The organism is Canibacter zhoujuaniae, assembly GCF_011752015.1.
Taxonomy (GTDB): Bacteria; Actinomycetota; Actinomycetes; order Actinomycetales; family Microbacteriaceae; genus Canibacter; species Canibacter zhoujuaniae.
This window is the reverse complement of the sequence record NZ_JAAIKA010000004.1, coordinates 1-57,671: the sequence shown is the minus strand read 5'-3', so window position 1 is coordinate 57,671 and position 57,671 is coordinate 1. Positions and strand designations below refer to the sequence as shown.

General features: G+C 53.8%; 53 protein-coding genes and 2 tRNA genes (1 of these 55 running past the window's edge). 39 read left to right on the top strand and 16 right to left on the bottom strand.

What is annotated here, in order from left to right; genetic code table 11:
- From HCQ99_RS06970 to HCQ99_RS06960, 3 genes are all read right to left on the bottom strand, one after another.
- Positions 1 to 2,897: part of an SdrD B-like domain-containing protein coding region (locus tag HCQ99_RS06970; RefSeq protein ID WP_166988020.1), annotated on the bottom strand (this coding region is incomplete at its 3' end). 1,932 nt of the annotated region lie to the left of the window's left edge; the window shows 2,897 of its 4,829 annotated nt.
- Positions 2,898 to 3,065: 168 nt separating this feature from the next.
- Entirely contained in the window at positions 3,066 to 4,571 is a 1,506-nt protein-coding gene (locus tag HCQ99_RS06965; protein WP_166988017.1) for a CoA-acylating methylmalonate-semialdehyde dehydrogenase, read from the bottom strand.
- A gap of 55 nt (positions 4,572 to 4,626) precedes the next feature.
- Positions 4,627 to 5,403 carry a FadR/GntR family transcriptional regulator gene (locus HCQ99_RS06960; protein ID WP_243854588.1) on the bottom strand — a complete coding sequence of 259 codons (777 nt, stop codon included), beginning with the start codon at positions 5,401 to 5,403 and terminating at the stop codon, positions 4,627 to 4,629.
- Positions 5,404 to 5,541: 138 nt separating this feature from the next.
- Between HCQ99_RS06960 and HCQ99_RS06955 the strand changes: the two genes are divergently transcribed.
- The 7 genes from HCQ99_RS06955 to efeB all read left to right on the top strand — a co-directional run bounded on the left by HCQ99_RS06955 (position 5,542) and on the right by efeB (position 15,700).
- On the top strand, positions 5,542 to 6,537 hold the full coding sequence (locus tag HCQ99_RS06955; RefSeq protein WP_208317189.1) for an ABC transporter substrate-binding protein: 996 nt from the start codon (positions 5,542 to 5,544) through the stop codon (positions 6,535 to 6,537).
- 76 nt (positions 6,538 to 6,613) lie between these two features.
- Entirely contained in the window at positions 6,614 to 7,543 is a 930-nt protein-coding gene (locus HCQ99_RS06950) for an ABC transporter permease (RefSeq protein ID WP_166988014.1), read from the top strand.
- Positions 7,543 to 8,334, top strand: a complete 792-nt coding sequence (locus HCQ99_RS06945; RefSeq protein ID WP_166988011.1) for an ABC transporter ATP-binding protein — start codon at positions 7,543 to 7,545, stop codon at positions 8,332 to 8,334. Before HCQ99_RS06950 ends, HCQ99_RS06945 begins: the two co-directional genes overlap by 1 nt.
- A 50-nt stretch (positions 8,335 to 8,384) precedes the next feature.
- Positions 8,385 to 12,041 carry a proline dehydrogenase family protein gene (locus tag HCQ99_RS06940; RefSeq protein WP_166988008.1) on the top strand — a complete coding sequence of 1,219 codons (3,657 nt, stop codon included), beginning with the start codon at positions 8,385 to 8,387 and terminating at the stop codon, positions 12,039 to 12,041.
- A 97-nt stretch (positions 12,042 to 12,138) separates the two neighbouring features.
- Positions 12,139 to 13,140 (top strand): iron uptake transporter permease EfeU, encoded by a 1,002-nt coding sequence (efeU, locus tag HCQ99_RS06935; RefSeq protein ID WP_166988005.1) that lies wholly within the window; start codon positions 12,139 to 12,141, stop codon positions 13,138 to 13,140.
- Positions 13,127 to 14,344, top strand: coding sequence for an iron uptake system protein EfeO (efeO, locus tag HCQ99_RS06930; RefSeq protein WP_166988002.1), 1,218 nt, complete (start codon positions 13,127 to 13,129; stop codon positions 14,342 to 14,344). Before efeU ends, efeO begins: the two co-directional genes overlap by 14 nt.
- 15 nt (positions 14,345 to 14,359) lie before the next feature.
- Positions 14,360 to 15,700: an iron uptake transporter deferrochelatase/peroxidase subunit gene (efeB, locus tag HCQ99_RS06925; RefSeq protein ID WP_166987999.1), complete on the top strand. Its 1,341-nt coding sequence runs from the start codon at positions 14,360 to 14,362 to the stop codon at positions 15,698 to 15,700.
- Between the two features lie 47 nt (positions 15,701 to 15,747).
- On the opposite strand, the gene trhO is transcribed toward efeB, so the two are convergent.
- Positions 15,748 to 16,683 (bottom strand): oxygen-dependent tRNA uridine(34) hydroxylase TrhO, encoded by a 936-nt coding sequence (gene trhO / locus HCQ99_RS06920; RefSeq protein ID WP_166988029.1) that lies wholly within the window; start codon positions 16,681 to 16,683, stop codon positions 15,748 to 15,750.
- Positions 16,684 to 16,770: 87 nt separating this feature from the next.
- Between trhO and HCQ99_RS06915 the strand changes: the two genes are divergently transcribed.
- The 12 genes from HCQ99_RS06915 (at position 16,771) to HCQ99_RS06860 (ending at position 27,049) form a co-directional block, all read left to right on the top strand.
- Positions 16,771 to 17,250 carry a type III secretion system chaperone family protein gene (locus tag HCQ99_RS06915; protein WP_166987996.1) on the top strand — a complete coding sequence of 160 codons (480 nt, stop codon included), beginning with the start codon at positions 16,771 to 16,773 and terminating at the stop codon, positions 17,248 to 17,250.
- 2 nt (positions 17,251 to 17,252) lie between these two features.
- Complete coding sequence (locus tag HCQ99_RS06910; protein ID WP_166987993.1) at positions 17,253 to 17,747, top strand: type III secretion system chaperone family protein; 495 nt, start codon at positions 17,253 to 17,255, stop codon at positions 17,745 to 17,747.
- 118 nt (positions 17,748 to 17,865) lie between these two features.
- Positions 17,866 to 17,946: transfer RNA gene (locus HCQ99_RS06905), tRNA-Tyr, on the top strand.
- 987 nt (positions 17,947 to 18,933) lie between these two features.
- Positions 18,934 to 19,884 (top strand): ABC transporter ATP-binding protein, encoded by a 951-nt coding sequence (locus HCQ99_RS06900; protein ID WP_166987990.1) that lies wholly within the window; start codon positions 18,934 to 18,936, stop codon positions 19,882 to 19,884.
- Entirely contained in the window at positions 19,881 to 20,663 is a 783-nt protein-coding gene (locus HCQ99_RS06895) for an ABC transporter permease (RefSeq protein ID WP_208317188.1), read from the top strand. Before HCQ99_RS06900 ends, HCQ99_RS06895 begins: the two co-directional genes overlap by 4 nt.
- Positions 20,664 to 20,669: 6 nt before the next feature.
- Positions 20,670 to 22,169 carry a YcaO-like family protein gene (locus tag HCQ99_RS06890; RefSeq protein WP_166987987.1) on the top strand — a complete coding sequence of 500 codons (1,500 nt, stop codon included), beginning with the start codon at positions 20,670 to 20,672 and terminating at the stop codon, positions 22,167 to 22,169.
- 11 nt (positions 22,170 to 22,180) lie between these two features.
- The gene (locus HCQ99_RS06885) at positions 22,181 to 22,555 is read left to right on the top strand and encodes a hypothetical protein (RefSeq protein ID WP_166987984.1); all 375 of its coding nucleotides are present in this window, start codon (positions 22,181 to 22,183) and stop codon (positions 22,553 to 22,555) included.
- 1 nt (position 22,556) lies between these two features.
- On the top strand, positions 22,557 to 23,462 hold the full coding sequence (locus HCQ99_RS06880; protein ID WP_166987981.1) for a TOMM precursor leader peptide-binding protein: 906 nt from the start codon (positions 22,557 to 22,559) through the stop codon (positions 23,460 to 23,462).
- 9 nt (positions 23,463 to 23,471) lie between these two features.
- A complete protein-coding gene (locus tag HCQ99_RS06875) occupies positions 23,472 to 24,236 on the top strand; it encodes a hypothetical protein (RefSeq protein ID WP_166987978.1) in 765 nt (254 codons plus the stop codon).
- A 33-nt stretch (positions 24,237 to 24,269) separates the two neighbouring features.
- Entirely contained in the window at positions 24,270 to 25,196 is a 927-nt protein-coding gene (locus HCQ99_RS06870; protein ID WP_166987974.1) for a SagB/ThcOx family dehydrogenase, read from the top strand.
- A gap of 12 nt (positions 25,197 to 25,208) precedes the next feature.
- Positions 25,209 to 25,928: a CPBP family glutamic-type intramembrane protease gene (locus HCQ99_RS06865; protein ID WP_166987971.1), complete on the top strand. Its 720-nt coding sequence runs from the start codon at positions 25,209 to 25,211 to the stop codon at positions 25,926 to 25,928.
- On the top strand, positions 25,925 to 27,049 hold the full coding sequence (locus HCQ99_RS06860; RefSeq protein WP_166987968.1) for a hypothetical protein: 1,125 nt from the start codon (positions 25,925 to 25,927) through the stop codon (positions 27,047 to 27,049). Before HCQ99_RS06865 ends, HCQ99_RS06860 begins: the two co-directional genes overlap by 4 nt.
- Before the next feature lie 102 nt (positions 27,050 to 27,151).
- On the opposite strand, the gene HCQ99_RS06855 is transcribed toward HCQ99_RS06860, so the two are convergent.
- Complete coding sequence (locus HCQ99_RS06855) at positions 27,152 to 29,134, bottom strand: M13 family metallopeptidase (RefSeq protein WP_166987965.1); 1,983 nt, start codon at positions 29,132 to 29,134, stop codon at positions 27,152 to 27,154.
- Between the two features lie 17 nt (positions 29,135 to 29,151).
- Here HCQ99_RS06855 and HCQ99_RS06850 point away from each other — a divergent pair, with 17 nt between their 5' ends.
- Genes HCQ99_RS06850 through tagD form a run of 5 tightly spaced genes read left to right on the top strand, consistent with a single transcriptional unit; the run spans position 29,152 to position 32,271 of the window.
- Complete coding sequence (locus HCQ99_RS06850) at positions 29,152 to 30,462, top strand: MATE family efflux transporter (RefSeq protein ID WP_166987962.1); 1,311 nt, start codon at positions 29,152 to 29,154, stop codon at positions 30,460 to 30,462.
- 29 nt (positions 30,463 to 30,491) lie between these two features.
- The gene (gene nucS / locus HCQ99_RS06845) at positions 30,492 to 31,184 is read left to right on the top strand and encodes an endonuclease NucS (RefSeq protein ID WP_166987959.1); all 693 of its coding nucleotides are present in this window, start codon (positions 30,492 to 30,494) and stop codon (positions 31,182 to 31,184) included.
- Positions 31,185 to 31,209: 25 nt separating this feature from the next.
- Complete coding sequence (locus HCQ99_RS06840; RefSeq protein ID WP_166987957.1) at positions 31,210 to 31,653, top strand: SseB family protein; 444 nt, start codon at positions 31,210 to 31,212, stop codon at positions 31,651 to 31,653.
- Position 31,654: 1 nt separating this feature from the next.
- On the top strand, positions 31,655 to 31,879 hold the full coding sequence (locus tag HCQ99_RS06835) for an SCO4848 family membrane protein (RefSeq protein WP_166987954.1): 225 nt from the start codon (positions 31,655 to 31,657) through the stop codon (positions 31,877 to 31,879).
- A complete protein-coding gene (tagD, locus tag HCQ99_RS06830) occupies positions 31,879 to 32,271 on the top strand; it encodes a glycerol-3-phosphate cytidylyltransferase (protein ID WP_166987951.1) in 393 nt (130 codons plus the stop codon). The genes HCQ99_RS06835 and tagD overlap by 1 nt, the downstream gene beginning before the upstream one ends.
- A gap of 15 nt (positions 32,272 to 32,286) precedes the next feature.
- Here tagD and HCQ99_RS06825 read toward each other — a convergent pair whose 3' ends face one another.
- Positions 32,287 to 33,060, bottom strand: a complete 774-nt coding sequence (locus tag HCQ99_RS06825; protein ID WP_166987948.1) for a YggS family pyridoxal phosphate-dependent enzyme — start codon at positions 33,058 to 33,060, stop codon at positions 32,287 to 32,289.
- 53 nt (positions 33,061 to 33,113) lie between these two features.
- The gene (locus HCQ99_RS06820) at positions 33,114 to 34,490 is read right to left on the bottom strand and encodes an NAD-dependent succinate-semialdehyde dehydrogenase (RefSeq protein ID WP_166987945.1); all 1,377 of its coding nucleotides are present in this window, start codon (positions 34,488 to 34,490) and stop codon (positions 33,114 to 33,116) included.
- Positions 34,491 to 34,700: 210 nt separating this feature from the next.
- Between HCQ99_RS06820 and HCQ99_RS06815 the strand changes: the two genes are divergently transcribed.
- Together HCQ99_RS06815 and HCQ99_RS06810 are read left to right on the top strand one after the other, a co-directional pair.
- Positions 34,701 to 34,784, top strand: a tRNA-Leu gene (locus HCQ99_RS06815).
- A gap of 57 nt (positions 34,785 to 34,841) precedes the next feature.
- Positions 34,842 to 36,065, top strand: a complete 1,224-nt coding sequence (locus tag HCQ99_RS06810; protein ID WP_166987942.1) for a hypothetical protein — start codon at positions 34,842 to 34,844, stop codon at positions 36,063 to 36,065.
- Here HCQ99_RS06810 and HCQ99_RS06805 read toward each other — a convergent pair.
- Both HCQ99_RS06805 and HCQ99_RS06800 read right to left on the bottom strand, forming a co-directional pair.
- The gene (locus HCQ99_RS06805) at positions 36,062 to 37,396 is read right to left on the bottom strand and encodes an APC family permease (RefSeq protein ID WP_166987939.1); all 1,335 of its coding nucleotides are present in this window, start codon (positions 37,394 to 37,396) and stop codon (positions 36,062 to 36,064) included. The genes HCQ99_RS06810 and HCQ99_RS06805 overlap by 4 nt on opposite strands.
- Positions 37,397 to 37,425: 29 nt before the next feature.
- Positions 37,426 to 38,304: a carbon-nitrogen hydrolase family protein gene (locus tag HCQ99_RS06800; RefSeq protein ID WP_166987936.1), complete on the bottom strand. Its 879-nt coding sequence runs from the start codon at positions 38,302 to 38,304 to the stop codon at positions 37,426 to 37,428.
- 96 nt (positions 38,305 to 38,400) lie between these two features.
- Between HCQ99_RS06800 and HCQ99_RS06795 the strand changes: the two genes are divergently transcribed.
- From HCQ99_RS06795 to pknB, 8 genes are all read left to right on the top strand, one after another.
- Positions 38,401 to 39,147 (top strand): FadR/GntR family transcriptional regulator, encoded by a 747-nt coding sequence (locus HCQ99_RS06795; RefSeq protein WP_166987933.1) that lies wholly within the window; start codon positions 38,401 to 38,403, stop codon positions 39,145 to 39,147.
- Between the two features lie 151 nt (positions 39,148 to 39,298).
- The gene (locus HCQ99_RS06790; protein ID WP_166987930.1) at positions 39,299 to 40,033 is read left to right on the top strand and encodes an FhaA domain-containing protein; all 735 of its coding nucleotides are present in this window, start codon (positions 39,299 to 39,301) and stop codon (positions 40,031 to 40,033) included.
- Positions 40,030 to 40,605, top strand: coding sequence for an FHA domain-containing protein FhaB/FipA (locus HCQ99_RS06785; protein WP_166987927.1), 576 nt, complete (start codon positions 40,030 to 40,032; stop codon positions 40,603 to 40,605). The genes HCQ99_RS06790 and HCQ99_RS06785 overlap by 4 nt, the downstream gene beginning before the upstream one ends.
- A 5-nt stretch (positions 40,606 to 40,610) precedes the next feature.
- On the top strand, positions 40,611 to 41,885 hold the full coding sequence (locus tag HCQ99_RS06780) for a PP2C family protein-serine/threonine phosphatase (protein ID WP_166987924.1): 1,275 nt from the start codon (positions 40,611 to 40,613) through the stop codon (positions 41,883 to 41,885).
- Complete coding sequence (locus tag HCQ99_RS06775; protein WP_166987921.1) at positions 41,885 to 43,282, top strand: FtsW/RodA/SpoVE family cell cycle protein; 1,398 nt, start codon at positions 41,885 to 41,887, stop codon at positions 43,280 to 43,282. Before HCQ99_RS06780 ends, HCQ99_RS06775 begins: the two co-directional genes overlap by 1 nt.
- A complete protein-coding gene (locus HCQ99_RS06770; protein WP_166987918.1) occupies positions 43,279 to 44,760 on the top strand; it encodes a peptidoglycan D,D-transpeptidase FtsI family protein in 1,482 nt (493 codons plus the stop codon). The genes HCQ99_RS06775 and HCQ99_RS06770 overlap by 4 nt, the downstream gene beginning before the upstream one ends.
- On the top strand, positions 44,757 to 46,628 hold the full coding sequence (locus HCQ99_RS06765) for a protein kinase domain-containing protein (RefSeq protein ID WP_166987915.1): 1,872 nt from the start codon (positions 44,757 to 44,759) through the stop codon (positions 46,626 to 46,628). Before HCQ99_RS06770 ends, HCQ99_RS06765 begins: the two co-directional genes overlap by 4 nt.
- Positions 46,629 to 46,670: 42 nt before the next feature.
- Positions 46,671 to 48,407, top strand: a complete 1,737-nt coding sequence (gene pknB, locus HCQ99_RS06760) for a Stk1 family PASTA domain-containing Ser/Thr kinase (protein WP_166987912.1) — start codon at positions 46,671 to 46,673, stop codon at positions 48,405 to 48,407.
- A gap of 118 nt (positions 48,408 to 48,525) precedes the next feature.
- Here the strand turns inward: pknB and HCQ99_RS06755 are convergent, their stop codons facing one another.
- The gene (locus HCQ99_RS06755; protein WP_166987909.1) at positions 48,526 to 48,801 is read right to left on the bottom strand and encodes a cell division protein CrgA; all 276 of its coding nucleotides are present in this window, start codon (positions 48,799 to 48,801) and stop codon (positions 48,526 to 48,528) included.
- Between the two features lie 62 nt (positions 48,802 to 48,863).
- Here HCQ99_RS06755 and HCQ99_RS06750 point away from each other — a divergent pair, with 62 nt between their 5' ends.
- Genes HCQ99_RS06750 through HCQ99_RS06740 form a run of 3 tightly spaced genes read left to right on the top strand, consistent with a single transcriptional unit; the run spans position 48,864 to position 50,463 of the window.
- Positions 48,864 to 49,643, top strand: a complete 780-nt coding sequence (locus tag HCQ99_RS06750) for a class E sortase (protein WP_166987906.1) — start codon at positions 48,864 to 48,866, stop codon at positions 49,641 to 49,643.
- Complete coding sequence (locus HCQ99_RS06745; protein ID WP_166987903.1) at positions 49,644 to 49,817, top strand: hypothetical protein; 174 nt, start codon at positions 49,644 to 49,646, stop codon at positions 49,815 to 49,817.
- Between the two features lie 10 nt (positions 49,818 to 49,827).
- A complete protein-coding gene (locus HCQ99_RS06740; protein WP_166987900.1) occupies positions 49,828 to 50,463 on the top strand; it encodes an anthranilate synthase component II in 636 nt (211 codons plus the stop codon).
- Here HCQ99_RS06740 and HCQ99_RS06735 read toward each other — a convergent pair.
- Entirely contained in the window at positions 50,460 to 51,386 is a 927-nt protein-coding gene (locus tag HCQ99_RS06735) for a rhomboid family intramembrane serine protease (RefSeq protein ID WP_166987897.1), read from the bottom strand. The genes HCQ99_RS06740 and HCQ99_RS06735 overlap by 4 nt on opposite strands.
- A gap of 106 nt (positions 51,387 to 51,492) precedes the next feature.
- Complete coding sequence (locus HCQ99_RS06730; protein ID WP_166987894.1) at positions 51,493 to 52,002, bottom strand: peptidylprolyl isomerase; 510 nt, start codon at positions 52,000 to 52,002, stop codon at positions 51,493 to 51,495.
- Between the two features lie 220 nt (positions 52,003 to 52,222).
- Here HCQ99_RS06730 and HCQ99_RS06725 point away from each other — a divergent pair, with 220 nt between their 5' ends.
- Positions 52,223 to 52,732, top strand: coding sequence for a DNA/RNA helicase (locus HCQ99_RS06725; RefSeq protein WP_166987891.1), 510 nt, complete (start codon positions 52,223 to 52,225; stop codon positions 52,730 to 52,732).
- A gap of 69 nt (positions 52,733 to 52,801) precedes the next feature.
- Here HCQ99_RS06725 and HCQ99_RS06720 read toward each other — a convergent pair whose 3' ends face one another.
- Positions 52,802 to 53,320, bottom strand: a complete 519-nt coding sequence (locus HCQ99_RS06720; RefSeq protein WP_208317187.1) for an NUDIX hydrolase — start codon at positions 53,318 to 53,320, stop codon at positions 52,802 to 52,804.
- A 215-nt stretch (positions 53,321 to 53,535) separates the two neighbouring features.
- Here HCQ99_RS06720 and HCQ99_RS06715 point away from each other — a divergent pair, with 215 nt between their 5' ends.
- Positions 53,536 to 54,918, top strand: coding sequence for an aldehyde dehydrogenase family protein (locus tag HCQ99_RS06715; protein WP_166987888.1), 1,383 nt, complete (start codon positions 53,536 to 53,538; stop codon positions 54,916 to 54,918).
- A gap of 73 nt (positions 54,919 to 54,991) precedes the next feature.
- Here the strand turns inward: HCQ99_RS06715 and HCQ99_RS06710 are convergent, their stop codons facing one another.
- From HCQ99_RS06710 to HCQ99_RS06700, 3 genes are all read right to left on the bottom strand, one after another.
- A complete protein-coding gene (locus tag HCQ99_RS06710; protein ID WP_166987885.1) occupies positions 54,992 to 55,591 on the bottom strand; it encodes a CE1759 family FMN reductase in 600 nt (199 codons plus the stop codon).
- 89 nt (positions 55,592 to 55,680) lie between these two features.
- Positions 55,681 to 57,201, bottom strand: coding sequence for a DHA2 family efflux MFS transporter permease subunit (locus tag HCQ99_RS06705; protein WP_166987881.1), 1,521 nt, complete (start codon positions 57,199 to 57,201; stop codon positions 55,681 to 55,683).
- A gap of 114 nt (positions 57,202 to 57,315) precedes the next feature.
- Positions 57,316 to 57,671, bottom strand: a 356-nt coding sequence (locus HCQ99_RS06700) for a prealbumin-like fold domain-containing protein (protein WP_166987878.1), incomplete at its 5' end; no start/stop codon positions are given.

The window sequence follows — 57,671 nt, the reverse complement described above, 5'->3', positions numbered from 1 at the left end:
GAGTATCGCACTTTAGCGCCCTTTGACGCCGTAGTAGCATTTGTGCCCTGCCCGTCGATCACCCAACCCGGGTTGAGGCTCTTAGAGAACTTCAGATCTACCGGGAGCTGCAAACCCACCTTTGGAGGCTCTACAGGGAGCAACCACCGATCATTCGCAGCCTGCTGCGCGGTTACAGCGAATGAGTTCCACGCAACGCCCTCCGCTTCGATTGGGGCCTTTATAGAAACTTCTGCAACCCACGTCTCTTGTGGTTTTAGCACAAGATCTTTATCAAACTGGATACGAATTGCATTAACACTGGACCAGTCTGTGATCTGATCTGCAGTCAACCACTGTTGGTTAAAGTCTGCAGGGAGAGCGGCCGCTCCACCTGTGCCGGTAACTTCCTCACGCCACGGGTTATTTGATGTAGAGTAGCGCACCTCTGCGGTGACTCCGTTGCTTGCAATCTTGACTGGACCGGTCAAATCAGGCGTCCACTCAGATTCACGCGGCAGCATATGAGCAGGGCCAACACCGGTGTCACCAACGAATGGCAGCAGGTCATAAGCGATCACGTTTTTGAGTGGTGTATTACCCTCGTTAGTCACATTCAATCGGAAGGTGGCAGGGGCACCAAGATCTACGTAACCGAAGTCAGGTGAGTTTTTAAACTCTTTATCACGAGAACCCTTAACCTGCTTCACACCACCGATGGCTGGTGACGGCGCAACGGTATAGTTTACAGATGCTTCACAGCCAACACGGTTAGGGTCACCAAGGTTTGCTTTATTATCAGCATCAGGCTCAGAGATTCCCCTACCTCTGGCGCAGATAGTTGGATCTGATTCAGTACCAGTTCCCGTTGCAAAGCGATCGAATACCTGGAAGGTGTTCGTGTTTACACCCTCAGGAGCCGCTTTCCCTACTAAAGCATCAAAGCTCAGATAAAAGGCGCCGCCGCCGATGAATCCCATATCTTCAGGGAATGAGAAGCGCACCAACTGGCGGCCGGTGCCGTTCCAGTCATCAACTGTTTCAACATTGACATTGGCTGTAGTAAATTCCCTGTTGTTGAAATTTTGCGGGAGCTGCGCCCGTGCACTTCGAAGTGACGTAAATGTCAAACCCTTAGGTAGCAGATCTGTGTAGACAGGATAAGCCTTTTCAAGGCCGCTGTTACGAATATTTAACTGGAATCTAACATTCTGGCCCGGCTGCAGGTTGGTTGTGCCGGTAATTTCCTTCTCGACACTGAGGCTTGGCCGAGGGTTGTTCTCAACACGCATATAAGCGTTAGCAGTTGTTTCCCCTACAACAGCGCCCGTAGCTGGGTCTGTAAAGGTTGCGGTGGCAGTGTTTTCAACGATAACAGGCGCACCCTTACCCTTTGGCACATCTGCCCGCGCATACTGTGTTGAGTCTGGCGCAAACTCAGGAACAGTCGTTGCAGTGGTCGCCACCGCTTCAACTTGAGCCTGTTCAGAAACACCCAAGTCTGCTTGAACTTCCCACTTTGTAACAGCTTCGCCAGACGCCAACCCCTCAACCTTTAACGGCTCATCAGAGGTGATAACACCCTGCCCGGTGTTGCCGAGATTGGTTACCCAACTCACTTGTATCGAAGCCGCTAAGTTACCAGCGCCGGTTCGCTTGAATGCAGTAATAATCGAGTCTGGATTCTTACAGTTAGTTGAACCGTCTTTCGGTGACACAAAACCGCACGGCACGTAGTCAACGGTGTGCACGTGAATCGGCACGTTTCCGGTATTACCAGCCGAAACCGACCAAGACGACCGCAACTCAAGGTCACGCGCACTCACTGCCAAATTGTTACCGCTAACAGGGTCACCTGGAGAGCTAACCCCGTTCCACTTGGCAAAAATTCCACGCGGAGTTGGCGTTGTGAACGAGTGTGTTATAGTCCGTGTGTTGCTCGTTAAAAGCTCACCACTTCCGAACTCTTTTGCGGTTGTTTTAGCAGTTAGAGTTACCTGCTGATTTATAAAGGACTCCGGGTAGACAACCTTCAAGGTGTAATCAGGTCGCACAAGGTATTCGCCACCCTCGTCATTATCATTCCATTTTGGCCATGTGACTGTGTTAGTCTCCGGATCATACACACCGCCGTGTGAGGCTTCTACGCTGGTGACTCCGGCAGGAACAGTTACAACAGTTTCTACCTCGGTAAGCCCGATTGTGCCGGGTGTAATAATTCGGTTCTTATCTGGACTCACTGGGTTCTCAAGCTGCGTTGCCCCACTGCTGGGGGTGCGAGAAGCAACAACCCTATACTCAACCGGAGAGCCAACGGCTGGCGTAGCATAAGTTGACCGTGTAAAACTGGTTCCAACGTAGGCTTCGCCCGTCACCGTTGTAGATGCAGTAGCAGTTGCAGGAGTGGCAACGTTGTCAGCGTCGACTGTAACCACAGGTGAGATTGTAGCGCCGTCCATAGTGTAAGGACGTGAAGTCTGCAGAGTAAAGTTCATCGTGCCAGATCTACCCGCCGGCACAGTGTCACTCATCTTCCATGTAATGGTTCTGGTCTGAGCGTTGTAAACAGGGTTGCCGGAGAAGCCGCCTGACGAAGGCGAAGCTGACACAAAGGTCGGGTGGCTCTTCTCAATATGTCGATCTGCAGGGCTCGGCATATCGATGGGCACACTAACCGTCATTCCTGCACAGTCCACAGTGACTGAGCTACAGGCCCATGCAACCTGAAATGTCGCTTGCTCGCCCGAGCGAATGTTTGGATTCAACGCAGTCAAAGTAGCGTTAAGAGCAGCAGTGCCTGTTTGTGCCATCGCGGGGGCGACGGTGCCAAAGGCCAAACTGCTGCCGATAAATACAGCCGCTATAGCGCTTAAAGCTTTATGGAGGCTGCTTGAAAGAGGGGACTTTCTTCTAGGCATTATCATCAATTCCAATATTTAGATTTATGTAAGGCAAATTAATCCTACGCCCAAGAAAGATAAATATAAAATCGATAATTGCTCAAAAACACTCCCCCCCCCCCGAAAAACGCAGAATTTAGGGCACAAAAAGGGGAGGGAGCCTTAGCCCCCTCCCCTTACGAAAAACTAGTCGTTCTGCGGGAAGCCGAGGTTAATACCACCGTGCTTTGCCGGATCCAACCACCGACTGGTGACAGCCTTTTCTCTAGTAAAGAAATCAAAGCCGTGCACACCGTAGGCCTTGGAATCACCGAACAAAGAAGCTTTCCATCCGCCAAATGAGTGGTAAGCAACCGGCACCGGAATCGGCACGTTAATTCCGATCATGCCCACCTGCACCTCATTTTGGAAGCGACGAGCAGCCCCACCATCATTCGTGAAAATCGCAGTACCATTACCGAAAGCGCCGCTGTTAATCAGCTCAACACCCTCGTCAAAGCTCTGGATGCGCACAACGCTAAGCACGGGGCCGAAAATCTCTTCAGTGTAGGCGCGAGAGTCAGTCGGCACACGGTCGAGCAGTGTTGGCCCGAGGAAGAACCCGTTTTCGCAGCCGGGAACCTTAAAGCCGCGGCCATCGACAACAACATCTGCGCCATCTGCCTCAGCAATATCGATGTATCCCGCAACCTTATTACGATGTTCTGCGGTAATCAGCGGCCCCATATCCGGTTCCTGCTCATCAGCACCGTTACCGATCTTCAGTTCTGCCATGCGGCTCTTGATCTTCTCGATGAGCTCATCAGCCACGCTCTCAATTGCCAAAACAACTGAGATCGCCATGCAGCGCTCACCCGCCGCACCGTAGCCGGCGTTAATAGCCTGATCCGCAACCAGATCCAGATCAGCATCAGGCAACACCAGCATGTGATTCTTTGCGCCGCCCAGCGCCTGCACTCGCTTACCGTTTGCGGCAGCAGTTTCGTAGATGTATTTCGCGATCGGGGTGGATCCCACAAACGAGATAGAAGCAACCTGATCTGAGTGCAACAAACCGTCTACCGCAAGCTTGTCACCGTTGAGCACTGTGAAAACACCGTCTGGCAGCCCCGCTTCTTTCCAGAGTTCTGCGAGCCAGATTGAGGCTGACGGGTTCTTCTCGGATGGTTTTACAACAACCGCGTTACCTGCTGCAATAGCAATTGGGAAAAACCACATTGGCACCATCGCAGGGAAGTTAAACGGGCTAATAATTCCTGCAACACCGATCGGCTGCTTAATCGAATAGACGTCAATACCGGTTGATGCGTTCTCGCTGAAAGCTCCCTTAATCAGATGCGGGAACCCGGTTGCAAGCTCGACAACCTCCTGCCCGCGGAGGATCTCACCCATAGCGTCAGACAGCACCTTGCCGTGTTCGCGAGTGATAATCTCAGCCAGCTCACCCTTGCGCTCGTTCAACAGCTCGCGGAACTTAAAAATAATAGCTTGGCGACGGGCCACCGACTGCCGGCTCCAACTCTCATACGCGGTGTGCGCGGTAGCAATAGCCTCTGCGATTTCGCTCTCAGTAGCCAGCGAAACTGCGGCGATCTCTTCACCTGTGGCTGGGTTAAACACCGGGCTGGTAGCGCCTGCCCCTTCGCGGCGCTCACCGTTAATCCAGTGTGGAATAACTGGGGTGTTGGTCATATTTAATAGCTCCTTTAATTAATTAATCTCAAGCTCTGTCACGTCTGCGACGATACTAATCGTCGATTCCAAGATCATCAATGCGCTGCTGCTGTTCGTCTGAGCGTGCGAGCGTGGGCACAATCTGCTGTTCTTCGCTAACCATCACAACATCGTGGTCAACATGCGCGGCCATAACGTGCACGGCATCGATAAAATCCTGTCGCTGGATCGCATCAATTAACTTTGCGTGATACTTTTCCATCTCCTGCGCGGAGGCCATATTAACCAGACGGCCGCGATGCTGTGGGGTGCGCAGCTGCTCGTTGATACCCGCATAAAGCGCAGAAAGCAGGCGATTTTTCGCCGCATCAAACATCAGTAAATGGAACTTACTCTCAAAAGCATTAGTCGCGCTGTTTGCTGTGGCAATAGGGCAGAGCGAACAGCCTTTTTCTTCTTCAGCAGCAACAATCATCGCCTGGATGTCTTCTTCGGTGCGATGAATGGTCGCCTGCTGCGCCGCTTCAATCTCTAAGGCCCGGCGATAGCTCAGAATCTCTTCAAGCGTAAAAGCGTTCAAAAACTCATTCAACAGCGCGCTTGAGGGGGTCGCCGAACGCACAAAGGTGCCGCGCCCCGGCAGCGTTTCAAGCATTCCCATGTTGGCGAGCGAACGCACCGCCTCACGCACTGTGGAGCGGCCGACACCCATCTGCTCAACGAGTTCGGGCTCAATTGGAATACGGGACCCAACCGCCCACTCACCTGTTGTGATTTTGCGGCGTAAATAAGACAGTGAGCTGCGTGCCCGCTCAGAACCTGTCGCCATCTTCGCTCCCGTAATTGTCACTGAATACTAACTCACAAGTATAACCGCGGAAGAGGCAAATACGCGCGCATAACCTCACCTTTAATGCTGCGTTCAAGTTAGAATAAATGCGTCAGTTAAATAGTCACTTTAGTGACTCATATACAAAGGACCCAAACCATGCGTAAAACCTTCATGCGCGCGGCCGCCCTGGTCGCGGTCACAGCCGCCGCAGTTGCGACAGCAGCCTGCGCGAACGGCACTAGCGAAACTAACGGCGCAAGCGACACCGCTGCTGACAGCTACAAGATTGGTATCAACCAGCTTGTGCAGCACCCAGCTCTAGACGCTGCAAACGCTGGCTTCAAGCGCGCATTTGAAGATGCAGGTGTTGATGTTGATTGGACAGAGCAAAACGCGAACGGCGAGCAGGGCACAGCGCTAACCATCGCACAAAGCTTTGCGAACAGCGATCTTGACCTGGTTTACGCAATCGCAACCCCAGCTGCGCAGGCTACCGCACAAACCATCACTGACATCCCGGTACTATTTTCTGCTGTCACCGACCCAGAGGCTGCAGAGCTGGTTAAAAGCAATAGCGCCCCCGGCAACAACGTCACCGGCACCAGCGACCTAGCTGAGATCAAAGACCAGCTTGCGCTGCTGAAGCAAATCGTGCCCGACGCTAAGAAGGTCGGGATCGTTTACGCCAACGGTGAAGTAAACTCACAGGTTCAGGTTGACGCCGCCAAAAAAGCAGCTGCAGATCTTGATCTTGAGATTGTTACCCAGACCGTTGCCGTAGCAAGCGATCTGCAGCAGGCAACCGATGCCCTAGGTGACGTTGATGCAATTTACGTTCCAACAGACAACCTCGTTGTATCAGGTATCGCAGCTGTCGTTAACGTCGCTGAGCAGAAGAAGATCCCTGTAATCGGTGCTGAGGCAGGCACTGTTGAGGGTGGCGCTGTTGCAACCCTGGGCATTGACTATGACGCACTCGGCTACCAGACCGGGCAGATGGCCTTGAAAATTCTCAAGGGGCAAGACCCAGCAAAAACCCCAGTAGAGTTCGCTAACGAATACACCTATGTTGTGAACGAAGCTGCTGCCGCACGCCAGGGTGTGACCATCCCGGCAGAGATCCTCGATAAGGCAGAAAAGATTAGCGAGTAAAATCGCATCACTAACACTAACGGGTGGCGGCTTTCGGGTCGCCCCCGACTGTGTTTTATTTAGGTAAGCAGAACCCATGATTGGCACCCTCGAACTCGGCCTTATTTTCGGCGTCGTAGCGCTCGGCGTTTACCTCACGTTCAAGGTCTTAAATTTCCCCGACCTCACGGTAGACGGCAGCTTCACAACCGGCGCAGCAACCGCAGGCATCCTGATTACGGCTGGCATAAATCCGTTCCTAGCAACCCTTGCTGGTTTCGGTGCCGGTCTTATCGCAGGTGCCATCACAGGGGTGCTCCATACATACCTAAAAATTGACGGTTTGCTAGCCGGTATTCTCTCGATGATTGCGCTCTGGTCTATTAACCTGCGCATCATGGGCTCGCCAAATCTCCCGCTAACTCGGGTAGACACAGTGTTTACGCCGCTTCGAGACGGCGCACTAGCAGACTTGGGTCTGCGTCTCGGCTCCTGGGGTGGCGTTTTTGTGCTTGCGGTGGTCGCCATCGCATTAAAACTCGTCATCGACTGGTTTCTCTCAACCAACCTCGGTTTAGCCGTGCAGGCAACCGGTGACAATGAACCGATGATCCGCTCATTCGGTGTTAACACCAACGCCACCAAAATACTTACTCTGGCGCTCTCCAACGGCCTTGTCGCGCTCGCCGGCGCAATGCTCGCGCAGTATCAAAACTTCGCCGATATGAGCATGGGCGTGGGCATGATCCTTATCGGTCTCGCGTCTGTCATCCTCGGTCAGGCGGTTATCGGTCAGTCGCGCATCTGGCAGGCCACGCTCGCTGTTGTGGTTGGTGCCGTGCTCTACCGTGTGATCATTTTCTTTGCGCTGGCAGTCGGGTTGAATCCGAACGATATGCGTCTTATCACCGCACTTTTGGTGCTCGCGGCGCTGGTGTTACCGCGCATCGGTATCTTCAAAAACTTGCGGATCCCGCGCTTAAACTCCAAAGGCAAACTCATCCCCGCGGATGGAGGCACTCGCTAATGCTTAAACTGACAGGCATCCACAAGACTTTTTTTGCTGGCACGGTCAATGAGCGGCGCGCTCTTGTTGATATTAATCTGAGCCTCGAGCCGGGAGACTTTCTCACTATCATCGGCTCAAACGGTGCCGGTAAATCGACTCTGTTAAACACACTCGCAGGCCGCTACAGTCCGGATCGCGGCAGTGTGACAATTGCGGGTCGTGACGTCACCAAACTTGATGAGCCCAGTCGCGCTAAGTTTGTCGGCCGCGTCTTTCAAGACCCAATGGCGGGCACGGCACCAAACCTAACGATTGAGCAAAATATGGCGCTCGCACTCTCACGCGGCAAGGGAAGAGGCTTGCGACTAGGCTTAAACGCTGCGAAGCGTGATCTCTTCCGTCAAGAGCTTAAAAGTCTAGACCTCGGGCTGGAAGACCGTCTCACCGCAAAAGTTGGTGTGCTCTCCGGTGGTCAACGCCAGGCTCTGTCGCTACTAATGGCAGGGTTCACACACCCTGATATTTTGCTCCTCGATGAACACACAGCGGCACTTGATCCGCAGCGTGCAGAGCTTGTTACAAATCTCACCGATCAAATTGTGAAACGCGGCAAGCTGACAACCGTAATGGTGACGCACAACATGCAGCAGGCATTAAGCCTGGGAAACAAGCTCTTAATGATGCATGAGGGGCAGATTGTTTTCACAGCCGATGCGGCCGCAAAAGCCCAGCTCACTGTTGCAGATTTGCTTGGTGAATTTGCGAAGATTAAGGGCGCTAGCCTCGACGATCGGGCAATGCTGAGTTAGACTCGCGCGTCACAACTGCCTATATGCCATTTGCCGCATAAAGTTAATTTATGGAGACTCCCGAAGAGCTAACCGGCAAAGATATAAATCAGGTTGCTGCAGTGTGGGCAGAGGTTCCCGCCAGGGCGGCAGCGCGCGTTGCTCTCTGGGTGAAAGCCGCCGAGCCTGAGCAGCACTCACTGTTTGAAGACGTCAGTCAAGATCCAGATAATTTGTCGTTTGCAAACCGTCTGCTGCAGCTTATTGCCGGTACCGAAGATGCAGTAACCGCTGCCTTTGGTCTGCGTGAGCTTGCGCAAGAGATTCCCGAATCGGTTAATTTCCGCGATCGTTTAACACTCCAAGCCGGCTCACTCGGTGCGCTAGGTATGCCGTGGGCGGTGATGCCGTTGGCGCGCAAATGGATGCGTGAGCGCATCGCTCACCTGGTTGTCACAACAACTCTTCCGGGCGATTCAACAAAAAACAGTCCCGCAGCAGCGCTGCTCGAGCCGCTCAAGGCTTTGACTGCGCAGCAGACCCCCGCTGTGGTCGCGTTAACCGGCACCCCGGTGCTCGGGCCTGTGGCCTCCAGTCACGAGCTGAGACGGCTGCTCGCTCTCTCCTATCGACCTGAGATAGAGTACCTACTTGTTGATATTTCCCGGCTGGTGCCGGGCTCTGTCTGGGGTGCCGCAACTCGCACACAGCGTGCAGTGACCGCGCTCAGGCAGTTAATCCAAGAAGGCAGCGAACACGGCACACAGGTGACCATTACCGCCGGAAACTACGCTGACGCAAAGCTTTTGCGCAGTATCGTGCTCCGGCTGCTGGCTGAACCAGATCTTTTACAGCACCGTTTTGGTGTCACTCTGCAAGCGGAGATGCCGGAGGCCGCGTCAATGCTGACCGTCTACAGTGTGCAGGCGGCAAGCCGCATGCAAAACGGTGGCGCCCCGCTGGAGTTGCGCATTGCCACAGCATCCACTCTGTCGGAAGAATCCATCACTGCGATTATTTCGGGGCAGCCGGTTGCAGTCCTCGAATCGCGTGCACAGGTTGAAGCAGCAGCATTGCGACTGCTGCGACAGGCGCATCTGACGCCCGGTCTCAACACTGTGCTCGCGAGCGATTCTGCATACTTGGTTGCTGCCGCATTGGAGTTTTTTGCCGCAGAGCAGCTCACAGTTGAGGTGCGTTCTGGGCTGGCGGCTGAACTACTGATTGCCCTGCGCGCCGCCGCGGTGCCCACTCGCGTTCATCTGCCGGTAGTCAGTCGTGACGAATTTTCTGGTGTGATACCGCAAATTCTGCGTTTGGCGGCAGAAGCGGCCGATCCTGGGGCCGCGCTAGCGTACCGCCACGCGTTGAACCCACTGCACCCGGGCGCTGCGACAGCGCGCGAAGCAGAACTCGCCAATCTCGAACGGGTGTGTGAGTTGGCGGCGAGCGCGCCACCACTGCCGCACCGCACGCAGGATCGCACTGCGGAGTGGGATCCGTCGGTGCGTGACGCGTCACTGTTTTTCCATCCCGCCGGTGATACCCACATGTATGAAACGGGCGGGCTCACCGCTGCGGTGCTCGGGCTTTCTCGCAACCAGGAAACGGGTGAGATTATTCTTGATCAGGCGGCGCAGACTCGCAGCCTGCCGATTGTCTCCGACTCTGGTTTTGCTAATGAGCCGGAGACAGATGCGACGGTTGCCGTTAACCGGGACTGGTTCAAGCAACAGCTGCAGGATCGTGCTGCTGCAGCCGCGGGGCAGCTCTCTGACAGCACTGCACCAACCGTGATCCGCAAGAGTGGGGCCAAACCACTGCACGACAATCTTGCTCTGCGCGCCCGTGTGCTGCGGCGGATTGCTTTAACAACCGCGGCTGAGCGTGATTCTTACACGCAGCTTTTTGCGCGCACCACCACCCTGAGTGCGGCCGCAATCGATGCTGAGGTAAATAAGCTAATTGACTCAGCGCGCTATCTGGCGCAGCAGGCCGAGCACTTGATCCGCGTGCGCGGCGCCCACTTTTTACCGCTCGGTAACACGCTGCTGCTTAGCGATTCTGCCAATCTCTTCGGTGATTTACTTGTCAGCTTTTTAGCTAGTTTTGCCGCGGGGAATCACAATTTAATTGGCGCCCCTAACGCACTTGCGCAGGCCGTTAATGAGGCGTTAGAGGGGTGGCGCAGCGCTGGCCTTCCCGCAGGGGCTGCCGCTATTACTGCGTCGAGTGACCCAGCCGCTCTTGCCTTAGATGACAGCCTCGTAAACTCTGTTGTGCTTGGCAGCTCTGCGCTGCGCGAGGGTTTGCAACGGTATGCGCCGGGGCTGCGCACGCAGGGGCGCTTCACCCAGGTTGGAGTTGCGGCGGTTACCACAGCGGCAGATATTGACAGCAGTGTGCGCGCTATCGTTGCTTCGGCCTTTACCGGAGCCGATAGCGGTTTACGGAGTATCCGCGCGGTGGTGGCACAGGGCGCGATGTATCGCTCTGAGCACTTCCGCGCTCAGCTCGCTGATGCGGTGCGGCAGGTTTCTCCCTTCCCCGCAGCAGCTTTCACGGGCGGATCGGGCGTTGGTGTTGATAGTTTGCAGGTGTTTGCGCCAAAATTAGACACCCCACCGACGGCAGCGCAGTTGCGAGCGCTCACAACATTAGAGCGCGGTGAAACGTGGCTTGTCACTCCGCGGCAGATTGATGATGCCGGATTGGTGTGGTCGCCGGGCGTGAAACTGGGTGTGCGAGCTGAGAGCGATTTTTGGGATGTTGCGGCGACAGTTCCTGTGCTTGGCGTGCTGCGCGTAAGCACTATGCAGGAGGTTATCTCTGTCAGCAACCAGGTGGGCTCTGGGGCGGTGGCAGCGCTCTTCAGTTGGGATCCCGATGAGATTATTCCGTGGGCTGAAGAGGTGCGTGCGGCGAGCCTGACCGTCAATCGCGCCACTACTGAGGCGAGAGTAGAGCGTCTGCCGAGCGGAGCCTGGGGTCTGGCAGGATCGGGTGTTGCCACCCTCTCAGGTGGCCCGCATGAGCTGCTGGGTCTGGGTGCTTGGAAGCTGCGCGAGGGAACCGCCAGCTCAACTCTGCATCTACGCGGTCTTGATCCAGAAATTACCGCGCTGATTGAGACAACACAAGAGTGGCTGAGCTACCACGAGTATGACATGTTGCGGCGCGCTGCCCTTTCGGATGCGCTAACATGGCGCACCCAATTAGGTATTGTGCGCGATGTTGCGGCGCTCGGTGTCGAGCACAATGTGCTGCGGTACTGGCCGGTGCCGACTGTGATTCGTTTGGCCGAAGACCAACCCTTAGAACCGCTTGTGCGTGTGCTGTCTGCCGCATTGTTGGTTGGCGCGCCAATCACTGTTTCAACGGGAACCGTGCTCCCGGACTCGATACTAGAGCTGCTCGAACGACAGCAGGCCTACTACCGTCTCGAGAGCGATGACGTGTGGCTTGAGAGTGTTGCGGTGTCACATCCTGATGCCGGCGGTCGGCCTGCAGAGCGGATCCGCCTAATTGGCGGTGATGCTGCCCAGCTCTCTGAGTGGCTGAGTGCCCGCCCAAACATTGGCGTCTGGGCTGAGGAGGTAACTCTGGCAGGGCCGGTAGAGCTGCTGACATTCCTGGCAGAGCAGTCGCTTTCGATAACGAATCACCGCTACGGGATTATGTGGGAACTGCCTGAGGTGCGAGACTGGCTGCTCGAGCTCGGTCGCTAGCTAGAGTTAGGACTTCCTAACTTCATCAGATCTATGTACAATTGGTTAAGTTCGGGCACCAATGTGCTCAAACAAGCAACCAAGACTAAAGGATCAGATGCTCGCAACATTCCTCATCGGCTTTCGCGAAGGGCTTGAAGCTGCGCTCATCGTGGGTATTTTGATCGCATACGCCAGGAAGTGCGAACGGCCCGATGTTGTAAGGCGCATCTGGTTCGGAGTTGGTTTCGCGATTCTGTTATCTCTAATAACAGGGTGCATTCTCACCTATGGGGCCTACGGACTGTCTTTTAAGGCGCAAGAAATCATTGGTGGCACCCTCTCCCTAATCGCAGTCGCGATGGTCACCTCCATGATTTTCTGGATGCTGCGCACCGCAAAAACACTCGCAACCGAGCTACAGGGAAAACTCGCAACACAAATGATTACGGGCTCTGCGTGGGGCATAGTCGCCCTCGCCACCGTGTCGGTTGGGCGTGAAGGGCTTGAAACAGCCCTCTTTATCTGGGCAACCACAAAAACTTTTGAGCTTGGCCCGCTTGCAGGGTTTGCCAGCGCGGTCGCCGGCATCGCAGTTGCTGCTCTTCTCGGCTGGGCGCTGCAGGCCGGGCTTGTGCGCATCAACCTTAGCCGCTTCTTCCGCTGGTCGGGTCTTTTGCTAATCATTTTTACCGCCGGAATACTTGCGTATGCGATCCACGACCTCCAAGAAGCAGACGTGCTTCCCGGCCCGTTTGCGCTGCCTCCGGGCTGGGCGCCCACAGCGCTGCACGGCTTATGGGGCGAAAATGCCTGGGCTTTCCAAATCGGCCATATTATTGCGCCAGACGGCCTGCTGGGATCCCTGCTAAAAGGCACAATCGGTTTCAGCCCAGAAATGACAAAACTCGAAATCTTCGGCTGGTTGCTCTATCTGTCAATCACCCTCACAGTCTTTATTGTGCTCCAAAAACGCCCGGCTAAACCCTCGGTTGCAGCCGCCGCAACCCGCTGCGTTGTCGAAGCACGAAATCCAAATCACACCTCTAACAAAAAGCAGTTAGTGGGTGGCGGCACCACCAACGCCTCTTTCGAAAGGACAGCCGTTGAACGCTACTAAGAAACACCTCGGCGCCGGTGTCGCCCTGCCCGCAGCAGCAGCCCTCCTACTCGCTGGCTGTGTGCCAAACGTTGATGCCGCAAGCGATCCGAGCCAAAATATCGCCGTTACCGCAACCGACACCGAGTGCGCAGTATCGATGAGCAAGGCGGAAGCGGGCGTTATCACGTTCAGCATTAAAAACGAAGGCAGCAAAGTAAACGAGTTCTATCTCTTGGGTGAGAACGGTCTCACAATCAAAACAGAAATAGAAAATATCGCACCCGGCACCTCACGCGATCTCACATACGTCGCCGATCCGGGCACCTACTTCACCGCTTGCAAACCCGGCATGGTGGGCGCCGATATCGGCAAAGCAGAGTTCACGGTGAGCGGTGAAGTGCAAGCACTCCCAGCCGATGAGCAAGAAGCCATTGACGCTGCCTTAAACGAATACATTGCCTACACAAAACAGCAGGTGCAAGAGCTTCTGCCAAAAACCGAAGCGTTTGTGAAGGCTTACGTTGCCGGCGACTTTGACACAGCAAAGACACTCTACCCAACCACCCGTGTGCACTATGAGCGCATCGAACCAACGGCAGAGCAGTTTGGTGACCTGGATCCACGGATCGACTACCGTAAACCCGGCGCAGAAGCCGAAAATATCCCGTTTGAGGGTTTCCACCGGATCGAAATGGATATGTGGATCGATGCCGCCCGCGCTAACTACCCTGATGAGGATATTCAGCCTCTCACAGAAGCCGAGCGAGCAGAGCTTGGAGCGGGCCTTAAGAGCGCTGTGCAGGAACTGCACGACCTGGTGACAAGTGACGATTTTGAGCTCTCACTCGCAGACGTTACTAACGGCGCTGTCGGCCTGCTCGACGAGGTAGCCGCCCCTGACGGCAAACTCCCCGGCGAAGAAAATGAGTTCGCGCACACCGATCTCTTTGATTTCTACGCAAATGTTGAGGGCGCAAACGTTGCGTATGAATCTGTGCGCAAGCTTGCAGAATCAAAGGGTGAGACAGGTGCTAACCTGGTTGCCGAACTAGATAAGCAGTTTGCTGCAATGCTCGCACTGCTTGACACCTACGGCTCATATGACAAAGGTTTCGTAAACTATGAAACTGTTACCACCGCCGAGCGCAACGAACTGGGCGCCCAGCTGTCGGCACTCAGCGAGCCACTCTCGAAGCTAACAAACACCGTGCTCGGTCTCTAAGAAAATTTAAGGACAATGCCAGAAAACTCCCGCAGCCCCGAGTCTGTTACACCGTCGGCCCTAGCGCCGTCTCGGCGTGCGGTGCTCGGGGCTTTGGGTGCCGGCGTTGTCGGAGCAGCATTCGGGTCTGTCGCAACCGCGAGCGCCCTCTCGGGAAATAATGGAGTCGGTGGCAGTAAAACCGTAGATGTGCTGCACGGCACAGTACCGTTCGAAGGAGAGCATCAAGCGGGCATCACCACCGAAGCGCAGGATCGGCTGCACTTTGCAGCCTTTGATTTAGTGCGCAGCGCCACCCGCGATGATTTGATCTCACTCTTAAAGGATTGGACGGCCGCTGCTCGCTTGCTCACACAGGGGAAAGAGGTTGGCACCGGCGCAATACCCGCAGCCGCTCTCTTGCCACCCGATGACACCGGAGAAGCGCTCGGCTTGGGTGCTGCAAACCTCACACTCACATTCGGCTTCGGCCGCTCACTCTTTGCAGATAAGAAAAATGGGCGCGAGACTATTGCAGATCCGTACGGTTTGCGCGCTCAGCTGCCACCGGAGTTTGTGGAACTACCGCTGTTTGCTTTCGACCTTTTAAAAGAAGAAATTAGCGGCGGCGATCTCTGTGTGCAGGCCTGCGCGGATGATCCGCAGGTTGCTGTGCACGCAATTCGCAACCTCGCTCGGATTGCGGTTGGGCGTGCGCATCTGCGTTGGAGCCAGCTGGGGTTTGGCCGCACATCAGCTACCACTAGGGCGCAAGCAACACCGCGCAATCTCTTCGGCTTTAAAGACGGCACCACCTCAATTAAGGCTGAAGACTCAGAGGCGCTCGCAAACAACGTCTTTGTGCAGGCCGGCGCCGGCGTGCCCCAGTGGTTTGTTGGCGGCACATATCTCGTGGCGCGGAAAATTCAAATGACGATCGAAATATGGGATCGGCAGAATCTTGCGGAGCAGGAGCGTGTTATCGGGCGCACCAAGCTTGAAGGCGCCTATCTCAGTGGCGGATCGCAGGCGCGCGAGCACGATGCCGCAGACTTTACAGCGCGCGACGCAACTGGGGAACCATTGATCGACGTTGATGCACATGTGAAGCTCGCACATCCAGAAAACAATGAGGGTGTGCAGTTGCTCAGACGCGGCTACAACTATGTTGACGGATCGAATGATCTAGGGCAGCTTAACGCCGGGCTCTTCTTTATTTCGTTTCAAAACGACCCCGCAAAATTTATTCGCGTGCAAAACTCGCTGAAGAGTGATCTGCTCAACGAGTACATTCGCCATATCGGCTCAGGGCTGTGGTTGGTGCCCCCGGGAGTTGGGCCGGGCGAATATATCGGGCAGTCACTCTTTAACGCTTAGCATCTGCTATCTGGGGGCGCAGGCAGCTCGCGCTTCGCACCCCAGAGTTAGTTTGTCGCAGTGAGCGTTGAGTGTTCTACACAACCAGCGGTTTTATGCTCTTCGCACGACACAAAACGCTGTTTGCACTTGTTAATGTTGCAGTTTGCAACGAAAACTGATTCGGTGCCACAAACTCTGCAGTGACCCAGCTTTTTAGCTCCCGGCGCAAAATCCATAGATTCGCGGCCGTCAAAAATTGCGAGGGATCCTTCCCAGAGGCCGTCGTTACCAAACTGCTCACCGTAGCGCACGATACCACCGTCAATTTGGTACACGTTCTCAAAACCGCGCTTGATCATAGCCGCAGAGAGAATCTCGCATCGAATTCCACCAGTGCAGTAGGTGATAACCTGCTTGTCTTTAATATGGTCATATTTGCCCGACTCAATTTCACGAATGAAATCATGGGTGGTTGTAACATCTGGCACTATCGCGTCTTTAAAACGCCCGATTTCAGCCTCCCAAGCGTTGCGACCGTCAAAGAACACAACGTCATCACCCTGGTTCTCAACCATCTCATTTACCTGCCAGGGCTTCAAATGAGTGCCGCCGCCGACTACACCATTCTCGTCAACCTCAGTTTCGTCAGGCAGCCCGAAAGCCACTAACTCGTCGCGCACTTTAACGCTGAGTTTGGGAAAATCTACGCTCTGCAACCACCGGGGAGAGCGATCTTTGCCGTGCATCATCTGTGGTTTTTCAGTGAGCCCGGTGCCGTCGCTCCACTTCACGTCAAGATTAAAACGCTCTCGTGTCGCACGCAGGTAAAGCTTGCATGCGTCGAGTTCACCGCCGACCGTGCCGTTGATGCCGTGTTTTGAAATAATAATGCGACCACGCAAGCCGAGTTTTTCGCACAACTCTTTTTGCCACAGGCGGATAGCGTCAGGATCAGCAACTGGCTGGAAAGCATAGTAGAGCAGAATCTTCGAAGTCACGATCCTATTTTATCCTGCCGCGCTTAAGACCGATATAAAGTCATACACCCCACAGCTAGAGTGGAAATATCAATAAACAGAGAGGCTGGCATGACGACGCAATCTAATCGACCCAGCGGCAGCGACCAGATACGTTTCGACGATAAACTGCACCCGCTGTCTCAAGAGCTCATAATTAAACACTTCACCAATAAGGGAATTCACTACTTCACAACCGATAGGGGCCTGCTCGGTGCCACATTCCGTGATGTGCAGTTTTTGTTTGCAATTACCGGCAGCCGGCAGGAGCTGCTGTGCATATCTGGCCAGTGGCACCGCATAATCAGCGCTAATGCACTAGAGCTAGTGCGTGCATTCATTTCTGACTGGCACCGCGATAAGCTCTTCCCAAAAGCTTATATACGTATAGATGATGACGGCACTCTGCAGACCATTACCGAAATTACAGTCGACTATGAATACGGATTAACTTTCGATCAACTGCAAACACACATTGATCGCGCAGTCATTAACACACTCGACTTTGTGACAGAGCTTGAAGATCTAATGTTTAAAGAGGGGGTGCGATAACAGTGCGTGAATCATCTCCGGCAAATCCCGACGCACCGGAGCCTCTGCAGCAGCAGGTGACGGTCGTAACGTTGGGGCGCTTAATCAAACTATTTGATAGTTACGAGTGGCACTATGAGCTTGACGAGGAAGGCTACATAAAAGGCCTTTGGAACAACTATCTACACTATTTCCACCTCGATGAGGGCACTAGCAATATCCTGCAGATAACCGCCTTTGCCCGTGAATCAGTTGACCCGGCACGGCGCGATGAACTAGAGGCGTTCATCGACGACTGGCATCGTGAGCGCCATTGGCCAAAACTAATTTATGAAGATACAGAAGACGGTGACCTATTGCTACGTGCATTATTTGCGCACGATTTCCATGCTGGGGCGACAGACGCACAGCTAGATCTATTGGTTAACTGTGCGCTAACAACCATTGCATATGCTCTGGACGCGGCCGCCGAACAATTCAGCACACCCGATACTGTGCTTCCTGAGCGCGACTATTAACCTTAGCCTCATAAAACCGCTCATCACACTCCCTTGTGTTCATAAACCCCACACTAACTTTACAAAGCGTGTGTGTTTACCGTAAGATAAATACTCGGTCGTAATACTTTCGACCACTGGCGAGTTGCCCGAGCGGCCAAAGGGAGCTGACTGTAAATCAGCCGCGCAAGCTTCGGGGGTTCGAATCCCTCACTCGCCACAGTGTGATGTCTCGCGACATAGTTCCGGCTGTGTCGCGAGACATTTTTTATTTTGTGTTGGCATGTCTCGCGTCATCGTTCCATTTTTTGGGCTTGGGGTGTGATCAGGTTGTGGCGTTTGAGGATGCGCCAGATTGTTGCTACTGACGGGCGGTTGGCTTGGGGCAATTGAAGCCAGATGGAATGTGGTCCGTTGTCTAGTCCTTGATTGGTGAGTTGGTCTCGGATGCTCACTACCTGAGTGGTGGTTGTATCGGTGTATTGGTGCGGGTTTGATCGGGGTGCTTTCGATTGCGGGTCAACGGCTTCTAAGCCTCCTTCGTGGTAGCGCTGGAGAAGTTTTCGTACCCATCTTGGTTGAGACTTTGAAACGGTGAGCAGCTTCAGTGGTGCTCATGTTTCCTTCGATAATGGCCATGACGATGACCCGGTTCTTTTGTGTGTTGTTCATGATCGTACGATGCCTGCTAAAGCGGAACGATCACGTGAGACACCCCGGAACGATCTCGTGAGACATCAATGCTGTCATGGTGATCAGTCAGGGCGGAACGATGTCATGAAACCACACACCTCACTCGCCACCAACTAGATGCTGGTTTGGGTACATTCCAAGCCAGCATTTTTTTATACCCGCGGCCGGGTTTTGAGGGAAGTAAAAGATTTATTCACTTAGCGTAATGTCAATACAAACTCTATGCAGATTTAAGTTCTTGCTATATTGTGATAACAATACTCATTATTCTTATTAGTCATTTGGATTGGAGAAACTCATGGACTTTACGCCTCTCGCAGAAGAGAAGCATTTCTCAGCAGAATCCGCTGTAGCACCGGGTGGCTGGTGCTGCTGTTGTTGCTGCTGGTGCTGGATCAACATCTTCAACTTCTAATAAGAATTCGATTTATGGTACGCAAGTTCTGCGCACCATAAATAACTTAAATTTTGAGCATCCATACAAAACAACGACTCGAACGCAGAAGCGGTAGCCATGTTAGAAGTATCCGCAAAAACTGATGATTGCGTAGGGACGAAGCAGAAGATCGCGTCAGTCTCTGGTCTTGTAAAAGTTTACAACGGCCTCAGTGTTGTCAATGAGATATCCTTCGACCTCCTGGCTGGCGAGACTACTGTTCTTGTGGGGCCAAATGGATCTGGTAAGACAACCACTATGGAGATGCTTGTTGGGCTGCGCGCCCCAACTAAAGGTTCGGCTACAATCCTCAACATCCCAGTTGTCCCAGGTGGAGAACATAGGTTCTATACTGGAGTCCAACTTCAGAGCTCTGGTTTTCCCTCGCGAATTAAAACTAGGGAAGTGATCCGCGCTACTGAATGTTTATATTCGGATCCCGCAGACTGGCGTACAATGGCATCAAAGCTTGGCGTGGACAATTATCTTGACAAAACAGTCGACAATCTATCTGGCGGGCAGAGGCGTCGTCTTGATATCTTGTGCGCTGCTATTGGCCGCCCTTCTTTGCTTGTGCTTGATGAGCCCACCTCCGGTATCGACCCCGAAGGGCGTTCAGTTGTCTGGGATTTTGTGCGTTCCTTAACCTCTGAAGGTTGTACTGTATTAGCCTCAACTCATGACATGGCTGAAGCGGAAGCATTTGCAGATGTGCTTCTTGTCATGGATCGAGGGAAAATTCGTCTTAATGGAGCTGTCGACGAGGTTCTAGCAAGTCTTGGAGGAGATCGGAGACTTCGCATAACGGAACCACCCGAACATATAACCGAGTTGATAAAAAAGTCAGGTCTTCACTACGGTCATACTGGATTGTCCATCGTTGCTATCGGAAACGCGGACGCAATTGCTGCCGTATCCGCTCAAATAAATCACCTTGACAGTGCTGCCGATATATTAACCGGTCCGGTTAGGCTCGAAGATGTCTTCGCTGTCATTACAGGTATAGAACAAATGTCCGGAGACGAATGATGATGGTGCAGCATGGCAAGGCCGGATCACGAGTAAAAATACTGTGGGTATGGTACAAGCAGGAACTTGTGCTTTTGTTTAGAGAACCGATAGCAGTATTCTTTTCACTGGCCTTTCCGATCATCATTTACATGTTCATCGGTGTCCCGTACGCAGAAGAAATACTTCCTGGAACTCAGATCAAATTTATCGATATGATGTTTCCTTCACTTATTGGAACGGTGGCAGCGAATCTACTACTTATGGGATTGCCGGTTTATGTTGCGGAATTACGTGCACGGCAGGTAGACAAAAGATATCGCTCGCTACCTCTATCTGGGTTGAATTTCGGTTCTGCGGTAATTCTAGCGATGCTTACGTTAACCATCGCCGCTTCTAGTCTTATTGTTGTAATTGTTAGCTTTATGCACGGTCTTCGCCAGGAAGCAATCAATCCCGTGTTCCTGCTGCTGAACGTAGGACTTATCGCGTTTTTATGCTGTGTTGGCTTTTTCCTTGGGACGCTACCATTTGGAACACGCACGATTAATGCCCTCACCGCCGCAGTATTTTTCATCATGTTTTTCGGTTCCGGTGCAGCGGCTCCGTTAGATGCGCTGCCAAAACTCTTACAGAAGATACTGGAGTGGAACCCGCTAAAAATCTGGTTCGACTGTCTTGTGTCTTTATACACAAGCTCGCCGTTCCCATCGGGCGGTGTGTGGAAGCTCGCCATCACTTTTGTTCTAGGGCTCATCCTTGGACTGATTTCTCTCAGAAGTTGGCGGAGAACGGAATAACCTACCATGACTAAACCTTTCTCACAAGCAAAGTCAGCTGAAATCTTGCCGTTGAATGTCACAGAATATAACCGTGACATACCTTGGTTAAACGTACGGCACACTTCTCGTGAATGGTCTTCAATTGGAGACATGCTCGATTCATACAGTCCCTTCGGCGAAGTACGCACTGTGTTAACCTCCCTTCGTCCAGGCATTGGTTTCAATGGCTATCAAGGTTCTGCTACTGCTATGTCCTTGGACCACACACTTCGACGCCTAATCGGCCTACCGGCACTCCCTACTGGTCTTGATAGAGATATTTACGGTGGCGGAAAAGGTCTCACTCTTGAAGATGCCATCTTGTCATCCCTAGGCGAAGCCATTGAACGTATGATTGGTTCATTTTCCTCGTTGACGTCACAAACAGACAAGTTGGAGCGATGGGCTTCGGCAAATGAGCTTGAATGTGCTGGCGAAAAGTTTATCGGCCCTGATGACATCCAACTATTTGCACCGGAGCAATTCGAAGATCCTAATTTCTTATGCGAACCTTGGCATAAGGATGCAAAACTTTTGTGGATTTCCGGAACAAATCTGTTGAGCGGAGATAAAATCTATGTGCCTTCGCAACTCGTTCACCTTTTTTACATCCGCCAATCAGGGGAAGCCCGAGTTGGAGTATCAAGTTCAGGTGGTTTAGCAACGCATCGTGACTCCGCAGCATCTTTAGCACACGGCATTTTAGAGCTCATTGAACGCGATGCTGCCAATCTGTCGTGGTACTGCAAAATTCCACCACGTCCTATCATTTTTGACCGAAAATTGACAGATCCACATATTGTCCGTTGGATTGAAAGCGCTGAACGCGCTGGTGTAGACGTCACCTTTTATGCTCACCGTACGGACTGCGAGGGCGTTACTGTAGTTACAGCTATATCGGTGGAGCAAGGCCTGGATGACTTTTGTTATCTAGCAGGTGGCGGGGTAGGGGTGACACCTGAGCAGGCAATCCGCAGCGCAATTGCGGAATTAGTTCAATCAGAACGAATGGTTAGAATTCCTCGCCTTGCCCCTAATTGGAGAATCGTCCAGGGATTCAATCGCCTATTTGGCATCAACAGAGATGCAAGTAATCATGATTTTGACAATTTCATCCAAGTAGTTCCTTTTTATGGCTATGCGGAAAATCAAAAGAAACTCGATTGGTATTTGCGAGACGAGACTATCGAGCCTATTCGACTAAGTGAACTATCTATCAAGTTTGCACACATGAACGAACTTGATGCGGCTCTTGAGATTTGCAGACGCTCAGGTTTGACACCAATCGCATTTGATTTTACTCCTGTTAATTTCAGTTCAATTTCCCTGACAAAGGTGTTCATTCCAGAGCTTGCCCCAGCTTTTCCTCCGAACATGCAAATGCTTGGTCACAAACGGTACGCAACGTATCGATGCCTCATAGGTGAATCGTCATCTCTGCAAGAATTTTCTGAGCTCACCGCCGATCCTCTCCCGTACCCGTGATGGAGCGTAGAATGCGAATTCCAAGGAATACCCTACTTTATCTCTATGCTGTGCTTGTTATTAAGCTCATTAGCATCGCAATCTCCGCGATTTCGCATGCAGCTGGTTGGATCTGGGTTCCTAAGTCATCAAATGCTGTAGTTGGGGTAGCTCTTGCTTTTGTTTTATCAAGCATGGTATTCCTTACAATCAAACCAAAACTGGGACTTGCCTCTACCGCTACATTCGGTGCTCTTACTTTCTACGGTGCAATGTCTTCTTTTATTACAGGCCACTACCTTGCATGGTCTGCCATTGCAGCACTTACTAGCCTCGCGCTCGTTGGCCTTACTATCCTTGGCTTGCGTCAAATAAACACCCCTCATTATCTAACGAAAGATGAATGACATGACTACTTCTTTAGATTCGCGTCTTGTTCTGAATCCTGCCATCCAACTTATTCGTTCAACAAACGATGAGGTTATAGTGCGATTCGGCAGTCGTGGACGTGCATCCAGAAGAATTGTAGATCCTCGTCGTCGTGGAATTCTCTCTGACCTCGCATTCTCATTTGATAACGGCGCTTCACGGCATAGTGTTCTTACGCAATATGGTGAAGAGGGTGCTGAGCTCCTTGAGGCTCTTGTTAACAACGGAGTTCTTGTTCCTGCAGATGATCTCGATTTCGGATTCCTTACGATTGGATACGGCACGGCGATTCCTGATATCGATTCACTAGCGGTGATCGGCGAAGGAAAATTCGCAGTAGAGTGCACTCGCTTACTTGAAGATGCGCTTGGAGACAAAGTTGCCATTTCTGTATCATCAAAAATAGAGGTTTCCGAACAACCGGCTGATTTCACAGTTTGTGTTGCTGACAGCCCAAACATCGGCTTGTTTTATGACATGAATGAATATGCGCTCTCTTATGGGGTGCCATGGCATGGCGGTTATCTTGATGGTCCTGAGATTGTTGTTGGACCGTTGTTTGTCCCAGCTGAAACAGGTTGTTATCATGATTTCGATGTCATGGAAGAAGCTGGGCGGTCCATGAAGCTCAACCATCTCTATATGAAAATGAATGGCTCCGCTAGCATACCGACGCAAATTCCTGCATTTGTAGCATCGCTTGCAGCATCATATCTTACGTCCTCAATTCTCCAGCATATTCTTGGTGTTGGATCCCACCTCGAAGGAAATTTCCTTCGTATTGATCTAGATCGTCTTGAAATTATTAGGCAGCGCGCAACCCGTCTTGCCCGCTGCCCTGCCTGCACCGAAAACCGCGCTGATATTCGCAGTCCTTTCCTGTAAGGAAGCAGCATGACACTCCGTAATGAACTTCATCCAGAACATATATATCGTGTTCTTGAACAGACGCTGATCCCTCCTGTCAGTGTACAAGAACTTGATCCAGACATCATTGAGTCGGCAGTAACACGGCTAAGCTCAACATCTGGCTCACCATCAGAGTCTTATCTCGTTAACTCAGAATTTACAGCGGCTGATCTCAAGAGGCTTCCTTCAGCTCAGGAAGCGCAGAATATCCGTAACTATTTCTTTTCAACGACAGTTGAAGGTTTCGAGAAATCTCTAGAAACACGCTGGGCGCGCAACTGGTCTCCGAACGAACCGCTAGGACAACTTCTGAGTCCCGCATGGACAAATCCGGTAGTCGCGCAAGGACTTTTTGGTGTGGATTTACTAGTTCTGTTCGAAGATCAACTTTGGCGACAAATCCCTAGTAAGCCTGGTGCTATCTTCGAGCAAAATGTTCCATCAAATTTTGCTGAACAAGTAGCAGCACAACTTCATGACAGTTCACAAGACCTATCCCACGGTCCGCTTCTTATCCTAGTGGGATCTCATGTACGCGTGCAGTTTACTCACGGAGTCCAAGCCACTCGAGCAATGATGCAGTCAGCAGGCATGGTAATTGGCGCACTGACTAACCAAGCACTCTCATTGCACATGCGTCCCAGTATTATTTCACACTTCAACAATAGCGCGCTAAATAGGCTTGTTTCTGCTGATGGCGTGGATCGAGCCGTCGCAACTATTTTTGCTGCGACGGTTGCCGACACGTAAAACTGTCAGGCCACTAACCATGAAAGGGAGATTATGCCTGATACTGAATTGTCACTGACGCCACGTGAGATGCTGCAAGCTGAGCTCAATGAAATCATCGGCTCACTACCAGATCACGCACTAATACCTCTGAAGGAAATTGCGGAGTCTGCGTATGACATCGTGAATAGCGGCATTTCCGAAGTCACCCTTCAACGAATCATTCAACGGATATTTGTTCGTTCGGTTAACGAATTTTTCACAGCAGAACATGTAAGTATGCAGATGACGCAAGAGCGTCTTCAAAGATACCGGGCATCAACGAATCCACATCAGATTCAACTCCCAGATACTGACGCGCCTGTAGATATTTCTTTTGATGACGTAGTTAGGCAGCGACGCTCTGTGCGCGACTATATGGCCACAGCCCTTTCACAGGAAGAGTTCGCTGCTGTCCTCAAGCGCAGTTTTGGCAAAAATGGTTCAGAGGATGGTTATGGGGTTCGAGATATTCCGCTTTACCCCTACCCGTCCATGGGTGGACTCTCCTCTTTCGACGTAGGAATTGTCGTACAAAACGTTGATGGTATTCCGCAGGGATATTATCGATACGATCAGGTAGGTCATGAACTTGAGTCTCTGATCACGGGAGATATTCGTCTTGCTCTCCAAGATGTGACTTTTGAATCTGATTGGCTGCTGTATGCACCTTTTGTTGTAGTCCTAGTTCATGATGCGAACTCTTTCCTATGGAAGTACCATACGCGTGGGTATCGAATTGCTCACATTGATGTTGGTGCTGCCATGCAAAGTTTGTACTTAGCTTCTTCCTCTGCAGGTCTCGGCTGCTGCGCGGTAGCAGGTTTTCTTGACGAACCAATAAACGATCTACTCGGATACAACGGTTTAGATAAATATGTGTCACTTGTAATCGGAGTGGGAAAACCTGCGACACCTTTACTCTCACGCCAGCCACATTAGGGAAATACCCCCGTGGATCTGCAAACCTTGATCGGTGGCGCCCTTGCCATCTCTATGACAGTGGCGTTCGTCGGCGTCGGCTTAACAGTACTGCCAAGATGGCGACACCGCACTGTTAGCGTAATGCCTGTCATACTTGCCGCCACAACATTTGCTGTCGGTACTTACTTTATTGTGACTCAAAATATTGCATCAAAGGTTCTTATTGCAGGTGCCGTAGGCGTTTTTGATGTTCAAATTTTTATTTTCAGCATCGCCGGTGGCTCTATATCAGCATTTCTTGCGTTTCGACTGGAAGCGATTATCACACAGCGCTGGTACCGCAACCGTGTTAGTCGTGACTTATCGTTCTTGTATATGCCAGTAGCTAGACGCTCTGAGACAATGAATGCAGTTGGACAGCTCGCCCAACGAAACTCAATTATTTTTACCGCTCTTTCTATTCTTTCTGCAGGAGGAGAAGAATTTTTCTACCGGGGAGTTTTTCTTCTTGGTGGCTTCACCTTTTTGCACGAAGATTTACTCTTCCACCTTCTTTTGCTACAAGCGATGGTATACGGAGTAAACCACATAGCGTTCGGCATCCCAGCCGTCGCCGGAAAGTCTGTTTTGGGCTTGATTCTTGGGGTTACTGCCGTAGCAGGCGGACCAATTGCTTCACTGTTAGTCCACCTGTTCTATCAATTCCTCGTCCTGCTGCAATTCAGGGTGAAAGAAAGGAACTGCTCATGATAGCCGTTTCATCTTATATGCTCATCGACTCCTCATGTGCTGTGACGGGTTATGTTGAAGATCTATGCGGAAACCTCTGTGCTGACTCTGAAAGTATTGCTTTGCAATGTCGGAAATTTGGTGTTGCTGCCATTCGTGATACAGGTTCAGGAATAGCGGCAAGTTTCCGATTTAACGCAAATTTAAATCCGGTTAGGCTTATAGGTGGAACTGTAACCATCACAGACTCGACTCCGCTCTCTCGGAGTGAAATTGTCATTGCAAACAGATCGCAATTGGATGGAATAGTTTCTTTATGTTTAGCAACAGGTGAGCGCTGGATTGGTGTTAGATCATCGCGCCCTGATTTCTTTCAAGCTGTTTGGGAAACAGCTAATCCGAAGGGTATCTCAGTCTCTGGACGTGGTTCTGGGGCACTTAAAGCGACGCGTCTTGGTCACGTGCAAATTATTGATGGAGTAGCCGCCTTACTTCCGAGTCAAAGCTCTCCTAGGGAGGCGCTCACTTCTGCTTCCAACGTTAAAGAAGATTCATGGTCTGAGCTAACGAATACGCTTCTAGAGCATGGAGTGCCTATTTGCACTGGTCTCGTGTCGCTACGTCGTGCAGTCTTTCTTAAAGAGGCGATTCAGGCACCCTATCTTCAAGAGTTGTCTAGTATAGTGCCTCACACTCGGTACCTGCAGCAGATGAGGCAAGGAATGGGGTATCTTACGGGAAAGCGAGCTCTTGAGGCTCACTCAGGAATGAGAGAACCTACCGGGAAAGAACGTCAAGGACTGGACAAAGGGTGGGAGCGACTCGTTGGCTGGATTGGGAATGCAGCGCAAGCAGGGGTAATCTTCTTACCTGCCTCAAAGGCCCCACAACTTGCTGTGATTCCAGGTTACGGTTTATTAGAGGAGCTTGCGCTTCTTGCCCATATCGGGATTTCAGCAGCTGACACTGTCACGCTTGCTACTACAACTGCGGCTGAAATCTTTGGTATCCAAGCCATTCCTGGAAAGCTTGCGATACGAAGGGCCTATTCTAAAAATCCTGCGAAGGAAAATACCCTTGGCGCTACGGAGATTTCTGAACTGAATCGTGATTCACTCTTATCTCTGACACCCGCGGGTTGAGTGCTCTACGCAGATCTGATCGAGCACACACAGCAAGCTGATGAAAATTATTGTGCCCGCCCCGCAGACATTACGGAACGGGCACGGTGGAAACCACAAAACCTACCAAATATGCACGCGATCGGCGGGATCTAGCCAGAGTTGATCACCAGGCTTAGTGCCGAATGTTTCATGGAACACATCGAGGTTGCGCACGATTTGATTGCAGCGGAACTCATTTGGGGAGTGTGGATCGGTTGTTAGAAGTCGCACCGTCTCTTCCGGTCGTGACTTTTGCTGCCAGCACTGCGCCCACGAGTAGAAGAATCGCTCTGCAGCTGACAGACCGTCAATCACAGGCGCTTCTGCGAGCGAAATACCCTGATCTGCAAGGTAAAGCAGATAGGCCTTCCAAGCTATCGACAAGCCAGCCAGGTCACCAATGTTTTCACCGATTGTCAGTGAGCCGTTGACGGTCTGCCCCTCGGCACCCTCCGGGGAAAGCGCATCATACTGCCCGATCAAGACTGCGGTGCGCTCCTCGAAAGCTGCCCGATCCGCATCCGTCCACCAGTTGTTGAGCTGACCGTCGCCATCATACTGGCTGCCCCGATCATCGAAACCGTGGCCAATTTCATGCCCAATAACAGCCCCGATTGCTCCGAAGTTTGTTGCTGCGTCAACATCAGCGCTGAAGAAAGGAGGCTGCAAGATAGCGGCCGGAAATACGATTTCATTAAAACCAGGGTTGTAGTAGGCGTTCACAGTCTGCGGAGTCATAAACCACTCCTCGCGATCAACAGGCGAGCCTAACTTTGCCCACTCAATGCGGGCGTGGAACTCCGCAACAGCGGCGGATGTCGCAAGCAGATCCTCGCTCACTGCAAGCTCTGAATAGTCACGCCACTTCACCGGATAGCCAATCTTCGGCGTAAATTTAGCGAGTTTATCTAATGCTTTCGTCTTTGTTTCCTCGCTCATCCAGTCAAGCGCCTGAATCGACTGCCGGTAGGCCAAAATCAGGTAGTCTACGAGCTCATCCATTGCAGACTTAGCGTGCTCATTAAAGTGCTGAGCAACGTAAATACGGCCGACAGCCTCACCCATTGCGCCCTCAGCACGGTTCACACCGCGTCGCCACCGCTCGCGCTGCTTTTGTGCGCCTGTCAGCACGGTGCCAAAAAACTCAAAGTTTGCTTCGGCAAGCTCCGGTTGCAAGCTGCTTATCGCACCCTGCACAACACGCCAACGATACCAGTCGATCCAAGCTGCAAGGGGCTCGCTGCCCAGAAGTTTAAAGAACTCGGCCACCGCAGAGGGCTGCCGCACAACCACCTCAGCAGGCAGCTTGACACCGAGAATATCGAAATATTCCTCCCACAGAATATTAGGTGTGAGCTTATCAAACTCGGCCCAAGACATCGGGTTGTATGTCTGCTGCACATCGCGCGAGCGCACTTGATCCCAGTGCGCCGCTGCTATTTTGGTCTCCAACTCAAAGATCGCTTGCGCTCTCGCAGCCGCATCCGCAACCCCGACGAGTGTAAAAATACGCTCAATGTGCGCGACGAATTTCTTGCGGATCTCGCCGAACTGTTCCTGCCGATAGTAAGACTCGTCTGGCAGAGTAATGCCGCCCTGATTGACGAAGAGCATGTATTTTGTTGGGTCTTCAAGATCGTTATCAATGTAGGCGCTAAGAAAACTTGCAAACCCGCGCATATCGTTCGCCGCAACAAGGCGAATAAGATCACCTAACGACTCAACCTCACTCACACGGTCAAGCTCGCGCTGCAGCGGTGCTAGGCCGATCTCACGCAGCCGGTATTCATCCATGTAGCTGTTAAACAGAAGCTGAATTTTCGCAAGATCAGCAGCGTCACGGTCGTCTACGGGTGCCTCGCCATTAACCTCGCTGTTTCCAGTGATAATGTCTCGCACCGCTGCTTCAGCGTTTTCATGCAAAATATGGAATGAGCCGTATCGCGCCTTATCAGCAGGAATCTCAGTGCGATCCAGCCACTTCCCGTTAACGTGTCGATACAGGTCGTCTTGTGGCCTGATATCTGGGTTCAATTCGGCAATATCGATACCTGATTTTTTCATACAACTAGACTACTGTTATGCGACGCGAAATTCTGCGGCTTGCGCTACCGGCGCTCGGCACCCTCATCGCCCAGCCACTTTTTGTGCTGCTCGACACAGCAATGGTTGGCCATCTTGGTGCTCCGGCCCTCGCTGGCCTTGCGGTTGGTTCAACACTGGTCAACACCGTTGTTGGTCTCATGATATTTCTCGCCTACGCGACCACACCGCTGGTGGCGCGCAAGCTCGGCGCTGGGGATACAAAAGGCGCAGTCCAAGCGGGTGTTGATTCCATCTGGGTTGCGCTCGCTGTCGGTCTTGCCGCTGCTCTTATCACAGCGGCTATCGCGACACCATTCACACAACTGATGATGCGTGATAGCAGTGCTGAAAGCCCGATCTTCGCTGTGCAATACGCAACAATCTGCGCGCTGGGTATTCCAGCAATGCTGTTCTCAATGGCCGCCACAGGTCTCGAGCGGGGAATGCAAAACACGGTCACACCGCTCATCATCACCGTTGTTGGATTTGCCGCAAACGCTATTCTCAACGCAATTTTTATTTACGGTTTTAACCTCGGTGTTGCCGGCAGCGCAATCGGCACTGTTATCGCTGAATACGGCATGGCTGTGGCGTTTTTCGTCATAATTGCCCGGCGCGTCACACAGATACAGGCCAGTTGGCGCCCAAATCTTACGGGCGTGCGCGCCGCCGGTATCAGCGGCGGATGGCTTTTTCTGCGCACACTCAGTATGCGTGTCGGGCTGCTGCTGGTTTTGGCAGCCGCCACGATCCGCGGCAATGAGGTCACCGCTGCCCTCCAAATTAGTACCGCAATTTTTGGCCTGTTCATGCTCTCACTAGACGCTCTTGCAATAGCGGCGCAGGCTCTCGTTGGTAAAGAACTGGGATCCGGCAGCGAAGATAATGTGCGGCAGGTGATGCGCTACACACTGCGCTGGGGTGCGGGTTTTGGAGCAATAATCGGCACTGGTTTGCTACTGCTCTCCCCCGTGCTCGGCCACGTATTCACCAGCGACCCTAGAGTGCTGACGCTCACCCCACCAGCCCTGATTATTCTCGCGTTAGCACAACCGGTTTGCGGGCTTGTTTTTGTTTACGACGGGATTCTCATGGGTTCCGGCGACTCACGCTATCTCGCCCTCACGTCACTGATAAACCTCGCGTGCTTCGCCCCGGTCTCAATTTCGCTTCTCATCTGGGGCGCAAATCTCCCCGAAATTACGTACATCTCTATTCTGCTGATCGCTAACTATCATCTGTGGATGCTGTCACGGCTCACAACACTCAGTCTGCGCACCCGCGGTTCTGCGTGGATGGGGATTTAAATCAGCTAGATTCCGCTACCCTTAAAGGCGTGCGAATTGTTGTTGCAAACTGCTCTGTAGACTATGCCGGTCGGCTCACCTCGCATCTGCCACCAGCACGACGCGCGCTAATCTTAAAGGCGGATGGATCGATCCTCATCCACTCAGACGGCGGCAGCTACAAACCGCTGAACTGGATGAACCCGCCAGCTAGTTTTGAAACGCTTACCCCTACCGCAGAGCAGACGGCAGCAGGAATTCAAGAAGTTTGGCAGATCACACAAACAAAAACCGCAGACCGTCTACTAATTTCTATCTATGAAATAATTGCCGATCACGAGTGGTCACTGGGGGTTGATCCTGGTTTACGCAAAGACGGTGTGGAGGCCCACCTGCAGGAACTGCTTGCGGATCAAATTGAGTTGCTTGGCACCGACTTTCAGCTTGTGCGCCGCGAATATATGACCGCAATCGGGCCGGTCGACATTTTGGCGCGCGACGGTGACGGCAGAACCGTCGCGGTTGAGATAAAACGTCGCGGTGAGATTGACGGCGTAGAACAGCTCACCCGCTACCTGGAGCTGATGAATCGCGACCCCAATCTCGCACCTGTGCAGGGTATTTTCGCTGCCCAAGAGATTAAACCGCAGGCGCGCACTCTCGCAGAGGATCGCGGCATCCGTTGTGTCACTCTCGACTATGACGCGATGCGCGGCATAGAAGATATGAACGCACTGTTTTAAACGGCAGAAACGATTAGAGAAGCAAATGAGCGCACCAGAAATAGATCTTCCAAACTACGTCAACCTGCCGGCAGAGAGCGCACTAGACGACCTGTTAACCGCGCCAGATTACGCAAAACTTGCCGCGCTCCTGAATGCGCTGCGCACCGAACAGCTCGTAGTTGATGTGACAGGTGGCACAAATTCAAAGCGAAAAGGGACGCGCACCCGCACCCTGCGCACCGCAAAAGGTCAGCTGGTGCTACCAATCTTCACCTCGATGAATGAACTGCGCAAAGCGGTTGTTAAAGGTGAGGCAAAAGGCGCAATTATGCCGGCTCAAGAAGCGCTAGCGCTGATCCGCACGCAGCCATTTGTCGCAATCGAGCTGAACCCGGGCTCTGCAAAACAGGTTATTTTGCGCAAATTTGTTGAGTTGGTGCTCGGTGGCGAAGAAATTACCGCAAGCAAGTTAGAGGCTGGAGTTTAGTGTGCACATTCTGCTTTCGATTCTGTTGATTATTAACGCAGTGTTTAACTGTGTTGTGTGGCCACCGTTTTTACGTCGGGTGAAGCAGGATCCGCGCGCTTTTGACGCCGCTGGTCGCCCAACTCGGTTCTTTAAGGTGCACCTGGTGTTGATTGTTAGCGCTCTAACACTAGCGGCGGCAAGCCTCGTGTGCGGCGTCATCGGGCTGTTGCAGGGAGCAAACTAATGCGGCGCATTCTCACATACGGCACATTTGACCTACTGCACTGGGGGCATATTCGTCTCTTGAAGCGCGCACGGGCACAGGGCGATTATTTAATTGTCGCGCTGTCTACTGAAGAGTTCAATGCGGGCAAGGGTAAACGCACCTACCACGATTATGAAACGCGGAAAAAAATGCTTGAAGCGGTGCGTTACGTAGATTTAGTGATTCCTGAGGAGCGGTGGGATCAGAAAGTCTCCGACGTTAAGCGCTATGAGATTGACGCGGTTGTAATGGGGGCAGATTGGGCCGGCGACGAGCGCTTCGAGATCCTCCGCGAGCACTGCGAGCTCATATTTCTAGAGCGCACAGAGGGCATTTCAACCACAAAGATTAAAGAGGAACTCGGGCGATAACCGGCCCGATGCAGGTTAGTTGGTGCCCGCCGCACCCGGCCAGTAGTAGGAGTCTGGGTATTTGCGGGATCCGAAAATTGCCTGCCCGACGCGCACGCAGTTTGCGCCCTCAGCTATTGCAAGCTCGTAATCACCCGACATGCCCATCGAAAGCAAACCCGACCCAATCAAGTCACCGTGGGTTAAGAGCGCACGATCCCGAATCTGACGCAGCAGTTCAAAGCATGTGCGCACGCGGTCACTATCGTCACTGAATATCGCCAGGGTCATAAAGCCCTGCACTTTTAGGTTCGGGTAGTTTGGCAGGGTGTCTAAAAAGGCGTCAACATCTTGCGGGTCGAGACCAAATTTTGACTCTTCTGCGCTCGTGTTCACCTGCACATAGACCTCTAGCTCCCGCTCGACCATCTCCAGACGGCGCTGCAAGGCCTCTGCGAGACGCACCGAGTCGAGTGCCTGAAATTCAGCCGCAAACTCAGCGACGTCTTTTGCTTTGTTGCGCTGCAGATGACCGATGACCGCCCACTCCAGCTGATCGTTCGTGGCCTCTCGCATGTTCTGCCACTTACGCTTAGCCTCTTGCACTTTGTTTTCTCCGAGGCGAGTAGCTCCGGCGGCAACGGCGTTAAACAGGCGCTCTTCCGGCACAGTTTTGCTCACCGGCAGCAGACGCACCTCATCACGCGCCCGCCCAGCAGCTTTGCAGGCGGCTGCGATCTTTTCTTCAACCACCGCGAGGTTGTGTTTAAAATCTTCAACGGTCTCAGCCGCTGCATAGTTGATAGTCATTGTCTTAATTACTCCGGGTTGCTGTTACTGAAATGATTAGTTAGCGTCGTTTTTTAGTCTGCGATGAAAAAGAATCGCTTATTAGCAAACTCACCAATTCCCAATGGGCCCATCTCGCGCCCAAAGCCGGAGCGTTTTACTCCGCCAAATGGGAGCTCAGCGGCCTCGGCTGCAATTGTGTTCACGTGCGCCATTCCGCACTCTAACTGGCTGGCAACCTTACGCGCACGCGCCTCATCGGTGGAGAACACCGAGCCACCCAGACCGAGCGCGCAGTCGTTGGCAACTTCCAGCGCCTCTGCATCGCTCGACACTTTATAAACGGTGGCAACCGGGCCGAAAATCTCTTCCCGGTATGCTTTGCTGTCACGGCTCACATTGGTTAGCACAGCGGGTGAGTAGTATGCGCCTGCGCCTTCAGAAAGCACCCCGCCAGCAACCAGTGTTGCGCCTTCAGCGACTGCCGCTCGCACCTGCCTATCAACGTTCTCAGCCGCCGCACGGCTAGACAGCGGCACAAACTCGCCATCACCAAGATTTAACGGATCACCCGGCTGCAAGCCGTCAGCCAAACGCTGCAGCTCAGCAACGAACTCGTCATAGATTGTGTCCATCACAATGATGCGTTTGTTTGAGTTGCACACCTGCCCAGCATTGTAGGTACGGAAATCCCAGGCCTGCTTCGCCACCTCTGCGACACTGTCAGCATCGAGCACCACCATCGCATCTATGCCACCAAGTTCGAGCACACACTTTTTTAGGTGTTTGCCAGCTTGCGCACCGATAATCGCGCCCGCTCTCTCGGAGCCTGTGAGAGAAACTCCCTGCACGCGCGGATCTGCGATGATGTTAGCGATCTGCTCGTGTGTCGCAAAAATATTCTGATACCCACCGACGGGCACACCCGCCTGTTCAAAAATCTCCTGCACCAAAAGCGCCGAGCCCGCGCACACTTCTGCGTGCTTTAGCAAAATCGTGTTGCCGAGCAGCAGGTTTGGCGCGGCAAAGCGCGCGACCTGATAGTAGGGGAAGTTCCACGGCATAACACCGAGCAGCACACCGAGCGGGAGATGCTCAATGTAGGCTTTGCCCGGCACTGTGCTCGGAATTTCATAGTCGGTGATCAAGCCGGGGCCGTACACACCGTAGTAGTCAATAATGCTGGCCGCAAACTCGACCTCTTCGCGCGACTCCTGCAGCTCTTTTCCCATTTCGATAGAGATAGCGCGCGCGAGCTCTTCACCACGCTCTGTAAAAATCTCTGCGACACGACGCACAACCTTTGCACGCTCTTGCACACTCTTTGTGCGCCATTCCCGATAAACAGCGTCGGCGCTGGTGATAGCCTCTGCCACCTGCGCGTCAGTTAGCGCATCGAAAGTTTTAAGAATCTCGCCGGTTGCCGGGTTTTGTGTGCGGTATTGAGACATCTTTATCATTCCTTAAAATAGGGTTGACGCCACTGAATTTACCGGGTTAACCGCGCCCGGTAAGCGTCTCTAGCTGCTAGCTAAGTTACCACCCGGATATATGAGTTTCCATCAGCCTTAGCCCGCCATCGCAGAAACCAGCATAAAATTTGCAACCGCTTGCCGCCACCTGGTAAAATTCGATAGTTGTCTCCATTGAGGGTGGCAAACGCGCGAGTGGCGGAATTGGTAGACGCGCTGGCTTCAGGTGCCAGTGCCCGCAAGGGCGTGGGGGTTCAAGTCCCCCCTCGCGCACAGATGTTGTGATGGTTTGCTCAGGGTTTGCGCCCGGGTCAGACTAGGCTATTTTGCATGGTAAAGGCAAAGACTAAACCGATCGCTGAGCAGCATATCGCCGTGTTTGGCACGGCTCGCAGCGGTAAAACCACTCTGCTGTCGGCGTTCTACGGGATTACGCAGGAGGCGGGATACCTCCGAGATAAGCCATACACAGTTGTGCCAAGCAATCACGGCGAGGCGGCAGAGCTTAAGCGCAACTACACAAAGGTGCGCGACAGTGGCGCATTCCCAGAGGTCACCGACAGGCTTGGCGCACACGAACATCGCTTTTCGGTATTTTTACGCAACGACATCACCACGGGTCTTTTCGGCCGCACAAAAGAAATCACCCCCACTAAAAACTCCAAGCCGTTTGCAGCAATGCAGCTGGTGTGGCACGACTATCCGGGTGAGTGGTTAGAAGAACTACCCACCGACGAGGCGGAGCGCGCAAAGCGCATCAGCACGCTAAAAACGATGCTCACCGCACAGGTTGCGCTGCTGCTCATAGACGGTCAAAAGCTGGCGGATCACACAGGTAACGAGGGTTCGTATCTGCGCGAGGCGCTCAGCACCTACAACCGAGCCCTGGTGGACGCACGCGACGATATTCTCGAAAATGGGAAACAGCTGCTTAAGTTTCCACGCATTTGGGTTATCGGTCTAAGCAAGGCAGACCTTTTGCCGGATGTCACTGCTGCGCAGCTTCGTAAACTGATCTTGCGCCACGCGAGCGATGAGATTGCCGCCCTGCATGAAACGATCAAGACATATGCAAAGGTCGATAAGGCGCTCTCTGTTGGTGAAGACTACCTACTGCTTTCAACCCACCCAGACACGCTGCAGCAGATAACGACCGACAGTCATAAAGGGCGCGGCAGATCCAATCTCCCGAACGGCTTAGAAATTCTGTTGCCGTTAGCGGCGGTGCTCCCGTTTGAACGGCACATGAAATGGGCGAAACGTCTGGCTCTTCCGGCACCGCTAACAAGCATGCTCGTGCAAGGCGCAAGCTTTGCTGCTCTGGCTTTGTTCAGCGGCAAAATTAAGGTGCTGCCCGCTCCGCTGCGGTGGGCTTTCTCACTGCTCGGATCGGCTGGCGTTGAGCGCGGGATTCGCTATGCCGGAGACCGCCTGAAAGAAACCACCGAGGGCTCTAAACAGCGTTCAAAGGTTTTGGAGCTCGCGCTCGATAATTTCCAGCGTGAGATTGAAAAGGCGGAGGCCAACGGCGTCCTGTTGCACAGCAAAATTTAAGACGCGTGCCCGGCAACCTGCAGCTCAGGCGGCTGTTTCGTAAAACCACGGGTTGTGGCAGCTAAAATCACCGCACCCACTAACAACCAGACGCTGCCGAGTATCAGCGCATTGCTGTCGAGCTGCAGCATTAAATAAATAATTACAAGAAAACCAATCGCTGGGAAAACAATATAGAGCAGCGGATTTAGTCGCTGGTCCTTACGATTTTTAGCCCAGTAAACAATGACCGACAGGTTTACCATCGCAAAGGCGGTAAAGGCACCAAAATTAATAAACGATGTCGAAGTGGCAACGTCCATAAAAATCGCAATCAACCCCACAGCCGCAATTGCGGCAATGCTGAAAACAGGGGTTCTGGTTTTCTCGCTTAGGATCCCAAAAAATTTTCCAGGTATCGCACCGTCCCGCCCCATCGCAAACAGCAGGCGGCTGCCCGCAGCCTGCGCCGCAAGCCCTGAGGTGAACTGTGCAATAACCAGGGCGGCAACAAACACCGCACTGAAGAATGCCCCGCCGATCCGCTCTGCAATTTCGAAACCTGCTGCGTCTTGATTTTCAAAAATTCCGCCCGGGTGCACAAGCTGCACAGCGTATGAGACCACGACGAAAATTCCGCCGCCAATCAGCGCTACAAGCATAATTGCGCGCGGCACAGTTTGGCGCGGATTCACAGTTTCTTCAGTCAGAGTTGTGACCGCATCAAACCCAAGAAATGCGTACGCTGCAACCGCCGCCCCAGCTGCGATCGCGCCGATACTTGCCCCCGAACCGGTGAACGGTGCGAGTGAGAAAACACCGGCTGCGCCCTTCTCACTCACAACAGCAGCGAGTGAGAAGGCCACAAACAGCACTATTACGAGTGTCTGGAAGCTCATCAGCACCAAATTAATTTTGTCGGCAACTTTGAGCCCAATAATATTTAGGGTCGTAGTTAGGATAATGAAGGCCAAGATCCAAACCCAAATTGGCACAGCGGGAAATTGCGCCTGCAGATATGAACCGCCGATAAGCCAAATAACCATCGGCAGGAAGAGATAATCAAGCAGGGTCACCCAACCAACCAGGAACCCTACCCGACCGTCAATCGTGCGCCGCACATAACTGTATGCACTGCCCGATACCGGATAGGCAGCCGCCATGCGCCCATAACTTGCAGCGGTGAAGAGCATTGCCCCCAGCGCAAGTAAATATGCGCTAGCGCTGGCGCCTGCGGATGTCGAGGCGATAACACCGAAAATACCAATAACGATCAAGGGTGTTAGATATGCCAGCCCGAAAAGAACGAGTGAGCGCAGATTTAGGGTTCGTTCGAGGGTTGTGTTAGTCAAGATTGCTCCGTTGCACTGTGTGTTGATGGTTATTTTTCGTGGTGTTTTTTGGGCTGCCAGTGTGCCGGTCTAATTGCGCCACCGTACATTGGCAGTGGAATCTCAGGGTCAGCTGCGTGAAAATGCGACCAGGGGCGGGTTGCTCCCGCAGTGCCGAGGCGGCGCACACGCCGGTTGATTTCCGTATCAACTGCAACCACGAGGGTCTCTTGATCCGTCCCTGCTTGGGCGAGCACCTCTCCCTCAGGGCCAACCGCGATACTTTTCCCCTGCCCGATTGGGCCGGCGCAGTTGATGCTTAGAAAATAAACCTGGTTTGCGATAGCGTTTGCGCGCGCCAGCACTAACTCCTGTTCGCGATCTGGTGTAGTGGTTTTTACGACGTTTAAAATCACATCGGATCCCAACCAAGCAAGCTGTCTGGTGTGCTCAGGGAACCAGCTGTCGTAACAGTTTGAGAGACCGAACTCGATGCGCTCCGCGTTAAAGGTGACAAATTCTGTGCCGTAGTCGTGGGGCTCATCGGGCCGCCAGGGAAACATTTTGCGATAGTGGGTAACCAGATTTCCTTGCGGATCAAACACCAACTCGGTGTTGTAATACTTGCCACCTGCAGTAATTTCGCCGATGCTGCCCGGCACAAGCCAGATTTTATGCTGCTGCGCGACCGCTCCGATCTCACGTATAAAGTCGCTCTTTAAACTCACGGCGAGGCTCCGCAGTGCGCTATCTCGCTGCGCTTCTGGCAGAGCATGTGCGTCATGCAAGTGCATTTCCGGGTAGACCAGCAGGTTGATTTGCGGGTGCGCTGCCAGCGTCGCAGCAACGTCTGCGGCAAACTCAGGCAGTCCACTCCCAAACGGCAACGGGTGGCGTTGCGCCAATCCAATGGTTAGTTTGCCAGTCATAGCGGCCCCCTTGTCGCTGTGTTCGCGCCTCAGTACTCTTAAGTGATCAATATGATCATAAATGAGTATATGTGATATCCCGCTAAACTCAACAGCATGACTGAAGCTCTAGGGGCGGTGCACTTCAAGCAAGCTCTCCCTGCGGTACTCGAGTTAGCGCCCGGCGCAGCGCACAGAAGTCGGCTGTCTGCCGTTGAAACGGTGCGCGCCAGAATTATTCTCGCAATCGAGCACGGTCTGCTGCAGCCAGGAAACAAGCTACCCGCACTTGAAGAGATCGCGCAGGGGCTAGAGGTCAGCATTATTACCGCCAGACGGGGTTTAGAGTCGCTCGTCACTGACGGCTACCTGCTGCGCAAACGCGGCAGAGGGGGCGGCACATTTGTCGCCGATCCTCCCCCAAGCGCAAAAGACACAGCGGTAGCGGCCTTCCGTGCTGATAATGCCGCGATCAACTCCCTAATAGATCAGCGCAGCCTCATGGAATCTGCCATTGTGCACGCCGCCGCTTTAAACGCAACTCCGGCAGACTGCGAGCTGCTCGAAAAATTCATTGCCGATTCAGCGGCCGCACCCGGATGGATCGAGCACGCAAAACCCGATATGGCCTTCCATCGGCACATCGCAAAAATTAGCGGCCTACCCGAGACTGACACATATCTAGCCGTCTATACGGCGCTGCACAATTACTTTGTTCCCTACCCGCAAGAGCAGCTCGAACACGGACGCGATGAACACCGGCAAATAGTTGCTGCACTTAAAAAACACGACCCTGTTGCAGCGGTCGCAGTGGCCCGCAAGCACATTGACGCGCTGCGTCACGAAATGTTCATTGCGCTCTAACGACAACAGATTCTCACAGCAGCACCTAAGCCGCAAGGTTACAAGTTGACTACAGAACACCAGAAATAGGCGAAAAAACAGCTCTTCGGATCGGTATTTCCAGCCAAAGAAGGTAGCATCGAAAGTTGATCCATGCTTTTAAGGAGGCGAGATGGGACTGTTAGACGGCATTGAGCGAGGTCTTGAGCGTGCCGTAAACGGTGCTTTTGCCCGCACATTCCGCGCCAGTGTGCAGCCCGTTGAGCTCGCAGCTGCGCTGAAACGTGAGCTTGATGTAAAAGCGGTTGCAGTAGACCGCGACCGCGTCCTCGCACCCAACATTTTCACCTTCGAATTAGCGACGGCAGATCTCGCACACCTCGAACAGATCGGCCAAACACTCGACGACGAGCTGCGTCGCGTGGTCACCAATCACGCATCTGAGCAGGGCTACCAGTTAATAGGGCCGGCGGTTATTGAGCTGCGTGCCGATGAGCACACCCCCACAGGCACTTTTGAACTAAAGTCGCACAAACCGAGCAATAGCGTCAGCTGGGCGGCAACCCTAGACCTTGAGGGGCAGCGTCACCCGCTCAAGCTCGGCACAACAATTATCGGCCGCGGTTCTGCCGCCGATATCAAGATCAGTGACAGCGCCGCCAGCCGCCAACACCTCCAAATAGATTGGGACGGCAAACGGGCAATCGCTCGAGACCTTGGTTCAACCAACGGGTCGAAAATCGAGGGGCAGCGTTTTCAAGAAGTGCAGCTGCACCCCGATTCTGTCGTCTACATCGGCCAGACCCCTCTAACATTCCGGTTCACCCCAACCGCCGATCCCGCAGCCGGGTCGCTCAAACCGACCCCTACTCGATCCGCCAACAGCTCTTTCTGGGAGGGCGCATGAGTGAGCTTACTTTCATAATCATTCGCATCGCATTCTTAATCGTGCTGTGGCTCTTCGTTTTCGGCACAATCTACGCGCTGCGCAGCGATCTGTTTGGTGCGCCCGTGCGGCGCGTGCGTGACGACAGCGCAGCCGCAATCCTCAAAGCACCAAGTCTGGCACCGGCGGGAGCCTCCGCGCCACAGCCCACCCCGCAGCGTAGCGCCACATCTGGCGGTGACAGCGCGAGTGTCACGCAGTCGAACAGTGACGACGAGCTTCCGTCAGCGGGCACAACCGGGCCGGCTCGCCGTCTTGTGATCACTTCAGGTGTGGCTAGCGGCACCGAGATAACTCTCGATGAAGAGATCGTGACCATCGGTCGATCCGCAGATTCAACCCTCGTAATCGTCGATGAATACACCTCAACCCACCACGCAAAGCTAGAGCGCCTCAGCAACGGCTGGCGGCTCGTCGATCTCGACTCAACAAACGGGACAAAGGTTGACGGCACCCGCATCACCGGCGCGGTAGACCTTAAGACTTTCACTCCGGTAACTATCGGGGCTACTTCATTCGAGTTGAGGCCGTAACCAACGTGACCCTGAACTTTGACGCCGCAATCGCCTCGCACGTAGGCCTCGCCCGAAGCAATAACCAAGACTCCGGGTTTTCTGGCGCGCACCTTTTCTTTGTGGCAGACGGCATGGGCGGGCACGCAGGAGGCGATGTTGCAAGCGCAACCGTCACCCGTTTCGTTGCCGACGCAGACGCCACCGCAAAGCAGTTCGAAACCGCCGAAGATGCCTCTGAAGCGCTCCGTAAGCATCTGCTGAAGGCAAATCTGAAACTCGCTGAGAAGGTTGAAGAACGTCCGGAACTCTCCGGTCTTGGCACCACCTTCTCCGGCTTCTTCACTGTCGGAAACCAGCTTGGCGTCGCCCACATTGGTGATTCCCGCCTCTACCTCTTCCGCGACGGCAAGTTGCGGCAGATCACTTCAGACCACACATTCGTGCAAAAACTGATAGACGCGGGGCAGATAACCGAAGATGAGGCGCGTGTGCACCCCCGCCGCTCGGTGCTAATGCGAGTGCTCGGCGATGTTGACTCACGGCCACTGATCGACACTGAAGTGCTTGACGCTGAGGCGGGTGATATCTACCTGCTGTGCTCAGATGGTCTCTGCGGTTATGTCGACGAAAAAACAATCACCAGCGAACTGCGCCGTGAGTTGGGTCTGCAGCAGACCGTCGATAACCTCATTGACCGCACTCTCGAGGTGGGTGCACCAGATAACGTCACCATCGCGCTTGTGCGGGCAAATGCCGCCCCCAAACCTGTTGCGGGCGAGCTCGCCGACACTGCCACCCTGCCGGTCACTAAGTTCGTCGGTTCAGCCGCGCGAGACGGCGACGACTCGGCTCTGCAAACTTCAACTCAACGCACGCGCATTCTAAGCCGCCGTAGGCGCAAAGTTGCACCAGCTCCCGAAGCACACTTCGAGCCAAAAGTTGATGAGTATCTCGCAGAACTCATCGCAGAAACAAAACGCCGCACCTGGCGGCGCCGGGCAATCTGGGCACTCGGCGCAATGGTCGCTATTGCACTCGCGCTAAGTGTTATCTTTGTCGGTTACCAGTGGGTGCAATCACGCTACTACGTTGGAACTGACGGCGTTAACGTCATCATCTACCAGGGCATTCAGGCAGATCTCGGCCCCATCTCTCTCAACAAAGAGGAAGAGAACACAAGCATCCCGCTGGGTGAGCTCGGCATCTATGAACGCATCCAGGTTGAGCGCACAATCAGCGCCAACTCACTCACAGAAGCACGCGATATCGTGCTGCGTTTGAGCGGAGGAAGTGAATAATGACCACCGAAACCGCACAACGTGACTTTGCGAGCGCCACACGCAGTGAGAATGTGCTGCAGCGCCTCACCGCAATTCGTGCTCCGCGTAAACTACGTGCGCTCGAGTTTGTGCTGCTCCTGGCTGTGACTGCAATAGGTATCGGCGCTATCGTTATCGTCGACCTGACAGTCAAAGAAACTCTCAGCACCGCTTTGCTTATTCCCGGTGCGGCATATATTGCAATTCTTTTCGGCCTGCACCTTGTGGTTCGCAAAATCACGCCAGATGCCGACCCGCTGATTATGCCCCTTGCGGCGATCCTCAACATACTGGGCATCGTCATGATTTACCGCATTGAAATATCCGGTGAGGTGCGTGACCTGCCGGGAGCTGCGGCGCGTCAAATTTTATGGTCGATAATTGCAATGGTCGCCACCGGTGCACTCGTGTGGCTTTTGAAGAACCACCGCACACTGCTGCGATACACCTATATTTTCGGGCTAGTGGGCGTGCTGCTGTTAGTTCTGCCCCTCGTTCCAGGTATCGGCCACGCTGCTGGCGGTGCGCAACAGTGGATTCGGATCGGCAGTTTCTCCTTCCAGCCTGTTGAGCTGGCAAAAATCGCGCTTGCGATCTTCTTTGCCAGCTACCTTGTGCGCAACCGCGATGCGCTCTCGCTGGTGGGGCGCAAAATCGGCCCGGTCAGGTTACCGCGAGCGCGCGACCTCGGCCCACTGCTGATTGTGTGGCTGATCGCTATGGGCATCCTTATTTTTCAGCGTGAGCTTGGCACCTCGGTGCTCGTGTTTGGCCTGTTCCTTGCGGTGCTCTACGTCGCTACCGGTCGTATTGGGTGGGTGTTGATCGGTCTCTCACTGTTCCTTGTGGGTGGGTTTATTGCTGCGCAGACTTTTAGCTACGTTGGGGCGCGCTTCAATAACTGGTTGCATCCTTTCCGCGACCCGCAGGGTGCCAGCTATCAGCTCGTGCAGGGTTTCTTCGGCATGGCTAATGGCGGGATCACAGGCACGGGCTTAGGCGCCGGATATCCGCAAATCACGCCTCTCTCATACAGCGATTACATCTTCCCGAGCGTTGCTGAAGAGCTCGGCCTGGTGGGCGCATTCATGATTCTCACCACATATTTGATACTGGTGGCTCGCGGTATGCGCATTAGTTTCGCGGTGCAGGACGATTTCGGTAAACTTCTCGCGCTTGCCCTCTCGTTCACTATTACGCTGCAGGTGTTTGTGATTGTTGGCGGCGTGACCGGCATTATTCCGCTGACAGGTCTCACCACTCCTTTCCTCGCCGCCGGTGGTTCATCGCTGCTGTCTAACTGGTTAATTGTTGGCCTGCTGCTGCTGATGTCAAACGCTATTCGAAACCGTCCGAAGTTGGTGATCCGCGCATGAATAAACAGTTGAAGCGCGTTACCCGCGTTATTTTCGCACTATTTTTGGCTCTCTTTTTAGGGGTTTCGATGGTGCAGTTTGTGCGAGCTGATGAGTATCGCGCAAACGAGCTAAACGAGCGCTCTCACCGCAACGCTTTTCTTGTTGAACGCGGCACGATTCTTGTTGCGGGTCAGCCTGTGGCCTATTCGATCCCCACCAACGACACATTCCGTTTTCAACGGCAGTATCCAAACGGTGAGCTTTATGCGCCAATTACCGGGTATTTTTCGCACTATCAAGGCTCTTCCGGTATCGAGCAGGCTGAGAATCAGGCGCTTTCTGGGGTTGCCAGCAATCAGTTCTTTACTCGTATTCAGCGTGTGCTGTCCGGCCAGCCGCCGATGGGCAGCGCGGTTGAGCTGACTATTGATCCGGTCGCGCAGCAAAAAGCGTTTGAGAGTTTGCAGGGAATGAAGGGCGCGGTTGTTGCGTTGGACGCTGAAACCGGCGCGATTCTCGCCATGGCTTCCACTCCGAGCTATGATCCAAACACTCTGTCGTTGAACAACAACGCCGAGGTCATCGAAAACTATTCGGCGCTTGAGCAGAACCCTGATAAGCCACTGTTTAACCGTGCCGTTAGCGGTGATCTCTACACGCCGGGATCTGTGTTTAAGATCATCACTGCTGCGGCGGCTCTCGAGAGTGGTAAATACACCCCCGACAGTTCTCTTGATGACGCTGCCGCCTTCACCCTGCCCGGCACTTCTTCTGTGATGCGCAATGCCAGTCGCGGGGTGTGTGTGAACGGTGAGAAGGCGACCGTTACCGAAGCATTTGTGCGCTCCTGCAATATTCCGTTTGCTGAGTTGGCGGGTGGGCTAGAGGCAAACGCCATCCAAGATATGGCTGCAAAGTTTGGTTTTGGAAACGAAATTCAGGTGCCGCTACGGGTAGCGCCGAGCACAGTGGGCGCTCCGAGTGACGCAGCGCAGCGTGCGATCACCGCAATTGGACAGCTTGATGTGCGGGTCACCCCGCTGCAGATGGCGCTGATTAGCGCGACTGTCGCAAACGGTGGCGAGATGATGCAGCCAACACTGGTAGAGCGCGTCATCACCCCAGATTTCCGGGTTGAGTCACAGCGTGAGGAAAGTGTGCTTGCAACCCCGATCTCAAAAGTCACTGCTGCGCAGCTCAAAGCGATGATGCAGGCCGGTGTTGTCGACCCTGCTGGCTTGGCGCGTAACGCTGCAATTTCCGGCGCTGTCGTCGGTGGCAAAACAGGCACCGCAGAGATTGGCAACGATGCGGCGGGCAATCCTCTCCCCTACAATCTTTGGTTTACCGGTTTTGCCGAGCGTGACGGGCGCAAAATTGCCGTTGCGGTGGTGGTCGAAGAGGGCGGCGGTGCCGCACACAATTTCTCTGCCTTAAGCGGTGATGTACCTACAAGCATTGGACAACAAGTGATGGAAGCGGTGTTGAGCGAATGAGACCTACAGCGGGAATTATCTTCGGTGGCCGTTACGAGCTGAGCTCACGAATCGCCACAGGCGGTATGGGTGAGGTCTGGAAGGCGAGTGACAGCGTCATCGGTCGCACAGTCGCGATCAAGATTCTAAAAGACGAGTACATGGGTGATCCAGGCTTCCTGGAACGCTTCCGCGCTGAGGCGCGGCACGCTGCGCTCGTCAACCATGAGGGCATCGCGAACGTCTTTGACTACGGTGAAGAGCAGGGCTCTGCCTACATCGTGATGGAGCTGGTGCCGGGTGAGCCCTTGTCGTCGATCATCGAACGTGAGGGAAAGCTGCCCGCTAACCGGGTGCTCGGTATCATTGCGCAGACTGCTACCGCGCTGCAGGCTGCGCACGATGCCGGTCTCGTGCACCGCGATGTGAAACCGGGCAACCTGCTGATCACGCCCGAAGGTCGCGTGAAGATAACAGATTTCGGGATCGCCCGCATCGCCGATCAGGTGCCGCTCACCGCTACCGGGCAGGTGATGGGAACCGTCCAGTATCTCGCACCTGAGCAGGCTTCAGGGCAAATCGCGACCGCCGCCACCGACATTTACTCACTCGGTATCGTCGCATACGAGTGCCTCGCTGGCCGCCGTCCCTTCACCGGCGAAAGTCAGGTTGCGATCGCAATGGCGCAGATAAACGACACACCGCCTGATTTACCTGCTGAGGTGCCGGTTGCCGTGCGCAACTTGGTTTACAGCTGCCTAGCAAAAAAGGCTGCGGATCGGCCAGGAACCTGCGCAAAACTTGCCCGTGCGGCCACAGCTTTGCACCGTGGCGACGTTAATGCAGCGGCGGCGGTTGTGCCCCAGGTGCTTGGCGCTGCCGCAGCAGACACAGCTAACGATGCAGCAACCACTGTAATGCCGGCACAAACCTCCGCGCAGACGCAACTGCTGCAGCCACCGGCTGGGAACGATGCGACGACTGTCGCGCTCCCTCGCACGAGCGCCGCAGCTGGCGCACCCCTCGGGGCGGCTGCCGGAATGACGAGCGCGGCTCCTGCCGCAGCGAGCGTAAACGGCGCCGCTAACCAAGCTGAGCCGCAAGAAAAAAAGAAAAGCCCGTGGCGCTGGCCGCTTATTGCTCTGCTAGTGTTCCTCCTGCTTATTGGTGGCGGCACACTGTGGGCGGTGACAAACGCGAATCAGAATAGCAAGCCTGAGCCGGCCCCAACCGCCCCGAAGAAACCGGAAAAGAAGACCGAAGAAGAGAAAGACAGTGCTGCTATTACCGGCGCTGATTATGTCGGTCAAACCTGTGAGGCAGCGCTTGCAGCGTTACAGGCTAAAGGTTTCACCAACATTGTTTGTGAGGAGGGCAGCCCAGTCGTTGATGCGGAGGCGGGCACTGTGCTCAGCGTCAGCCCAACCGGTCAGGATGTGCCGCTAACTCAGGCAATCACCCTCACCGTTGGCGCACGCTACGCCGACACACCAAGCCCGTCCGGTGTGGCAACCGTCACCTCGGGCACTACCGTGCGTGTTGGTGACACCTACACGGTCAGCTGGCCCGACCAGCGGGCACTCTGCCAGACCGGTCTCAGCCTGACCGGTTACCGCATCCTCGTTGAGGGTAATTCAAGCGTTGTGAAAGAGCCGGGCGCCCAGGTCAGCGCAACTCTGCGCGCTGACAACACTCCTGGCACAACCCGCGTCGCTTTCGCCGCTGTGTGTGGGCGAGACGGTGTTTCTGAGCGCCAATCACCGTGGTCAGAGTTTGCAAACATCAACATCCAGGAAGCTGCGCCCGCGCCAACTCCTACACCAGCCCCAGCGCCTGACAACAATGGCGATAACGGGAACGGTGCTGGCAATGGCGGAACCGATAACTAAGTTAGACAATTAACGCCGATCCGCAAGAAAGTTTTAAGGGAAGTGAACGAGAAACCGCACACAACAGCAACCCGCACCCTTGCCGACCGGTATGAACTTGGTGAGTTTATCGGCCAGGGTGGCATGGCAACCGTGTACCGCGGGGTTGACACTAAACTCGGGCGCCAGGTTGCGGTGAAGATCATGAAAGCTGATCTCGCCGACGATGAAGAGTTCCGTGAGCGGTTTCATAGGGAGGCGCAGAACGCTGCCCGCATGACGCATCCGAGCATTGTGCGCGTGTATGACGCTGGCAACGATCTGATTCAAACGGCTGCCGGCGCCAAGCAGCTGCCGTTTATCGTCATGGAATATGTTGGCGGGCGCAATCTCAGACAGCACCTCGCTGAGGGTGGTGTGAGTGTTGAAGAGGCTTATCGCATCACTAATTCTGTGCTCACCGCACTAGAGTATTCACACCGCGCAGGTATTGTGCACCGTGATATTAAGCCTGCAAACATTATGGTCACCCCTGAGGGGCGGGTGAAGGTGATGGACTTCGGGATCGCGCGGGCGGTATCCGACACCTCAAGCTCACTGCAGCAAACAACGCAAATTCTTGGCACTGCCGCCTATTTCTCGCCTGAACAGGCAAAGGGTGAGACTGTCGACACACGCACCGACCTTTACGCTACCGGGATCATGCTCTACGAAATGCTTACCGGATCGGTGCCGTTTAAGGGCGAATCTGCCGTCGCGGTTGCCTATCAACACGTGAGTGAACGCCCGCGGCCACCGCGAGATCTGCGCCCTGAGCTGAGTGAGCCCTTAAATCGCGTAGTTTTGCACTCGCTAATTAAGGATAAGAATCGCCGCTTCCAGTCGGCGAATGAATTTCGAACTGCGCTGCAGGCGGCGATGCGCGGCGAGATGCCCCAGCTTGGCAACGATGATGTCGAAACTATGGCGCTCGGGCCAAGCAGCGCAACCACGCAGGCGGTTACTGAGCGACAGATTGCCCGGCAGGGAGCGCGGCATGTGGAGACTCGCCCACCACGCACTTGGATTTGGTTGCTCGGCTGTGCGCTTGTGACGGTTGTTGCAGCGGTTGCGCTGTGGCTGATTTTCCTGTCTCCGAAAGAAATTTTTGCTTCAAACACTCGTGTTGTGCCCGATGTTGTTAACGTGGAGCGCGAACTCGCAATAAAAGAGATTGAAGATTTAAACCTTGTTGTTGTAACCGCTGATGAGCCGAGTGACACGGTAGCTGTCGGTAAAGTCACCCGCACCGATCCGGTAAGCGGCACGGAGGTGACTAAGGGTGATGCGATAACTGTTTATGTTTCGAGCGGCCCTGACGGACACAATATTCCGAGTATCGAGGGGCAGCAAATTGAAGATGCCACAGCGCAGCTTGAAGAGCTGGGTTTTGTTGTTGGCACGGTAACCGAGCGTGACGATCCAAGCTCACCGAAGGGTTTGGTGCTGGAGGTGACTCCGGCTGTTGGTACTTTTATAAAAACCGGTGGCTCGGTAGCGCTTACTGTTTCCAGCGGCGCGGTTGATGTGCCCGATGTGAAGGGGCAGTCTCTCGCCGCTGCGCGTGCAATTTTGAACAATATGGGTTTGACTGTAGTGCCGAAGCCTTTGGAGTGTGCGGTCACCTCAGAAGACAGCCTGTCTGTTGTTGAGCAGTCGATTGTTGGTAAGGCGCCACAGCGCAGCTCAGTCGAGATTGGTTACTGTGTTGGCACCGCGCCAGCACCCGCAGACGGTGACGCAGACAGCGGTAATAACTAGATCACCGCTGTTTAAGCACCTGGGCAGGTCTCTGTCTCGCTAGTTATCAACAGCTTATTAACAAGCTGGGGAGAATTACACCGGTGTAATTCGGCTGTTCGCGACTCTAAAGGTGACCCTAACGCCAGCGGGTGGTCATAAAGAAACCAGCCATTATCAGGCCAAAGCCCACCAGAATGTTCCACTGCCCGAGCTGTGGCACAGGCAGCGCCAGGGTAGCACTGGTGATGTAGTAGACAACGATCCAAAGCAGACCAAGAATCATCAAACCGAGCATAACCGGCTTGAACCAGACCGGATTTGGCAGTGGGTCACCGTTTCGTTCCGCCAGTTCGCGGGCGTTACGTCGGTCAACTGCCGCCTGCTCACGCTTCGAAAGTTGTTTTTCAGACATGCTTGTTATTTTACGGTAAACTCACGATTTTATGTTCCTGCCGTTGGCATACAATTGAATTTATGTCTCGTACGCGTGCAAAACTCTCCCCCTTCACCGTCATCGGTGAGCTACTTTTGCTCGGCGGTCTGGGAGTCTTTGGATTTCTGCTCTGGCAGCCGTGGTACACCGCAAACGTTGTGGCGGTAGCACAGAGCCACGTTGCAACAAACATATCTGCGCAGTGGGTTAATGCAGAACCACGCAAATTTGAGGGCGAGATTCCGGTGCCTGTGCCAAACAGTGACACCGGCGTCTTCGGCATTCTTTACGTTCCCGCGTTCGGAGACAACTGGGCAAATCAGCTCGTCACGAACCGCCCAATGAACCCTGTAATGGACGATAGCGCCTTCGGAATCGCACACTACCAAGACACCGCACTGCCGGGCCAAAAAGGTAATGTCGCTTTCGCTGCGCACCGTTCAGGCGGGCACATTACGCCCTTCCGTGATGTTGATTTCTTGCGTGTTGGCGATCCAATTTTTATTGAAACCGCCGACGGCTGGTTTACCTACCGCTTCCGTTCTGCGGAGTATGTGCTGCCGGACGGGGTCGGGGTGCTAAACCCAATGCCGCACATTCCCGATATTTATGCCGATCAGGATATTCTCACTTTCACGACCTGTAATCCAAAGTATTGGGGCGCCGACGAGCGGATGATTGCCTACTCGGTGTTTGAAAGCTTCACCCCCCGCGCTGACGGCCCGCCAGCCGAGTTGGCGCAGGTGAATTCAAATGTTGCAGAGTCTGCTAAATCTCACAGCAACGCCACAACTCATTTTGCAGCTAGAGGGGATCACTAAGTGTTTTCACTTATTTGGAGATTTTTTCCCGGCCCAGCCTGGGCGCGTGTGCTGGCGATGCTCCTGATTGCCGCGGTGCTTGTGTGGGCACTTGTGTTCTATATTTTCCCGGCGATCCAGGAACTAATTCCACCACCGCTCTCAGCGCTTGATGATCCGAACGTCCAACAGTAGCGGAGCAAATATGACTCGAATTCTAGTTATCGACAACTACGACAGTTTTGTCTACACACTGGTCGGCTACATCAATGAGTTGGGCGCCGAGACCGTAGTGCTCAGAAATGATGAGATCACAGCAGCAGAGCTTGCGGATCGCCTGCCCGAGTTTGACGGTATCTTACTGTCTCCAGGGCCGGGCAACCCGGCACAGGCCGGCGTTACTGTGCCAGCGGTGTCGATTGCTGCCGCGCAACAAAAACCACTGTTGGGGGTGTGCCTCGGGCATCAGGCGCTAGCTGAAGCATATGGCGCGACTGTGACGCACGCAGAAGAACTGATGCACGGTAAAACCAGTCGGGTGACACACACGGGTGATGATTTCTTTGCCGACGTGCCCGAAGTCTTCACTGCCACGAGATACCACTCACTCGCGGTGCTGAAATCAACGATGCCGGCAGAGCTTATGGAAACTGCAACGACTGAGAACGGCTTAATTATGGCGCTGCGCCACCGTGACCTGCCCCTTTTTGGGGTGCAGTATCACCCGGAGTCGGTGATGACTGAACACGGCTATCTGCAGTTGGGTAATTGGCTTGAGATAGTTGGTCTTAAGGGTGCTGCTGCACGGGCAAAAAAGCTGAGCCCGCTCATCACCAACTAATTAATCGCTGCTGCTCCCAGCATAAATACAGACGGACTCACGAAGTAGAAGAGCACATGCAGTGCCAGTAGCACGCCCGTAACGGTTAAGAATGCGAGAGGGGTTTTGCGGGCTTTGCCGCGCTCATGCAAAGCTGTGAGCAGCCACATCAGCGCGCCGCCGACGATTAGGCCTCCCAGATGTGCCTGCCATGAAATATTCAATCCCGGCAGAAAACCGATCGCGAAGTTAATAACGATCATCAGCACCAGGCCACCAGCGTTTACTCTGATCCGTTTCATCACAACCACGGTTGCCGCAAGCACACCAAAGAGTGCGCCCGACGCACCAACGGTTGCAGTTACTGCCGAGGCCGGGTCAAAAAGACTCCACAGCATCACGAAGGTGGATCCGCCAAGCCCCGAGAGCATAAAAAGCCACAGGAAGTTGCGGTGCCCGATCAATCGTTCAAGCTGGCGACCGAACAGCCACAGCGCGAGCATGTTGAAGGCGATGTGTGTGATGCCGCCAGTGGAGTGCGTGAATATCGAGGTGAGGGATCGCAGCGGCTCGAAATAATACGGTGACGAGGCAATGGGCACGTATGCCAGCAGGCCGGTTACCCCCGGGATTACCGACTGTGCCAGCCACACAAGCACACATATGCCGATTATGGAATATGTCACAAACGGGTTGTCTCGGTCAAAAAACTTCCGCGACCCAGAGCGTATGCTGCTCTGCAGCTGCGCACCGCGCGAAGGCTGTGCAGCTGCAGAGCAATCAGGGCAGAGCACACCAACCGGCCCCGGTATCTGACAGTCACCGCAGACGGTGCGCCCGCAACGCTGGCAGAGCGTAAATGATGTTACCTGGGGGTGTCGGTAGCAAACATCACTGGCGTCTGGGTTTGCAGCTTCACCGTACTGCGGCCGGCTGGTGTTCAAGCTCTAAGTCCTATCTGAGTTAATCTTTAGCCGGTTTGCCGCGCTAATTTAAAACCCAAGTAAAACGGATTTAGTATCCGATAGCCAAATAGTTAAGGCTTGTTAGTTAGAGAGCCTCAACAGTTACTGCGGTCATCACAACATCCTCAACAGGGCGATCCTGCGCACCGGTTGCAACAGACTCGATTGCGTCAACAACCGCCTGCGAAGCCTCGTCTGCGACCTCACCGAAGATGGTGTGCTTACCCGTCAGGTAACCGGGCTCACTTGTTGTAATAAAGAACTGCGAACCATTAGTGCCCGCTAAGCGTCCGGTCATGTCGGGGCGCTTACCGGCGTTGGCCATCGCAAGCTGATACTTCTTGTTAAAAACAAGCTCCGGGTGAATCTCATCATCGAAGGTGTAGCCTGGCCCGCCCATGCCGGTGCCGGTTGGGTCACCTCCCTGGATCATGAAGCCCTGAATGATGCGGTGGAAGATCACACCGTCGTAAAAACCCTTTTCAGCCAGATCGACAAAGTTCTTCACCGTCTTTGGTGCGTGATCACCAAAAAGGTTAACGGTGATGTCACCGTGATTGGTTGAAATAGTTGCTTTATGAGTTGCATTAGTCATAGTTACATAGTGTAAACAAACAGTGTCTGACTTATCTCAGTAAACAGCCACTAGCGAACAAAATTAATCGCAAACCCAAGCAGCGTTCTGTCGGTTTTATTCTGTTGCACCGCTCAGAAAGTGCTGATAGCTAGAGACTTTCCTACAAATTAGAGGATTTGCTCAGACTCACCTTGTACCATGTATTAACGAGAAATAACAACCCCTTTTGGAGGACAACATGTCACTCTCACGCAAACGTCGTCGTGAACTTAAAAAGCTTAACAAGCTCGCTAACGGTCTGCTGCAGGAGCAGCGCGAGGTGCTCGGTCACGCGGGTGTTGTGCTGGCAGAGGCTGGTCACCAAGCTCGCAAACTCGGTAATGAGCACCTTCTCCCACGCGTTGAGGGCGCCTACAATTCAGTTCGCCCAGCGGTTGAAACAGGTGTAGGCGCTGTGCGTTCAGTGTGGAATCGTTTCACCAAGGCTGCTACTCCGGTTGCTGCGAGCGCGCTGAGCAAAACTGTTAATGCGCTTGAGCAGGCTGAGCAGAAAGAGCTCGCTGATCGCCTTGCGCGTCTCGGTGTGAAGAGCGGTTTGATCAAGCGCAAGCGCCGTGTTGTGGGCGGCATCTTTGCTGCGGTTGCTGGCGCTGCTGCGGTTGCTGCAGTTGGTTACACCCTCTTCCAGGCTTTCCGCGATGATGAAGAGGTTTGGGTCGCGCCAGAGAGCGACGAAGCCTCTAACTAATAGCTTTCACAACAACCGCCGTGTTACCAGCGTTTTGGTAGCTCGGCGGTTTTGTTATGCTGTTTTACCCTAGGCGCGCCCAGTATTGCGATTCTGCCCCGGTAGCGCTGTGCGCCCCTGCCCGGTGCGGGGTCGTGGTCTGCGCCGCATTTTGCGCCCCTGCCCGCGGCCAATAATGCCCGCCATGCGCAAGCCTGTGTCGACAAGTGAGAGGGTGCGCATCTTGCCAAGATCCTCAAGCTTCACCCAGCGTGCTTCGTCGCTGGATCCTCCCACCTCGTTGACCAACGGCGCTTCAGCAACTCGCGCACGATACACAATGCGGATCGTGTGCAGTTTCGGGTCTACACCAACGGGTGTGTCTTCGCGGTTCATAACTCGCGAGTCAACGCCGAGCAGTTTGCCCACACGCGCTTCAAGCCCGGTCTCTTCAAACACCTCTCGCACTACTGTGTCGCGTGGATCCTCGCCCGGCTCTATGCCGCCGCCGGGTAGGGTCCAACCGTGCAGCTGACCGCGCCTCCAGTGTGTGAGCAGCACCTCCCCACGCCGTTCTATCACAGCGTAAGCAGCCACTCGCGTATCCATATATACGACTCTACCGGAGTTAAATGCGCGTCGTCAGGGATGAGATAATACGGCGGATCCTCAATAGGGTTGCAGGGCGCCACGCAAGATTGCCACCCAAACTAGCTTGGCACGGGGTTTCAGTGAGAAAATACCAGTGACAGCAACTGTCGCGAAACAGTGAGGTGCCGTGGCAACAGCAGCGCGGGCGCGACAACAACAAAAGGAGAGACCTGATGGGCAACTATGTTTCTAAAAACCCTGCCACCGGAGAGGTTGTCGCTGAGTTTCCTGAGCATTCAGATGCTGAAATTAACGAGGCAATTGAGAAAGCAGATGGAGCGTATCGCAGCTGGAAGTTTGCGTCACTGTCGGATCGCGCGGCGTTGCTGCAACAGGTTTCTAAGGTTTTCCGCGATAGAGCGCAGGAATTGGCTGAGGTTATAACCACTGAGATGGGCAAACCTATCACTCAGGCACTGGGTGAGGTAGAGATTGTGGCTCGTATTTTTGAATACTATGCGGTGAACCTCGAAAAGTTTCTCGCAGATGAGCTGATCGAGACTGCGCTTGCGGGCAAAGCGTTTATTCGCGCTGAGGCGATCGGGGTGCTGCTCGGCATTATGCCGTGGAACTTCCCCTACTATCAAATAGCGCGGTTTGCGGCGCCGAACATTGGTTTGGGTAACACTATTCTGATCAAACACGCCCGCAACTGTCCGCGCACCGCGCTTGCGTTCGAGTCGGTAATGCGGGAAGCTGGTGCCCCCGAGGGTGTTTACACCAATATTTTTGCGAGCAATGAGCAGGTTGCCCAGATGCTTGCGCATGATGCGGTGCGAGCGGTGTCACTCACCGGGTCAGAGCGGGCCGGTGCTGCGGTTGCCGAGGCGGCCGGTCGCAATTTGAAGAAGTGCGTGCTAGAGCTGGGCGGCTCTGATCCGTTCATTGTCTGTGCGTCTGCAGATCCGCAACAGGCGGCCGCAGCCGCCGCAGAGGGCCGGCTGCGCAACGCCGGGCAGGTGTGCACCTCATCAAAGCGTTTCTTTGCGCACGCTGATATTTATGATGAGTTTGTGCGCGAGCTAAAACAGGAGTTTAGTGAGTGGGTGCCGAGCGATCCGCTCTCTCCAAATACCAAGATTGGCTCGCTGTCAAGCGCCACAGCACTCGCAGACGTCGATGAGCTTGTGCAGGATGCTGTTTCTAAGGGCGCCACAGTTCTGGTTGCCGGTGGGCACTGCGATGTGCCGGAGTTTCTTGATGGTAGCTTCTATCAGCCGATAGTGCTCACCGATGTCACCGAAGACATGCGAATTTTCCGAGAAGAGGTTTTCGGCCCGGTTGCTGTGCTGCACCGCTTTGAAACAGATGAAGAGGCAATCGCTGCGGCAAATGACAGCCCCTACGGGCTTGCGGCAGCCGTGTTCACTAATGATGATGCGCAGTGGAGCAAATTCAATCACCGGCTAGAGGTTGGCATGGTGTGGCGCAACGCAACCAGCAAGTCTGCGCCGGAGCTGCCCTTTGGTGGTGTTAAAAATTCTGGTTTCGGGCGTGAACTTTCAAGACTCGGCCTTGATGAGTTTGCTAATAAAAAACTGATAGCAGAGCCTTAATAAGCGAACTGCGCGCCGCTATGCGCGTTCGGTGGCGGGTGGTGAGCTAACTAGTCACCGCCCGCCACACTGTTTAGTTCGTCTCTCGGGGCAGACCCCAGCACTCCTTGGCAATTTGTGCGCCCACTCCGCATCGCATAAGAATCGCGAGCTCTTTAGCAGCGCGTTCGATCCGCTCTGTTAATTCTGCCCCAGCCCAGTCTTCGGGGGCCGCGTAAATCGATGTCGGGATGATGAGTGCTCGCATGAAAGCAAACAGGGGTCGCAGATGATCGTCAGCGACCATAACGTGTCGACTTGATCCGCCTGTTGCGGTAAGCAGCACTGGTTTAGCGACGAGCAAATCAGTGCTGAGCAGGTCTATGAAGCTTTTAAACAGCCCACTGGGCGCGGCTTTATAGACAGGAGTTCCTATTATTAGGCCGTCAGCCTGCGCAATCAAGCTGATGGTCTCTTGCAGTGCGTCCGTCACCGTTCCGCCGACAATGCTTTGCATAATGTCACCTGCGAGCGGCGCAAGCTCTACCGCGGTCAATGTCACCTCGTGCCCGGCTTTGTCGAGTGTTTCAACAACCTTGAGCGCCGCCTGATCTGTCAGAGTTTTAGTGGTCGAGGGGTTGCTCGTCCCGGCACTAATAGTGAGCAATTGAAGCGGCGTTGTTGCGTTAGACATGACGCTGATCTCCTAGTGTCTGATGTTTTGTCCGTTATAAACCTTAAACCCTGCGTGCTGGCAGTAATTTTTCAAGCGCTGACAGCACTTCAGCCCTGTTCACCACCGACCGAGCTGATCCGCCGCGGCACCGTGAACCATGCGATTATTGCTGAGCAGACGCACAGCGCAGCGGCTACCAACAGAGTCATCTGCACCGCTTGCACATATGCGGTGTTTACCGCTGTAAAGATAGTTTGATCGTCGAAAAAACTAACAGCACCAGCAAGGGACTCTGAAATTGTTTCACGTGAAACACTGTCGACTCCTGCCGGTAGCTGCAGACGCTGGTTGTAGACACTGTTTATCACCGATCCCATAACCGCGATACCAAAAGCTGCCCCCAGCTCAAAACCGGTTTCAGATATGGCTGAGGCGGCCCCGGCGCGCTCTGGTGGCACCGCGCTAAGAATAACGTCGTTTGTAAGACTCATCGCTGTCGCAGCACCAAACCCGAGCAGCCCCAGCGCAACAGCTGTTGGCCAATAGGGCTCAAGTGTCACTGTATAAGCCAGCAGCGCAAAGGCTCCCGCGGTTAGAAGCATGCCTCCGGCAATCGATCCGCGATAGGCGAATCGAGCAATAAAAAAGCCCACAAGAGCCGGTAGCACTAGCTGCGCAACCGCGATCGGGAGCTCTGCAAAACCTGCGGTGAGTGGGGAGTATCCACGCAGAAACTGCAGATATTGCGAGAAGAAATAATTGAGCCCGATGATTCCAAAAATTGCAACCATGTTTATGAGGTTTGCACCCGTGAATGCGCGAATGCGAAACAGGTATACGTCCATCATCGGTTGGTGCTGCCGCAGCTGGCGACGCACAAAGACAGTTCCACCGATAACGCTGATCATGAGGGTTGTTAGCGTGATCCAGTCAAAAGCGTTGTGCGCAAAATGTTTAATTGCATACACGAAGCTGACCATTGTCACCAGTGACAGCAGCGAAGAAAGCACATCGAACGAGCCAGGGTTTGGGTTTTTTGATTCCGGGAGCAGCAGTGCGCCTAAGATGATCAAGATCACCATAACGGGCACGTTAATAAGAAACACCGCCCCCCAATGGAAGTGTTCGAGAATAAACCCGCCGAGCACAGGGCCGAGCACTCCGCCGACGCCGAAAGCACTCGCCCAGATCGCGATGGCGCGGGTGCGCTCCCTATCATCTATAAAAATGTTGCGGATCAGAGCCAGCGTTGACGGCATTAGATTGGCGCCAGCGGCTCCCATGAGTGCGCGCGCACAGATCAGCATTTCTGGCGTGGTTGCATATGCCGCAAGAATGGAGCTGAGCCCAAATGCTGCAGAACCGATGAGGAGCAGTTTTTTTCGCCCGATCCGGTCTGCTAAATTTCCCATCGTCACAAGCAGACCGGCTATCACCAGCGTGTAGCTATCGCTGATCCAGAGTAGTTGGTTGGCGCTGGGCTGCAGATCTTGCGAGAGAGCGGGAACAGCGATAAACAAAACTGTGTTATCGATAGAGACGAGCAGGCAGGCAAGCACGAGAATTGCGAGTGCCCACCATCGTTTTGCTGCTGGTTCGACCGTTTGCACTGTTTTGTTGCTGTTCATGACACACTCCACAATATCAATAGCACAGCTGCAGACTGGTTTTCTATTCTGACTGTGAAAAGACCCGCCCAACAGTTGTTGAGCGGGTCTTAATCACTGTGTCAGATTTTATGCCTAGGCATCCTTCCGACGTCTAGCAGCTGCAACCAAAGTGGCTCCCGCAAGCAGCGCGAGGGCACCACCAGACAGCAACGCAGGTGCTGTCTCGTTACCTGTCATTGCAAGCTTAGGCTTGTTAGGAGTTACCTTAACAGGTGGTTGCGGCTGTTCCGGAACTGGCGGCTGCTCAGGCTCAGTCGGCACAGGTGGCTCCTGTTCATCCGGCACCGGTGGCTGTGGTTCTGCGTTGTTGACGACATCACCCAAATCAACAGTCACACCATCCCGCTCAACCTTCACAGCAAGCGGCTCCTGATCCAACACATAACCCTCTGGCGCCTTAGTCTCAACAACACTATAAGCGCCATACG

Bases quoted from the DNA above. Each gene is read 5' to 3' on its own strand.
- HCQ99_RS06810 (WP_166987942.1), top strand. From the start codon at position 34,842: ATGGTAAAGGCAAAGACTAAACCGATCGCTGAGCAGCATATCGCCGTG.
- HCQ99_RS06875 (WP_166987978.1), top strand. From the start codon at position 23,472: ATGACACTCCGTAATGAACTTCATCCAGAACATATATATCGTGTTCTT.
- HCQ99_RS06765 (WP_166987915.1), top strand. From the start codon at position 44,757: ATGAGACCTACAGCGGGAATTATCTTCGGTGGCCGTTACGAGCTGAGC.
- HCQ99_RS06825 (WP_166987948.1), bottom strand. From the start codon at position 33,060: ATGACTATCAACTATGCAGCGGCTGAGACCGTTGAAGATTTTAAACAC.
- HCQ99_RS06705 (WP_166987881.1), bottom strand. From the start codon at position 57,201: ATGAACAGCAACAAAACAGTGCAAACGGTCGAACCAGCAGCAAAACGA.
- efeB (WP_166987999.1), top strand. From the start codon at position 14,360: ATGCCAGAAAACTCCCGCAGCCCCGAGTCTGTTACACCGTCGGCCCTA.
- HCQ99_RS06725 (WP_166987891.1), top strand. From the start codon at position 52,223: ATGTCACTCTCACGCAAACGTCGTCGTGAACTTAAAAAGCTTAACAAG.
- efeU (WP_166988005.1), top strand. From the start codon at position 12,139: ATGCTCGCAACATTCCTCATCGGCTTTCGCGAAGGGCTTGAAGCTGCG.
- HCQ99_RS06950 (WP_166988014.1), top strand. From the start codon at position 6,614: ATGATTGGCACCCTCGAACTCGGCCTTATTTTCGGCGTCGTAGCGCTC.
- HCQ99_RS06740 (WP_166987900.1), top strand. From the start codon at position 49,828: ATGACTCGAATTCTAGTTATCGACAACTACGACAGTTTTGTCTACACA.
- HCQ99_RS06715 (WP_166987888.1), top strand. From the start codon at position 53,536: ATGGGCAACTATGTTTCTAAAAACCCTGCCACCGGAGAGGTTGTCGCT.
- HCQ99_RS06895 (WP_208317188.1), top strand. From the start codon at position 19,881: ATGATGATGGTGCAGCATGGCAAGGCCGGATCACGAGTAAAAATACTG.
- HCQ99_RS06790 (WP_166987930.1), top strand. From the start codon at position 39,299: ATGGGACTGTTAGACGGCATTGAGCGAGGTCTTGAGCGTGCCGTAAAC.
- HCQ99_RS06850 (WP_166987962.1), top strand. From the start codon at position 29,152: ATGCGACGCGAAATTCTGCGGCTTGCGCTACCGGCGCTCGGCACCCTC.
- HCQ99_RS06890 (WP_166987987.1), top strand. From the start codon at position 20,670: ATGACTAAACCTTTCTCACAAGCAAAGTCAGCTGAAATCTTGCCGTTG.
- HCQ99_RS06880 (WP_166987981.1), top strand. From the start codon at position 22,557: ATGACTACTTCTTTAGATTCGCGTCTTGTTCTGAATCCTGCCATCCAA.
- HCQ99_RS06785 (WP_166987927.1), top strand. From the start codon at position 40,030: ATGAGTGAGCTTACTTTCATAATCATTCGCATCGCATTCTTAATCGTG.
- HCQ99_RS06955 (WP_208317189.1), top strand. From the start codon at position 5,542: ATGCGTAAAACCTTCATGCGCGCGGCCGCCCTGGTCGCGGTCACAGCC.
- HCQ99_RS06800 (WP_166987936.1), bottom strand. From the start codon at position 38,304: ATGACTGGCAAACTAACCATTGGATTGGCGCAACGCCACCCGTTGCCG.
- HCQ99_RS06915 (WP_166987996.1), top strand. From the start codon at position 16,771: ATGACGACGCAATCTAATCGACCCAGCGGCAGCGACCAGATACGTTTC.
- HCQ99_RS06885 (WP_166987984.1), top strand. From the start codon at position 22,181: ATGCGAATTCCAAGGAATACCCTACTTTATCTCTATGCTGTGCTTGTT.
- HCQ99_RS06940 (WP_166988008.1), top strand. From the start codon at position 8,385: ATGGAGACTCCCGAAGAGCTAACCGGCAAAGATATAAATCAGGTTGCT.
- HCQ99_RS06755 (WP_166987909.1), bottom strand. From the start codon at position 48,801: ATGTCTGAAAAACAACTTTCGAAGCGTGAGCAGGCGGCAGTTGACCGA.
- HCQ99_RS06750 (WP_166987906.1), top strand. From the start codon at position 48,864: ATGTCTCGTACGCGTGCAAAACTCTCCCCCTTCACCGTCATCGGTGAG.
- HCQ99_RS06965 (WP_166988017.1), bottom strand. From the start codon at position 4,571: ATGACCAACACCCCAGTTATTCCACACTGGATTAACGGTGAGCGCCGC.
- HCQ99_RS06720 (WP_208317187.1), bottom strand. From the start codon at position 53,320: ATGGATACGCGAGTGGCTGCTTACGCTGTGATAGAACGGCGTGGGGAG.
- tagD (WP_166987951.1), top strand. From the start codon at position 31,879: ATGCGGCGCATTCTCACATACGGCACATTTGACCTACTGCACTGGGGG.
- HCQ99_RS06710 (WP_166987885.1), bottom strand. From the start codon at position 55,591: ATGTCTAACGCAACAACGCCGCTTCAATTGCTCACTATTAGTGCCGGG.
- HCQ99_RS06860 (WP_166987968.1), top strand. From the start codon at position 25,925: ATGATAGCCGTTTCATCTTATATGCTCATCGACTCCTCATGTGCTGTG.
- HCQ99_RS06840 (WP_166987957.1), top strand. From the start codon at position 31,210: ATGAGCGCACCAGAAATAGATCTTCCAAACTACGTCAACCTGCCGGCA.
- HCQ99_RS06855 (WP_166987965.1), bottom strand. From the start codon at position 29,134: ATGAAAAAATCAGGTATCGATATTGCCGAATTGAACCCAGATATCAGG.
- HCQ99_RS06770 (WP_166987918.1), top strand. From the start codon at position 43,279: ATGAATAAACAGTTGAAGCGCGTTACCCGCGTTATTTTCGCACTATTT.
- HCQ99_RS06870 (WP_166987974.1), top strand. From the start codon at position 24,270: ATGCCTGATACTGAATTGTCACTGACGCCACGTGAGATGCTGCAAGCT.
- HCQ99_RS06730 (WP_166987894.1), bottom strand. From the start codon at position 52,002: ATGACTAATGCAACTCATAAAGCAACTATTTCAACCAATCACGGTGAC.
- HCQ99_RS06795 (WP_166987933.1), top strand. From the start codon at position 38,401: ATGACTGAAGCTCTAGGGGCGGTGCACTTCAAGCAAGCTCTCCCTGCG.
- HCQ99_RS06820 (WP_166987945.1), bottom strand. From the start codon at position 34,490: ATGTCTCAATACCGCACACAAAACCCGGCAACCGGCGAGATTCTTAAA.
- HCQ99_RS06900 (WP_166987990.1), top strand. From the start codon at position 18,934: ATGTTAGAAGTATCCGCAAAAACTGATGATTGCGTAGGGACGAAGCAG.
- HCQ99_RS06945 (WP_166988011.1), top strand. From the start codon at position 7,543: ATGCTTAAACTGACAGGCATCCACAAGACTTTTTTTGCTGGCACGGTC.
- HCQ99_RS06775 (WP_166987921.1), top strand. From the start codon at position 41,885: ATGACCACCGAAACCGCACAACGTGACTTTGCGAGCGCCACACGCAGT.